The sequence below is a fragment of the Cellulomonas palmilytica genome (assembly GCF_021590045.1).
GTDB lineage: Bacteria > Actinomycetota > Actinomycetes > Actinomycetales > Cellulomonadaceae > Cellulomonas > Cellulomonas palmilytica.
In genome coordinates, this window is sequence record NZ_CP062221.1 from 3502220 (window position 1) to 3559890 (window position 57671).

The window sequence follows — 57671 nt, forward strand, 5'->3', positions numbered from 1 at the left end:
TCCCGCGCCGAGCGACGCCCCGGCGGCGACGTCCGCCGCGGCCTCGTCGCCCGTGGCGTCCGCGAGCGCGACGACGGGACCCACGACCACCGCGAGCACCGGACGCACGGCACCCGCGGCACCCGCGGGCCCCACGAGCCAGGCCCCGGCTGCGCCGCCGTACGGGACGCCCCCGCGTCCCGGCGCCCCGGCCCACGTCCCGTACGGGCCGTACGCCACCGGCCCCGCTCCCTCGACCGCGCCGTACGGGTCCGGCCCGCACGCGTCCGGCCCGCACGCGTCCGGTCCGCACCCCGCCGCGCCCTCCTCGACCCCGTACGCCTCTGGCCCGTACGCCTCTGGCCCGTACGCCTCTGGCCCGTACGCGTCGACCCCGTACGCGTCCGGCCCGTACGCCGGTCAGCAGCGGCCCGTGACACCGACGCCGGCGCCCGCGACGACGACGCGGCCCGCCCCCGCACCCACGAAGCCACGGCGTCGCGGGCCGGGCGCGACCAGCGTCGGGATCGTGGTCGGCCTCGCGCTGCTCACGTTCGCCGGCCTGCTCGCCGCCGACCGCACCGGCCGGTTCGACGGTCCCGTCCTGCTCACGACGCTCGGCGTCACCGCGCTGCTCGCGGGCATCGGCGTGGTCGTCGCCGGGCTGCGCGGGCGGTCGAGCGGGACGCTCGGGTTCCTCGCGATCGTCGCGCTGCTCGTCTCGGTCCCCGCGGGGGCGGTCGAGGACCGCAGCTGGACGTGGGACGAGGCCGGCATCCACCGTCCGGGCGCGCCCGTCGTCGTGACGAGCCGCACCGCCGCCGCGGACGGCCTGCGGTTCGGCGCGGGAGAGGCCACGCTCGACCTCACCGGCGTGCCCATGACCGACGAGCTGCTCGTGGTACCCGTCTCGGTGGGCGCCGGGAAGCTCTCCGTCGTCGTCCCGGCCGACGCGGCCGTCGAGGCGACCACCCGCATCGGGCTCGGGAGCGCCACGTGGCAGGTCGACGGCGCGCACGAGAGCGCGTCCGGGATCGGCATCGGCGGGACGACGTTCCAGGACGACGCGAGCCGCGAGGGCTCGCCGCAGCTCTCTCTCGACGTGTCCGTGGGCGCGGGCGAGGTCACCATCACCCGGGAGGACTCATGACCACGCACGACGCACGCCGGCCCGAGCCGGACGAGCCGACGACGCCCGACGCCACGGCCGCCGAGCAGTCCGCTCCCGACGACACGCAGGTGCTCGACGAGACGCCGGTGCCCGAGACGCAGGTGCTCGCACTCGACGAGACCCCGGCACCCCCGCGTGCCGAACCTGTCGCGACCACCACGCCGTCCGCCGCCACCAGCACCACCGGCACCACCGGCACCACCGGCGCCACGACCGCCACCACGACCCCGGCCGACGCTGCGGACCCGGCCACCGGTGCCGAGACGACCGAGGAGCGGTCGCCGACGAGGCCGGAGCGCGAGGTGCGCGCGCCGCGCGTCGGGACGGTCGTGTGGGGGCTCGTGCTCGCGGTGCTCGGCGTCGGTGTCCTGGCGTGGGCCGCCGGGCGCGAGATCGACGTGGACGTCGCGGCGATCGTGCTCGTCGCGGGCGCGGGCGTCGCGCTGCTCGTCGGGTCCCTCGTCTCAGGCGTGCGTCGCCGGGGCTGAACCCCGACGCCCACCACGGCCCGAGGGCCCCTCACCCGCGGGTGAGGGGCCCTCGGCGTGGGGTCGACGCGTGCGCCGAGCTCAGGCGACCGCCGGAGAGGCGGGTGCGATCCCCGCACGCGCCGGCTCGGTCGCCGTGGCAGGCTCGACCTCGACCTGGGCGCGCGGGGCGAGCGCGCGGATCGCGAGCCCCGTGAGGAGCAGCCCGAGGCCGACCCCGAGCACGAGCAGCGAGATGCCGAACGCGATCACCGAGGTGAGCAGCGAGGTGCGCAGGAACGACGCGGTCTCGAGCGTCTCGCGCACCGGGTTCTCGCGGTCGAGCTGCGCGAAGGTCTGACCCTCGGACGCGGCGAGCGCGTGGGTCTTGATCTGCTCGGCCTGCGCCCAGGCCTCCCAGGGGGTGTCGAGGCGCTGGCCGCCGAACGCGGGCGCGTCGTCGGACACCGTGATCCGCTCGGACCCCAGGCTGACGCTCACCCCCACCCAGGACCCGATGCCCGACACGATGAAAACGATCCCGAGGATCGTGACCCAGAGGCCGAGGTTCCGGGCCGTCCGGGTGCGTGCTGTCGTCGTCACGTCTTCCCCTCTCTCGACGTCCCGCGCCGCCACCGTCGTGCGTGGGTTCCTGCTCGCGGGTCGGCACCGGCACTGGCGCCATGCGGGACGGTAACCAGATCGGGTGAGGGCATTTCGATAGGTGAAACCGTTTAGCTCTCAACTTTCGGGACAGAAGTAACACGCCTGAAACGGTCCGGGCACGACGGAGGCCCGCGTCCGGGCGGGACGCGGGCCTCAGTCGCGGATCAGGCGTGGATCAGGCGCGGATCAGGCGCGGTCGTCGCGCTCGACCACGGGGTCGGGCGGTGCGGCGTGCGCCGGGCCGTCGGTCGTCGGACCGGTGGTGGGAGCCGCAGTGGTGGCCGGAGCCGCAGTGGTGGCCGGAGCCCCAGTGGTGGCGGGAGCCCCAGTGGTGGCGGGAGCCGCGGTGGTGGGGGCGGCGCTCGCCGGCGCCTCGGGGGCCGCGACCGTGGGGGCCGCGACCGTGGGAGCCGCCGCGGTCGGGGCTGCCGTGGTGGGGGCCGCCGCCGGCACCGTGGGCGACGCGGCGGGTGCCGCGACGACCGGTGCCGCGCTCGCCGGCGCGCCCGACGGGGCGAGCCGCGTCTCGGCGGGCGCGGCGTCGTCCGAGACCACCACGGGGCTCAGGCGACGCAATGCGATCCCGATGAGCAGGAGCACGACGCCGATGCCGACGACGAGCAGCGCGACACCGAACGCGACGACCGACGTGAACAGCGAGGACCGCAGGAACGACGCGGTCATCATCGTGTCGCGCGCCGGGTCGTCCCGGTCGAGCTCGGCGTAGGTCTTGCCACCCGACGAGTCGAGCGCGTGCGTGTTGATGATGTCGGCCTGGACCCACGCCTCCCACGGCGTGTCGACGAGCTGGCCCTGGAATGCGGCCGCGTCGTCGGAGACGGTGATCTTCTCGGCGGCGAGGTTCGTGCTCACCGCGCCCCAGGTGACCGCTCCGGCCACGACGAAGATGATCCCGAAGACGATGACCCAGAGGCCGAGCCCTCGCGCCCCTGGCTGCTTACCGGTGGTCGCCACGTGCATCCCCTCTCTGGAGAGCCGGTCCCCGACCCGACACGAGCGGGGCCGTGCGAGGGCCGCGCTCCTGCGTCCCTGCACGTCGAGCCTAGCGACGGGCGCGCGAGACGCACGCCCGGCGTGCCGTGGCCGGTCGAGCGGGGGCGGCGACGTCCCCGGTGGTCAGCCGGCCGCGGGGCCCGGCGCGGCCGGCGAGGCGGGGGCCACGGCGTCGATGCGCGCGAGCGCCTGGGCGTGCACGCGCCGCTCGAGCACGAACGACATCACGGGCACGACGCCCGCGAGCGCCATCGTCACGAGCCGACCGAAGTCCCACCGCATGGTCGCCCACAGGTCGAACACCGTCACGAGGTACACGACGTAGATCCAGCCGTGCGCGTACGGGACCCACGCGAACAGGTCGGCGACCGCGTCGGCGTGCAGCGCGTACTTGAGCAGCATCTCGACGCACAGCACGAGCAGCATGACGCCCGTGATCCACGCCATGACGCGGTAGCGCGTGAGCGAGCCGCGCGCCTTCGCGGCCCACGCGCTCGTCGCGCCCCCGCTCGTCGTGCCCCCGCTCGTCGTCGTCCCGTCCTGCCTCACGTGCTCCCCCGTCGCCGCGTCGTCCTCTGCTCGCCCGTTCACTCCCACTCGATGGTGCCCGGCGGCTTGCTCGTCACGTCGAGCACGACGCGGTTGACCTCGGGCACCTCGTTCGTGATGCGCGTCGAGATCGTCGCGAGCACGTCGTACGGCATGCGCGTCCAGTCGGCCGTCATGGCGTCCTCCGACGACACGGGCCGCAGCACGATCGGGTGGCCGTACGTGCGGCCGTCGCCCTGGACGCCGACCGAGCGGACGTCGGCGAGCAGCACGACGGGGCACTGCCAGATCTCGCGGTCGAGCCCCGCGCGCGTGAGCTCCTCGCGCGCGATCGCGTCGGCCGCGCGCAGCACGTCGAGCCGCTCGGCCGTGACCTCGCCGATGATCCGGATACCCAGGCCGGGGCCGGGGAACGGCTGGCGCCAGACGATGGCCTCGGGGACGCCGAGCTCGAGCCCGACCGCGCGGACCTCGTCCTTGAACAGCGTGCGCAGCGGCTCGACGAGCTCGAACTGCAGGTCGTCGGGCAGGCCGCCCACGTTGTGGTGCGACTTGATGTTCGCCGCGCCCTCGCCGCCGCCGGACTCGACGACGTCGGGGTACAGCGTGCCCTGGACCAGGAACTTGACCTCCTGGCCGTGGTCGCCGGCCTCCGCGACGACCTCGCGCGCGGCGTCCTCGAACACGCGGATGAACTCGCGGCCGATGATCTTGCGCTTGGTCTCCGGGTCGGTGTGGCCCGCGAGCGCGGTGAGGAACCGCTCGCGCGCGTCGACGACCTTGAGGCGCACGCCCGTCGAGGCGACGAAGTCCTGCTCGACCTGCTCGGCCTCGCCCTGGCGCAGCAGGCCGTGGTCGACGAACACGCACGTGAGCTGGTCGCCCACGGCGCGCTGCACGAGCGCCGCGGCGACCGAGGAGTCGACACCGCCGGACAGCCCGCAGATCACGCGCGCGTCGCCGACCTGGGCGCGGATGCGCTCGACCTGCTCGGCGATGACGTTGCCGGGGTTCCAGTCGGGTGCGATGCCGGCGCCGGAGTAGAGGAAGTTCTCGAGCGCCTTCTGGCCGAGCGGCGAGTGCTTCACCTCGGGGTGCCACTGCACGCCGAACAGGCGCCGCTCGCGGTCCTCGAACGCGGCGACGGGCGAGCCCTCGCTCGTCGCGAGCACCTCGAAGCCCTCGGGCGCGGCGTGCACCGCGTCGCCGTGGCTCATCCACACCGTCTGCTGCTCGGGGCTGCCCGCGAGCACGGTGCCGGCCTCGGTCACCTCGACCGCGGTGCCGCCGTACTCGCGCACGCCCGTCTGCGCGACCGTGCCGCCGAGCGCCTGCGCCATGGCCTGGAAGCCGTAGCAGATGCCGAGCACGGGGACGCCCGCCTCGAACAGCGCCGGGTCGACGAACGGCGCACCGTCGGCGTACACGGACGAGGGGCCGCCCGACAGGATGATGGCGGCGGGGTCCTTGGCGAGCAGGTCCTCGACGCGCGCCGTGTGCGGCACGATCTCGGAGTACACGTTGGCCTCGCGCACGCGGCGCGCGATCAGCTGCGCGTACTGAGCGCCGAAGTCGACGACGAGGACCGGGCGATGAGCGGTGGGCTCAGGCGTCTGGGTCACGCCCCCAGGGTAGTCGCCGCGCCGGCCTGCTCCGGCCCGGCGTCCACGTCCGGGCACCGAGCCCCCGGCCACCGAAGGGCCCGGACCCGCCACCGGAAAAGCGTTCCGGTCATGTCGGTACCCGCCCGTAACGTGGAGCGGGTGCGATCCCTCCCCCTCACCGACCCCGGGACCCCGCCCCTGACGGGGCCCGTGGCGTACCTGGCGTGGCAGGCGCGCCGCCAGTGGGGCATCCTCACCGTCGGCGCCCTGCTGGGCATCCTCATGTTCTCCTGCCAGGCCGCGCTCCCCTACGTCACCGGCCACGCGATCGACTCCGGCCTGACCCACGGCTTCGGCGCCGACCTCTGGCGCTCCGGCGCGATGCTGCTCGGCCTGGGCGTCGTCTCGGCCACCGCGGGTGCGATCGGCCACCGCTACGACGTCGAGAACTGGCTGCGCGCGTCGTTCGCCGCGTCCCAGCTCGTCGGCCGCCGGGTGTCCCACTCGGGTCACACGATCACGGCGGAGCTGCCCACCGGCGAGGTCGTCTCGGCGGTCGCGAACGACGCGCTGCGGATCGGCGAGATCTACCACACTTCCGCCCGGTTCATCGGCTCGGTGGTCGCGTACGGCATCGCCGCGTTCGTCATGCTGCGCACCTCGGTGTCGCTGGGCCTCATCGTGCTGCTCGGGCTGCCGACGGTCGCTGGGTGCATCGCGCTGCTCGTCAAGCCGCTGCAGCGCCGCCAGGCCGCGCAGCGCGAGGCGTCCGGGCGACTGACGACGCTCGGCTCGGACACCGTCTCCGGCCTGCGCATCCTGCGCGGCATCGGCGGCGAGGGCGTGTTCACCGCGCGTTACCGCGAGCAGTCGCAGCTCGTGCGCCGCAAGGGCGAGGCCGTCGCGGTGACGCAGTCCTGGCTGGACGCGCTGCAGGTGCTGCTCCCCGGCGTGTTCGTCACCGTGCTCATCTGGTACGGCGCGCACCTGGCGGTCGCGGGCGACATCACGCCGGGCCAGCTCGTGCAGGCGTACGGGTTCGCGGCGTTCCTGTCCTGGCCGGTGCAGCAGATGACGTACACCGTGCAGTCGGCGACGCGTGCGCACGTCGGCGCGGGCAAGGTGCTCGACGTCCTGCGCGTGGTGCCCGCGACGGGCGCCCGGCCCGGTACGCGCCCGATGCCGCCGGCGGGTGTCCCGCTCGTGGACGAGCTCTCGGGCACGGTCGTCACGCCGGGCCGGGTCTCGGCGCTGGTGTGCGTCGACCCGGACGCGTCCGCGGCCGTCGCGACCCGCATGGCGCGGTTCGACGACGAGGCCGAGGTCGCCACGCCCGTCCGCCTCGGCGGCGAGCTGCTCGCGGACCTGGACAAGCTCGAGGTCCGCGAGCGCATCGTGCTCGCGGAGGCGACGCCGCACCTGTTCTCCGGGACGCTCGCGGCCGAGCTCGACGTGCACGGTCCGCGCGACGCGGAGCGGTTGCTGCACGCGATCGCGCTGGCGGACGCGCACGACGTGCTCGACTCCGTGCCCGACGGCCTCGACGGCGAGCTGCCCGAGAAGGGCCGGTCGTTGTCCGGCGGTCAGCGCCAGCGCGTCGCGCTCGCGCGAGCGCTGCTGCTCGACCCGGAGATCCTCCTGCTCGTCGAGCCGACCTCGGCCGTCGACGCGCACACCGAGGCCCGGATCGCCGCGCGTCTGGCCGACGCCCGCCGCGGGCGCGCGACGCTCGTCGTGACCGCGTCCCCCCTCGTGCTCGACCACGTGGACGAGGTGCAGCTGCTCGTCGACGGCCGCGTCGTCGCGACCGGCACGCACGCCGAGCTGCTCGCACGGAGCGACGCGCGCGGCGAGGCGTACCGCCGGGTCGTCGGGCGCGGCCTGGACGAGACCACACCACCGCACGGCGTCGCCCGGGTGGGCGACGACGACCCGATCGCCGACGAGGCGTTCGACGAGCTGCTGCAGGACCAGCCCGCCGGGGCCAGTGACAGGACAGGAGGACGGCCGTGAAGCTCCCCATCGCGGACTCCGCGACCGTGCGCGCCTACACCGCGTACCTGCTGCGCGCGCACCGCCTGCCCCTGACCCGGATCGCCGTGCTCCACACGTGCGCGGCGATCCTGGGCCTGGCGGGCCCGTGGCTGCTCGGCCGGCTCGTCGACGCCGTCGCCGACGGCACGACCACGGGCTACGTCAACACGCTCGTCGCGCTCGGCGCGGCCGCCGTGCTCGGGCAGACCGTGCTCACGCGGTTCGCGCAGCGGTCCTCGATGCGGTTCGGCGAGATGGTGTTCGCCGACCTGCGCGAGGAGTTCATCGAGACGGTCACGTCGCTGCCGCTGTCGACCGTCGAGCGCGCGGGCACGGGCGACCTGGTCGCACGCACGACGAACGACGTCAACAAGCTGCAGAACGCCGTGCGCTTCGGCGTGCCGCGCGTGATCGTCGCGATCGTGACGATCACGCTGACCGTCGTCGCGTGCGTCGTGCTGTCGCCGCTCGTCGCCGTCGCGATGTTCGTCGGCGTGCCGGTCATGCTCGTGATCGTGCGCTGGTACCTGCGCCGCGCCACACCGGCGTACCTGCGCGAGTCGGCGTCGTACGCCACGCTCAACGGGACCATCACGGAGTCGGTCGAGGGCGCGCGCACGATCGACGCGCTCCGCATGGGGGGACGCCGGCAGGCGCACGTGGAGGACGACCTGCGCGAGGCGTTCGCGGCGGAGTCCGCGACGTTGAACCTGCGCACGGTCCTGTTCCCCGGCGTGGACTTCACGTTCATCACGGCGCCCGTCGCGGTGCTGCTGTGGGGCGGGTGGCTCGTCTCGCAGGGTCACGTGACGATCGGCGTGGTCGCGACCATCGTGCTGTACACGTACCAGGTGTCCGGCCCGGTCTGGGACCTCATCTTCTGGCTCGACGAGATCCAGGTCGCCGCGACGTCGCTCGCGCGCATCGTCGGGGTGCGGCTCGTCGAGCCGGACCGCGAGGCACGCGAGGGCACCCCGGTGGACGAGGACGTGCGCGCGCGCGACCTGCGGTACGCGTACCGCGAGGGGCACGACGTGCTGCACGGCATCGACCTCGACCTGCGCTCGGGCGAGCGCCTCGCGGTCGTCGGGCCGTCGGGTGCGGGCAAGTCGACGCTGGGCCGCATGCTCGCGGGCATCCACCCGCCCACGGGCGGCACGGTGAGCGTGGGCGGCGTCCCGCTCGTCGACCTGCCGCTCGACGAGCTGCGCGGGCACGTCGCGCTCGTGACCCAGGAGCACCACGTGTTCGTCGGCACGGTCGCGGACAACCTGCGGCTCGCGGCGCCGGACGCGTCGCACGCGGACCTGCGCCGCGCGCTCGAGGCCGTGGACGCGTGGGACTGGGTGTGCGCGCTGCCCGAGGCGCTCGGGACCGAGATCGGCTCGGGCGGGGCCCCGCTCACGCCCGCGCAGGCGCAGCAGATCGCGCTCGCGCGGCTCGTGCTGCTCGACCCGCACACGCTCGTGCTCGACGAGGCGACGTCGCTGCTCGACCCGCGCGCCGCCCGGCACCTGGAGCGCTCGCTCAACGGGGTCCTGGCCGGCCGGACGGTCGTCGCGATCGCGCACCGGCTGCACACCGCGCACGACGCGGACCGGGTGGCCGTGGTCGACGGCGGGCGGATCACCGAGATCGGCCCGCACGACGAGCTCGTGGCGGCCGGCGGCGACTACGCGGCGCTGTGGCGGTCCTGGCAGCACGAGTCCGCCTGACGCCCGACGGTCCGCACCGCACCGGAGCCTCTGTTCGCCCACAGCGAACAGAGGCTCCGGTGTCTCGGGTCCGGTGTCACAGGTCCCGTGCCTCAGTCCAGGAAGCGCGCCTCGAGCTCGTCGAAGAACGCGCGGGACAGGCGCACGAAGTCGTCGTACCGCACGACGATGTCGTCGCCGGGGCGCAGGCCCAGCACGCTGCGCGCCGGGTCCAGCGCGATCTTCGGGTCCTGGAGCAGGCGACCGCCGTTGGTCATGAGTGACTCGGCCAGCAGGCGCACCTCGTTGAGCGCGTTGCCGTCCTTGCCCTCCTTGCCGCGCTTGCGGTGCACGAACCGCATCTCGAGCGCGAGCACGAGCGCCGCGAAGTAGCTGACCTCGAGGTCGTCCAGCGCGTGGTCGTCGCTGTCGGCGTCCGCCCGCGCGTTGTCGAACGCCGCGATGTCGGCCTCGACCTGGCCCCGGCTGTCCGCGATGTAGTCGGCGTCGTAGGTCCCCTGCGCGAGCATCGTCGTCTCCTGTCCGTCCGCTGTCCGTCCGCTGTCCCCGTCCGCGACCGCCGGGCGCGCGCCCGGGTGCATCGTCGCACCTGGCAGGCGTGCACGTCGCGGGCCCGCGCGGCGCGCCGCGGACGGGCCCGGCGCGGGAGGGCGTGCGGCAGGGAGCGCACCAGAACGCGGGTCGGGCACCGGGTCAGGGCGCCGGGTCAGGTTGCTGCGGGCTCCGGGGGTGCCGGCTCGTCCTCGGGTCGGCCGCGGGCCTCGTCGCGCACGATCCGCAGCCACAGCAGCACGGCGAACGCCCCGAAGATCCACCACTGCGCCGCGTACGCGAGGTTCTGCAGGTTGAGGTCGGAGCCGGGCGTGCGCGGCGGGTCGAGCAGCGCGATCGTCGCCGACTGCCCGGGCTCGGACTCCACGAGCACCAGATAGCCGGTGTAGATGGGTCCGCCCCACGGGCCGACGAGCTCCGCCGACGAGATCGCGACGACCTCGCCGTCCCGGATGCCGTCGCCCGACTCCTCGGACGCCTGCAGGTACCCGACCACGTGGACCGGACCGGCGGGCGGGGTGTCGGCGTCCTGCGGCGACGCGACCCACCCGCGCACCACGGCGAGCACCGCGCCCGCGGCCTCCTGCCCCGCGGCCCCGCCCGCGTCGGTCACGCGCAACGGGGTGAGCACCAGGTAGCCGGACGCGCCGTCGTGCACGCGCTCGCGCACGAGCACCTGGCCGTCCGCCTCGTACGTGCCCGTGACGGCGACCTTCTTCGCGACGAGGTCGCCGCGGAACGTCGTCTGCGGCGCGAGCTCGTCGCCCAGCGGGACGGGGTCGGCGGCAACGAGCGCCGCGTCGTGCTCGGCCTGCGCGCGCGAGCCGCGGATCTCCGCGCGGTCGAGCTGCCAGGCGCCGAGCATCCCGCACACCGCGGCGGCGGCGAGCAGTACGACGAGCAGCCCGAGCACCCGGGGGCGCACGGCGGCGCGCAGCATCGTCGTCGGCTCGTCGGCGCGACGCACGGCCCACGTGCGGTCGACCGCGGACGCCTCGCCGGCGGTCACGTCGGCGGTCACGTCGGCGGTCACGTCGGCGTGCACGTCGGCAGGCACGGTCGCGGGGGGTCGCTCGGGCACGCTCCACGGTAACCCGCGGGAGCGTCCGACCCGCCCGCGTCGCCAACGTCACACCGCCGCCGGGGGCGGGCCCCGCGCGCCACGCCGAGGCCACCGTCGAGCCCTCGCGAACGGCCTGTGACCTGCGACGATCTCCCCCTGCGCCACCGCTCGGAATGCGGTTGTATGGCAGATGGCGTGCTCACGGCCGTGGGTCGGACGTCCCACGGGCCGCAGAGCGTGCGGTAGAGGCTGGATCCGGCTCGAGGAACCCGCGGCGCCTGCCGTGGGACGACACGGGGAGCGATGCATGAGCACGACGACGGCGGCGACGACCGCGTGGCAGACCGGGAGTGGTTCGGGGGTCTCGGACGAGACCCTGGCGCGCATCGACAAGTGGTGGCGCGCGGCCAACTACCTGTCGGTCGGCCAGATCTACCTGCTCGACAACCCGCTGCTGCGTGAGCCCCTGGACCGGGACCACGTCAAGCCGCGCCTGCTGGGCCACTGGGGCACGACCCCGGGCCTCAACTTCCTGTACGCGCACCTCAACCGGGCGATCGCGGAGCGCAGCCAGTCGACGATCTACGTCACGGGTCCGGGCCACGGCGGCCCCGGCCTGGTGGCGAGCGCGTACCTCGACGGCACGTACTCCGAGGTCTACTCGGACATCACGGAGGACGAGGAGGGCCTGCGCCGGCTGTTCCGGCAGTTCTCCTTCCCGGGCGGTATCCCGAGCCACGTGGCGCCGGAGACCCCGGGCTCGATCCACGAGGGCGGCGAGCTGGGCTACGCGCTGTCGCACGCGTACGGCGCGGCGTTCGACAACCCGGACCTGCTGGTCGCGGCCGTCGTCGGTGACGGCGAGGCGGAGACCGGCCCGCTCGCGACGAGCTGGCACTCGAACAAGTTCGTGAACCCGGCGCAGGACGGCGTGGTGCTGCCGATCCTGCACCTCAACGGCTACAAGATCGCCAACCCGACGGTGCTGGACCGCATCGGCGACGACGAGCTGCGCGCCCTCATGGTCGGCTACGGCCACAAGCCGTACGTGTTCGAGGGCGGCTACGACACGGACGAGCCGACGATCGAGGTGCACCGCCGGTTCGCGGCGCTGCTCGACGAGGTGCTCGACGACATCGCGGCGATCAAGGCGCGCGCGGCGGCGGGCGACCTCAGCCGGCCGCAGTGGCCGATGATCGTGCTCCGGACGCCGAAGGGCTGGACGGGTCCCGACGTCATCGACGGCAAGAAGACGACCGGCTCGTGGCGCGCGCACCAGGTGCCGCTCGCGAGCGCGCGGGACACCGCGGAGCACCTGCGGGTGCTCGAGCAGTGGCTCGAGTCGTACGGCGCGGCGGACCTGTTCGACGCGACGGGTCGGCTCGACCCGGACATCCGCGCGCTGGCCCCGGCGGGCGACCTGCGCATGAGCGCGAACCCGCACGCGAACGGCGGCATCCTGCTCAAGGACCTGCGCCTGCCGGACTTCCGCGAGTTCGCGGTCGACGTGCCGAAGCCGGGCGGCTCGATCTCGGAGGCGCCGCGCGTCCTGGGCGAGTACCTCACGGAGGTCATCCGCCGGAACCCGGACAACTTCCGGATCTTCGGTCCCGACGAGACGGCGTCGAACCGCCTGCAGGCGGTGTACGGCGTCACCGACAAGCAGTGGAACGCCGAGCTGCTGGGGCCCGAGGTGGACGAGCACCTCGCCCGTGCGGGCCGCGTGATGGAGATGCTGTCGGAGCACCAGTGCCAGGGCTGGCTCGAGGGCTACCTGCTCACCGGGCGGCACGGCCTGTTCACGAGCTACGAGGCGTTCATCCACATCGTCGACTCGATGTTCAACCAGCACGCGAAGTGGCTGAAGGTCACGAACGACATCCCGTGGCGTCGGCCGATCGCGAGCCTGAACTACCTGCTGTCGAGCCACGTGTGGCGGCAGGACCACAACGGCTTCAGCCACCAGGACCCGGGCTTCATCGACCACGTGGTCAACAAGAAGGCCGAGGTCGTGCGGGTGTACCTGCCGCCGGACGCGAACACGCTGCTGAGCACGTACGACCACTGCCTGCGCAGCCGTCAGTACGTCAACGTGGTCGTCTCCGGCAAGCAGCCGGCGCCGAACTTCCTCACGATGGAGCAGGCGGTCGCGCACTGCACGCGCGGCCTGGGCATCTGGGAGTGGGCGGGCTCGGAGGCGCCCGACGAGGAGCCGGACGTCGTGCTCGCCGCGGCGGGCGACGTGCCGACTCTCGAGGTTCTCGCGGCGGTCGACATCCTGCGCCGCGAGCTGCCGCAGCTCAAGGTCCGCGTGGTCAACGTCGTCGACCTCATGCGCCTGCAGGACGCGCGTGAGCACCCGCACGGTCTGACGGACGCGGAGTTCGACACGATCTTCACCGCCGACCGGCCGATCGTCTTCGCGTACCACGGCTACCCGTGGCTCATCCACCGCCTCACGTACCGCCGCAACGGGCACGCGAACCTGCACGTGCGCGGCTACAAGGAGGAGGGCACGACGACGACGCCGTTCGACATGGTCATGCTCAACGACCTCGACCGGTACCACCTCGTCATCGACGTCATCGACCACGTGCACTGGCTGCGCGCGTCGCAGGCCGGCCTGCGTCAGCGCATGGTCGACGCCCGCCTGCGGGCGCGCGAGTACACGCGTGCGCACGGCGAGGACCTCCCCGAGGTCCGCGACTGGGTGTGGCCCGACGCGCAGGACCTGTCCGACTCCGGGCAGGTGGCCGCCACCGTCGCGACCGGCGGTGACAACGAGTAGACGACGCGCGGGGGCGGGCCCGGTCAGGCCCGCCCCGGCAGTCGCCGACACCAGCACGACCCCGGCAGTACCCCGCACGACCCGCTAGAAGCACGACCTCTCCCCGTAGGACTGGAGCACGCCCACCGTGGCCCGCAGCATCTACGTCGCCTCTCCAGAGGGCGACACCGGCAAGTCGACCGTCGCCCTCGGCCTCGTCGACCTCCTCGCCCGCACCGTCCAGCGCGTCGGGGTGTTCCGCCCCGTCGCCCGCTCGACGCAGGCCCGTGACTACGTCCTCGAGCTGCTGCTCGAGCACGACGGCGTGGACCTGTCGTACGACGAGTGCATCGGCACGACGTACGAGCAGGTGCACGACGACCCCGAGGCCGCGCTGTCGCAGATCGTGGCGCGCTTCCACGCGGTCGAGCGCCGCTGCGACGCCGTCGTGATCGTCGGCACGGACTACACCGACGTCACCTCCCCCACCGAGCTCGCGTTCAACGCGCGGATCGCGGCGAACCTCGGCGCGCCCGTCGTGCTCGTCGTGAACGGCAACCGCCGCCGGCCCGACGAGATCGAGCAGGTCGTCGAGGTCGCCGTGAACGAGCTCGCGGTCAACCACGCGCACGTCGCGGCGATCGTGCCGAACCGCTGCGCGCAGCCCGCGCTCGACGTGATCCGCCGACTGCTGCAGACCTCGCTCGCCCGCCCGACGTGGGCGCTGCCGGAGAGCCCGCTGCTGTCCGCGCCGACCATGCGCCAGCTCATGGAGGCGGTCGAGGGCACGCTGATCTCGGGCGACCCGGAGCTGCTGGGCCGCGAGGTGCTCGACATGCTCGTCGGCGCGATGGAGATCGAGCACCTGCTCGGCCGCCTGTCCGACGGCGCGGTCATCATGACGCCGGGCGACCGGTCCGACATCCTGCTCGGCCTGCTGCTCGCGCACCAGGCCGACGGCTTCCCGACGCTGGCGGGCCTCATCCTCAACGGCGGGTTCCGCCCGTCGAAGACGATCTCGCGGCTCGTCGAAGGGCTCGGCAGCAGGCTGCCGATCATCGCGACGGACCTCGGCACGTTCCGCACCGCGAGCACGGTCGCCTCGACGCGCGGGCGGCTCTCGGGCGACTCGCAGCGCAAGGTCGACACCGCGCTGTCGCTGTTCGAGCGGCACGTCGACGGCCCCGCACTGCTCGCGGCGCTCGACGTGGCGAAGCCGGACGTCGTCACTCCGCTGATGTTCGAGTACACGCTGCTCGACCGGGCCCGCTCGGGCCGCAAGCGCATCGTCCTGCCGGAGGGCAACGACGACCGGATCCTGCGCGCGGCCTCGACGCTGCTCGAGCGCGGCGTCGCGGACCTGACGATCCTGGGCGACGAGTCCGCGATCCGGGCGCGCGCCTCCGAGCTGGGTCTCGCGCTGGACGCGGCCGACGTGATCGACCCGCACGACCCGCAGTACGTCGACCGGTTCGCCGCGGAGTACGCGAAGATCCGCGCGCACAAGGGCATGACGGTCGAGCGGGCCCGCGAGATCGTCCCGTCGGTGTCGTACTTCGGCACGATGATGGTCCACCTCGGCCTGGCCGACGGCATGGTCTCGGGTGCGCTGCACACGACGGCGCACACCATCAAGCCGAGCTTCGAGATCATCAAGACCGCCCCCGGCGTCTCGAATGTCTCGTCGGCGTTCCTCATGTGCCTCGAGGACCGCGTGCTCGTGTACGCGGACTGCGCGGTGATCCCGGACCCGACCGCGGAGCAGCTCGCGGACATCGCGATCTCGTCGGCGGAGACGGCGCTGCAGTTCGGCATCGAACCGCGCATCGCGATGCTCTCGTACTCGACCGGCGAGTCCGGCTCGGGCGCGGACGTCGACAAGGTGCGCGCCGCGACCGCCCTGGTGCGCGAGCGTCGCCCCGACCTGTCGGTCGAGGGCCCGATCCAGTACGACGCCGCGGTGGACGCGTCCGTCGCGCAGACCAAGCTCCCCGACTCCGCGGTCGCGGGCCGGGCGACCGTGTTCGTCTTCCCCGACCTCAACACGGGCAACAACACCTACAAGGCCGTGCAGCGCTCCGCGGGAGCGGTCGCGATCGGCCCCGTCCTGCAGGGTCTGCGCAAGCCGGTCAACGACCTGTCGCGCGGCGCGCTCGTGCAGGACATCGTCAACACGGTCGCGATCACCGCGATCCAGGCGCAGGCCCAGCAGGCCGGCGAGGAGGCTCAGGCATGACCACCCAGACCGTCCTGGTCGTCAACTCGGGGTCGTCGTCGATCAAGTACCAGCTGGTCGAGCTGGGGACCGGGCAGGCGGTGGCGTCGGGCCTCGTCGAGCGCATCGGCGAGCCGACGGGTCTGCTGCGCCACGTGCACGACGGCACGACGACCGAGCGCGAGCTGCACATCCCGGACCACGGCGAGGGCCTGCGCCGCGTGCTGAGCCTGTTCGAGGTCGCGGGGCCGGACCTCGTCGAGGCGCACGTCGTCGCGGTGGGCCACCGCGTGGTGCAGGGCGGCATGGCGTTCGACGGCCCGGTGCTGGTCGACGCGGAGGTCGAGCGCAAGATCGACGAGCTGTCCGCGCTCGCGCCGCTGCACAACCCGGCGAACCTCACGGGCATCCGTGTGGGCCGCGCGCTGCTGCCCGACGTGCCGCACGTCGCGGTGTTCGACACGGCGTTCTTCCACCACCTGCCCGCGGCGGCCGCGACGTACGCGATCGACCGCGAGGTGGCCGCGAAGTACAAGGTCCGCCGGTACGGCGCGCACGGCACGTCGCACCAGTTCGTGTCGCGCGGCGCCGCGGAGTTCCTGGGGCGGGACGTGGAGTCCACGCGGACGATCGTGCTGCACCTGGGCAACGGCGCGTCCGTGTCGGCCGTCGACGGCGGCCACGCGGTCGACACGTCGATGGGCCTCACGCCGCTCGAGGGCCTGGTCATGGGGACCCGGACGGGCGACATCGACCCCGCCGTGGTGTTCCACCTCTCCCGCAACGCGGGCATGAGCATCGACGAGGTCGACGACCTGCTCAACCGCCGCTCGGGCCTCAAGGGCCTCACGGGCCACAACGACCTGCGCGAGGTGCACGCGCTCGTCGAGGAGGGCGACGAGGACGCGAGGCTCGCGGTCGAGGTCTACACGCGCCGCATCAAGAAGTACATCGGCTCGTACGCCGCGGTCATGGGCGGCGTGGACGTCATCGCGTTCACCGCGGGCGTCGGCGAGAACGACGACATCGTCCGCGCGAAGTCCCTCGAGGGCCTGCAGGGCTACGGCATCGTGATCGACCCGGAGCGCAACGCGGGCCGCAAGAAGCAGCCGACGGTCATCTCGACCGACGACTCGACGACGACCGTGGTCGTCTACCCGACGAACGAGGAGCTGGCGATCGCACGCCAGGCGCTCGAGGTGGTCTGCCCGAGGTCGCGCCAGTCCGACTGACGGTGCCGACATGACGACGGCCGGTGGCGCCAGGGGCCACCGGCCGTCGTCGTGCGTCGGGTGTGCGTCGGGTGTGCGTCGGGTGTGCGTCAGATGCCTGCGTCAGGTGCGCGCGTCAGGGCAGGCGCGCGGCCTTCATGACGCGCAGCAGCTCGGTGTAGACCTGCGGCCACACGTCGGTCCCGAGCTCGAACAGGCGGCGCAGGCCGAGCCCGGTGTGCGCACCGTGCTGCACGGCGACCGTCTGCAGGCGCGTCGTCTCCCAGAGCCCCTCGCGCCCGTGCCGCACGCCGATGCCGGACGCGCCCCAGCCGCCCTGCGGCGCGCCGACCGAGCCCCACGTGGCGACGTAGCCCTCGTTGACGTTGACGGAGCCCGCGTGGACGCGCCGGGCGAGCGCCGCGCCGCGGCGCGCGTCACGGGTCCAGATGCTCGCGTTCAGACCGAACTCGGTGTCGTTCATCGCGGCCACCGCCTCGTCGTCGGACGCGACGGGGTACACGGCGACGACGGGCCCGAACGTCTCCTCGCGGAACAGCCGTGCGTGCGGCGAGACGTCGACGAGCACGGTCGGCTCGTAGAACCACGGCCCGAGGTCGGAGCGGTGCACGCCGCCGGCGAGCACGCGCGCGCCGAGCCCGATGGCGTCCTCGACGTGCTCGACGACGGTCGCGAGCTGCGCGGCGGACGTCAGCGACCCGACGTCGCTGCGGTAGTCGAGCCCGGCGCCCAGGCGCAGGTCCCGCGTGCGGCGCGCGAACGCGTCGAGGAAGTCGTCCCAGACGTCGCGGTGCACGTAGATGCGCTCGATGCTGACGCACACCTGCCCGGCGCCGACGAAGCACGCGCGCACCGCGCCCTCCGCGGCGGTCTCGACGTCCACGTCGTCCGCGACGTACATCGCGTTCTTGCCGCCGAGCTCGAGCGTGGCCGGCACGAGCTTCTCCCCCGCGCTCGCGGCGACCGCGCGGCCGGTGCGCGTCGAGCCCGTGAAGCTCACGTGGTCGACGTGCTCGACGACGGCGCCGCCCACGGTGGGCCCGTCGCCGACGACGACCTGCAGCACGCCCGGCGGCAGCCCGGCGTCCTCGAGCAGCTCGGCCGCCCACAGCGCGGTGAGCGCGGTCTGCGGGTCGGGGCGCAGGAGCACCGCGTTGCCGGAGACGAGTGCGGGCAGCACGTCGCCCAGGGTGAGCGTGAGCGGGAAGTTCCAGGGCGCGATGATGCCGACCACGCCGGCGGGGCGGCGCTCGACGCGCACGCTGGTCAGGCCCGGCACGGCGCCGAGCGCGCGGCGCGGTGCGAGGTAGCGCCGGGCACGTGCCGCGTAGTGCCGCGCGACGAGCGCGATGTCGGCGACCTCCTCGAACGCCGACACGCGCGCCTTGCCGGACTCGAGCTGGATGAGGTCGAGGACGTCGGACTGCCGTTCGAGCACCAGGTCGTGCAGGCGCGAGAGCACCGCGGCGCGCTCCTTGACCGGGCGGGCGGCCCACAGCCGCTGAGCGGCCCGGGCCGAGCGTGCGGCGCGCGCGACGTCCTCGGGCGTCGAGAGCGGGACCGCGGCGATCGGCGCACCCGTGAACGGGGCGTGCGACGTGTGCGTCTGCGCGCCCGGGGAGGCGACCACGCGACGCAGGAGCGTCGCGACGTCCTCGGGCTCGAGCACGTACGTGGCGAGCGGGTCGGTCTCCGGGTCGTGCAGCTCGGCCGAGCCACGCGGCCCGTCAGGCTGGTGCTGCCCCTCGTGGTCCTGCGACATCCCGTCAGCGTACGCGCGGCGACCGACGCTCCCGGGGACCGCGCCGCGCCCCGACCGGGTGACGCTTTCTGACGCCGTGATGTGATCACGGCGACCTTGGAGCACACCCGCCGGGCGCACTAAGGTGAGGCTCGCCTAATCGACGCACGTCGAGGCCCGAGCCTCTTCCCACATGTGAGGACCCCCATGCGCTCCGCACTCCTGCGCGCCCCGCGCCCGATCCGGTTCGCCGCCGTCGCGGCCGCCGCCGCGCTCGCGCTCACCGCCTGCTCGTCGGGCACCGACGACGCGGCGACCCCCGCCGGCACCGCGGGCGGCACGACGACCGCCGCGTCGGACGCGTTCCCCGTGACCATCACGAGCACGTTCGGCGACACGACGATCGAGTCGAAGCCCGAGCGCGTCGCCACGGTCAACTGGGGCAACCACGACGTGCCGATCGCGCTCGGCGTCGTGCCCGTCGGCATCCAGAAGTCGACGTACGGCGACGACGACACCGACGGCGTCCTGCCCTGGACGTTCGCGGCGCTCGAGGAGCTCGGCGCCACGGGCGACGCGCTGCCCGTCCTGTTCGACGAGACCGACGGCATCCCGTTCGAGTCCGTCAACAACACCGAGCCGGACGTCATCCTCGCGGCATACTCCGGCCTGACGAAGGAGCAGTTCGACACGCTCAGCGGGATCGCGCCGACCGTCTCGTACCCGAAGTACGCGTGGGGCACGAGCTGGCAGGACATGGCCCTCATCGACGGTCGCGCGCTCGGGCTCGAGGCCGAGGCGCAGGCGCTCGTCGACGACGTGAACGCGCAGATCGCCGACGCGCTCGCCGCGCGCCCCGACGTCGCGGGCAAGACGTTCGCGTACGGCTGGATCGACCCGTCGGCCGCCACCACGGTGAGCCTCTACTCCCCGCTCGACGCGCGCGTCCAGCTCGTCACGGACCTCGGTCTCGAGGTCGCGCCGTCGGTCACCGCGCTCGCGGGCGAGACCGAGGAGTTCTACATCAGCCTGTCCGCCGAGCGGGTCGACGAGCTCGCGGACGTCGACGTCCTCGTCACCTACGGCGACGACAGCACGCTCGCGACGCTCCAGGCCGACCCGCTGTACGGCAAGATCCCCGCGGTCCAGCGCGGCTCCGTCGTCGTCATGCCGAACGACGGCCCGCTCTCGGCGGCGACCTCGGGCCCGACGGTCCTGTCGATCCCGTGGGTCCTGGACGAGTACCTCGACAAGTTCGAGGCGGCGGCGAAGAAGGTCGGGTGACCCTCAGCACCACCGCGACGCCGGCCGACCTCGCCCCGAGGCGGCCGGCGTCCGCACGCCCGCGTCGCGCGCTCGGGCTCGCGGTGTGCGCGCTCGCGGTCGTCGTCGCCGTCGTGTGCTCGCTCGCGTTCGGCTCGCGCGTCGTCGGCTGGTCCGACGTGGTGTCGGGCGTGCTGCACCCCGACGACTCGATCGCGCAGGCCGCCGTCGCGTCCCGCGTGCCGCGCACGCTGCTCGGCCTGCTCGTCGGCGCCGCGCTCGGGCTCGCCGGCTCCGTCATGCAGGGACTGACCCGCAACCCGCTCGCGGACCCGGCGCTGCTCGGCGTGAGCTCGGGCGCGTCGCTGTTCGTCGTGCTGGGCATGGCGTGGGTCGGGCTGACGACGCTCACGCAGCACATCTGGGTGGCGTTCCTCGGCGCCGCGGTCGCCTCGCTGCTCGTGTACGCGATCGGGTCGATGGGCCGCGAGGGCGCCACGCCGCTCAAGCTCGCGCTCGCGGGCGCCGCGACGTCCGCGGCCCTGCTGTCGGCGGTGTCGATGGTGCTGCTCACGCGCACCGACGTGCTCGACACGTTCCGGTTCTGGCAGGTCGGGTCGATCGGCCGCGCGTCGTACTCCGACATCGGGCAGGTGGTGCCGTTCCTCGTCGTCGGCGCCGTGCTCGCGGTGGGCTGCGCGCGCGGCATGGACGCGATCGCGCTGGGCGACGAGGTCGCCACGGGTCTCGGGCAGCGCGTCGGGCTCGTGCGCGCCGTCGGCGGCGTCGCTGCCGTGCTGCTGTGCGGCGCGTCGGTCGCCATCGCCGGCCCCATCGGGTTCGTCGGGCTCGTCGTGCCGCACCTCGCGCGCGCGTTCACCGGCCCCAGCCACCGCTGGCTCCTGCCGTACGCCGCCGCGCTCGGCGCGGCGCTGCTGCTCGCCGCGGACGTCGTCGGGCGCGTCGTCGCGCGCCCGCAGGAGGTCGAGGTCGGCATCGTCACCGCCGTGCTGGGCGCGCCCGTGTTCATCGCGATCATCCGCCGGCAGAAGGTGCGTGAGCTGTGACCGCCGTCCTGTCCCCCGCGGGCCCCGCCGGACCCGCGGCTCCGTCGGCCGGGGCCGTCGCCGCCGGGCGACGCGCGCGCTCCCGCCGGCGCCGCACCGTGCTGGGCGTGCTCGTCGCGATCCTGCTCGTCGTGGTCGTCGTGACGCTGTGCGTCGGCGAGAAGACGTACTCGCCCGCCCAGGTGCTCCAGGTGCTCCTCGGTGAGCGCGTCCCGGGCGCCACGTTCAACGTCGAGACCATCCGACTGCCGCGCATGCTCACCGGCCTGCTCGTCGGGCTCGGGTTCGGCATGGGCGGCGTGGTGTTCCAGACGATGCTGCGCAACCCGCTGGCCAGCCCCGACATCATCGGCGTGAGCGCCGGGTCGAGCGCCGCGGCGGTCGTCGCGATCACGGTCTTCGGGCTCAGCGGCACGGCGCTGTCGCTCGTGGCCGTGGTGTGCGGCATCGGCGTCGCGGCCGCGATCTACGCGCTGTCCTGGCGCGGTGGCGTGCACGGCGCGCGCCTCGTGCTCATCGGCATCGCGGTCGGCGCGATGCTCGACTCCGTCATCGCGTACGCCATGACGCGTGCCGGCGTGTACGACGCGAACGAGGCGCTGCGCTGGCTCACCGGCAGCCTCAACTCGGCGTTCTGGCCGGGCGTCGGGCCGCTCGCGATCGCGATGGCGGTGCTGCTGCCCGTGCTGCTGGCACTGTCGCGCCGCCTGTCCGCGCTGCAGCTCGGCGACGACGCCGCGTCCGCGCTCGGCGTGCGGCCCGACCGCACCCGGCTCGCGCTCGTCGTCGTCGCCGTCGCCGTGGTGTCGGTCGCGACCGCGACGACGGGCCCGATCGCGTTCGTCGCGTTCCTGTCCGGGCCGATCGCGCACCGGCTCGTGCGCGGCACCGGGTCCCTGCTCGTCCCCTCGGCGCTCGTGGGCGCGCTGCTCGTGCTCGTCGGCGACCTCGTCGGCCAGCACCTGCTCGTCGCGCGGTTCCCCGTGGGCGTCGTCACCGGCGTGCTCGGCGCGCCCTACCTGCTCTGGCTCCTGGCCAGGACCAACCGCTCCGGAGGAAGCCTGTGAGCACCCACACCCTCGCGGTCGAGGCCGCGACGATCGGCTACGACGAGCGCGTCGTCGTGCACGACATGACGCTCGAGGTCCCGGCGGGGCGGATCACGACGATCGTCGGGGCGAACGCGTGCGGCAAGTCGACCCTGCTGCGCGCCATGGCCCGCCTCCTGAAGGTGAAGGCGGGACGCGTGCTGCTCGACGGCCGGCCGATCGACACGATCGCGTCACGCGAGGTCGCGACCGTGCTCGGCCTGCTGCCGCAGACGCCCGTGAGCCCCGAGGGGATCGCCGTGGCCGACCTCGTGGGCCGCGGCCGGTACCCGCACCAGGGCTGGTTCCGCCGGTGGACCGCCGCCGACGACGCGGCCGTCGAGGAGGCGCTGCGGGCGACCGACATCCTCGACCTCGCGGACCGGTCCGTCGACGAGCTGTCCGGCGGTCAGCGCCAGCGCGTGTGGATCGCGATGGCGCTCGCGCAGCAGACCGACGTGCTGCTGCTCGACGAGCCCACCACGTTCCTCGACGTCGCGCACCAGGTCGAGGTGCTCGACCTGCTCACCGACCTCAACCGGACCCGCGGCACGACGATCGTCATGGTGCTGCACGACCTCAACCTCGCCGCGCGCTACACCGACCACCTGGTCGCGCTGCGTGAGGGCCGGCTCGTCGCGCAGGGCGCCCCCGCCGACGTGGTGACGCCCGCGCTCGTCGAGGAGGTGTTCGGCATGGCGGCCCGCGTCATCCCCGACCCGGTCTCGGGCACGCCGCTCGTCGTCCCCGTCGGACGGCACCACACGACGACGAACCCGCAGGTCACGCCGCAGGAGCTGGCCGGCTGACGCCGGTTCCTCGCCGGGCGTCCGGCGTGGGATGCTTCCGCCGACGACGCCGACGGGCCACTCGGGACCGGCGGCCGGGACCGAGGAGGGGCCGTGGGCTACCCGAAGGACGTGCTGACCGACGACGAGGTCGTCGTCGTCCACCAGCACCCGCACGTCAAGGCGCTGCTCGCGCCCGGCCTGGCGCTCGTCGTCGCGACGGGCCTGGCGGGCTGGGGCCTGGCGTGGTCGACGGGCGACGCGGTGTCCGACGGCGTCGCGACGGCCGTCGGGATCGCCGCGGGCGCGGTGTGGCTCGCGGCGCTCGTGTGGTTCCTCGCGAAGCTCGTCTCCTGGCGCACCACGCACTTCGTCATCACCGACCGTCGCGTGATGTTCCGCCAGGGCATCGTCACGCGCTCCGGCATCGACATCCCCGTGCTGCGCATCAACAGCGTGCAGTTCCGGCACGGGCTGGTCGACCGGATCCTGCGCACCGGGACGCTCATCATCGAGTCCGCCTCCGACGACCCGCTCGAGTTCGAGGACATCCCGCGCGTCGAGAAGGTGCACGCGCTGCTGTACGCGCGCCTCGACGACCGCCTGGACGACGAGCCGGACCGCTTCCCGACGGCCTGACACCTGCCGTGGCCTGACGCCTGCCGCGCCCCGGCGCGGGCGGGCAGATGACGAGGGCGCGACCCCGCGCAGGGGTCGCGCCCTCGTGGCGTGCCGGGCGTGCGTCAGCGCGGCTGGTACGGCGACAGGACCACCTCGACGCGCTGGAACTCCTTGAGGTCGGAGTAGCCCGTGGTCGCCATCGCGCGGCGCAGCGCGCCGATGAGGTTGAGCGTGCCGTCCGCCGTGCGGCCCGGGCCGAACAGGATCTGCTCGAGCGTGCCGGACGTGCCGACCTCGACGCGCTCACCGCGGGGCAGGTGCGGATGGTGCGCCTCGGGGCCCCAGTGGAAGCCGCGGCCGGGCGCCTCGGTCGCGCGCGCGAGCGCCGCACCGAGCATGACCGCGTCCGCACCGCACGCGACGGCCTTGACGAGGTCGCCCGAGCGGCCCACGCCGCCGTCGGCGATGACGTGCACGTAGCGGCCGCCCGACTCGTCGAGGTAGTCGCGCCGCGCGGCCGCGACGTCGGCGACGGCGGTCGCCATGGGCGCGTGGATGCCGAGCGAGACGCGCGTCGTGTGGGCGGCGCCGCCGCCGAAGCCGACGAGCACGCCCGCGGCACCCGTGCGCATGAGGTGCAGCGCCGCGGTGTACGTGGACGCGCCGCCGACGATCACGGGGACGTCGAGCTCGTAGATGAAGCGCTTGAGGTTGAGCGGCTCGGCGTTGCCCGAGACGTGCTCGGCCGACACCGTGGTGCCGCGGATGACGAACAGGTCGACGCCCGCGTCGACGACCGTGCGCCAGTGCTCCTGCGTGCGCTGCGGCGACAGCGCGCCGGCGACCGTGACGCCCGCGGCGCGGATCTCCTTGAGCCGCGCGGTGATGAGCTCGGGCTGGATCGGCGCGGAGTAGATCTCCTGCATGCGGGCCGTGGCGCGCTGCGGGTCGAGCGCGGCGATCTCGGTGAGGTACGGCGTCGGGTCGTCGTAACGGGTCCACAGACCCTCGAGGTCGAGCACACCCAGACCGCCCAGGCGGCCGAGCGCGACAGCCGTCGCGGGGCTCATGACGGAGTCCATCGGGGCGGCGACCACGGGCAGGTCGAAGTGGTAGGCGTCGATCTGCCAGCCGACCGACACGTCCTGCGGGTCGCGCGTGCGGCGCGAGGGCACGACCGCGATGTCGTCGAAGGAGTAGGCCCGCCGTCCGCGCTTGCCGCGGCCGATCTCGATCTCGTTGCTCACCCGAAGAGACTACCGGGGCGACCTCGCCGGTCGTGTCGCTGACCCCGCGGTGTCGGTACCCGGTGCGATGCTGCGCTGTGTGAACGCCGCGACCTGGAACCACGTTCCCCTCCTGGGTTTCGACACCGAGACCACGGGGGTCGACGTGCGCAACGACCGCGTGGTGAGCGCCGCGCTCGTGCGCCGGGACCACGCCGGCACGCACGTGCGCACGTGGCTCATCGACCCGGGCGTCGAGATCCCGGACGCGGCGGGCGCGGTGCACGGCCTGACGACCGAGCACGTGCGGGCGCACGGCGTCGCCCCCGGTCCCGCGCTCGACCAGGTGGCCGACGAGATCGTGGCGGCGCTGCGGGACGGCAGCGCGCTCGTCGCCTACAACGCGGACTTCGACCTCGCGGTGCTCGACGCGGAGCTGGTCCGGCACGGCCTGCCCACGCTCCCCGACCGGCTCGGCGGACCGGTCCGCCCCGTCCTGGACCCCATGGTCCTCGACCGCATGGCCGACCCGGCGCGCGAGGGCGGCCGCCGGCTGGTCGACCTGTGCGAGCACCACGACGTGACGACCGGGCTGCTGCACACCGCGGACGCCGACGCGCTCGCGACGCTCGACGTCCTGGAGCGCGTGCTGGCTGCCTCCCCCGCGCTCCTGGCGGCGACGCCCGAGGACCTGCACGACCGTCAGCGCGTCGCGGTCGCGGCATGGCGCGCGGCGTACCACGCCCGCAAGGCCGCCGAGGCGGCGCAGGCCGTCCTCGACGCCCTCATGACCGTCCCGGTTCCCGCCCCGGTCGTCTGACCACGCGGTCGCGCGTCCGCCGTACGCACGCGTGAGGTGTGCGTACGGCGGACGCCCGGGGTCGTCGTCCGCGCTGACCCGGACGCGGACGACGACCCCCTGGCGGTGCGCGACGTCAGCCGTCGCCGCTCACCGTGCCGCGCACGCCACCGTGGGAGTGCTCGGCGAGCCCGTGCCGATGAACCCGAACGTCGTGGACGCCCCTGCGGCGAGGGTTCCGTTCCACGGCGCGTTGGCGACGCTCACGCGTCCGCCGCTGACGCTCGACTCGCCGCCCCACGCCTGGGAGATGCCCTGCCCGGACGCGAGGTCCCACGTGGCGGTCCAGCCGTTGAGGCCCGCGGAGCCTGCCGTGACCGTCACCTCGCCCTGGAACCCGCCCGGCCACGAGTTGACCGTCGTGTACCGCGCGGTGCACGCACCGGTCGCCGGCGGCGGCGTGGTCTCGGTCGGGGGCGGCGTGGTCTCCGTCGGAGGGGGCGTCGTCTCCGTCGGCGGCGGCGTCGTCTCCGTGGGGGGCGGCGTGGTCTCGGTCGTCGACGTCAGCGACGTGAAGAACTGCCACACCTCACCCGGCACCCAGGACTGCCCCTGGTTGCGGTCACGTGCGGCCCACGCGTGCCCGCCGTCGAACGCGAGCCACACCACCGGGTACCCGGCGCGGCAGCTGTAGGCGGTGCGCGTGTGCGTCCCGCTGCCGGGGTTGGGCTCCGGTGCGTTCTGGGCGGTGCAGCCGTTGTTCCGCAGCGCCCGGTCACGCAGCGACCGGCCCATCGAGATGTTCAGGACGTCGTCGCTGACGCCGTGCGACCCGAGGAACGCGATCGGCTGCGTGCCGCCCGAGCAGCCGGAGAGCTCGGCGCCGTTGAGGATCGCGACGGCGCGGAACACGTCCGCACGGGCGCACGCGAGCGCGTTGCTCATGCCGCCGCCGTAGCTGAAGCCGAGCGCGAAGCGCTGCGTGGTGTCGATGCACAGGTCGGACTCGACGCGACGCAGGATGTCGTCGATGAACGACACGTCACGGCCGCCGGAGTTCGGCCACGCGTTGTCGATGCCCTGCGGCGCGACGAAGATCGTGGAGCCCCCGGACAGCGGCTTGAGGCCGTAGTAGTTCTCGTTCATCACGTCGTTGGACGTGCCGTGCCACCAGTGCAGCCCGACGACGAGCCGGTACGGCTTGTTCCGGTCGTAGCCCGAGGGCACGTCGAGCCGGAACGTGCGGTTCTGTCCGCCGCTGCTGATGGTGTGCTGGCCGGTGGACAGCGAGGGCGCCTTGCCGCAGCCGGCGGTCGTCGCCGCGCTGACGGGCGAGGCCGCGGCGGTCAGGCACGCCAGGACGACGGCGAGCGCCGCGAGCAGCGCCACCCCCGCCCTTCGTGCGGTCGCAGCTCCAGCGGGCATCGTGTGCTCCTTCCGTCGCGCACGCGCCGCACGGCGTCGTGCGAGTGGCGCCGTGCCCGGAACGACCGGTTGAGCGCTCACATCCGAGCGCCGCCGATCGCACGGCATCGAGATGGGGACGGTATCGACCGCCAGTTGCCCAAGCCCATCGCTGAAACGTTCAGGCCTGCGTTGCGTAGCGATTGCCGATGCCCCGCCCGCCGGGACGGCGGACCGTGGTCCGCGACGGGCACCCCATGGGACGCACCACGACGGGACACGCCACGACGGGACACGACATGACCGAGCTGGACCACGAGCACCGCGACACCCTCGACCGCCGGGCCGACGACCAGCCGACCCCGTCCGCGGTCCTGCGCCCTGCGCCGGTCCCGCTCGTCGTCGGCGACGCGCACGACGACGCCGAGCGCCGTGCCGACGAGCACGCGGCCGAGGCGCTGTCGCGCCTGCCCCCGCTCGCGGCGCCCGCCGCACCGGGGCACCTCCGCCGCGCGACGGCGCCGACAGCCCCTGCGGTGCCGACAGTCCCGGCGGTGCCGACAGCCCCGACCGTGGGGATGGGAGCGTCAGGCGGCCTGACCGACCCGACGACGACGCGCGCCCTGACCGCGCCGCACGGCGGTCACGCACTGCCCGCGCCGACCCGGGCGCGCCTCGAACGGGGGTTCGGCGCCGACCTGGGGCACGTCCGCCTGCACGACGGCGCGCCCGCCGCGGCGCTCGCCCGCACGCTCGGCGCCGAGGCGTTCACGGTCGGTGCGGACGTCTGGCTGGGCGCCGGCGTCGCCGCGCCGGACACCGCGCCCGGCGAGCACGTGCTCGCGCACGAGGTCGCGCACGTCCTCGCCGAGGGCGGCGGCGGTCCGCTGCGCCGGACGCGGGCGGGGTACAAGAAGGCGTACGACGAGGCGTTCTTCGACAGCGACGGGCCAGGCCGTGGCTACTGGGAAGGGTTCCGGGACGGTCTCGACGAGCTCGTCGCGGAGAAGGTCCTGCAGAGGAACCAGGTGGCCGGCATCGTCGGCACCCACGCCCGGGGCGCGATCGTCTACCCGGCCGGTTGGGACCGGGAGTTCCACCTCCACGACGACGACGAGACGCACGAGGAGGAAGGGCAGTCGGCCGGCTGGGGCTGCGGGTACGACATCGGCTTCGAGGACGCGCGGACCCGGTACGGCTACGCCCGCCACTACCAGCCGATCCCCGACCCGGACCGCCAGCTCGCGCTGCAGGACAACCACGGGCGCTGCGTGTACTGCGACGCGAGGGCGTGCGCCGACGTCGACCACGTCGTGCCGCTCAAGGTCCACTGGATGCTCGGCGGCGCGAGCACCGACCTCGCCACGCGCAGCTCGCAGGCGAACGCGATGAGCAACCTCGTCGGCGCGTGCGCCACGTGCAACCGCTCGAAGGGCTCCAAGCAGTTGCGCCGCGGGTGGGACCCGCCCGCCTGGGGGAACGGTCAGTGGTGGCCGTTCGGGCCGGCGCGCGTCACCGCGACGAACAGCCCGCCGCCCTACGCCTGACCGGCTTCTACCGGTGCGACGTGTAGTTCGGCGCCTCGACCGTCATCTGGATGTCGTGCGGGTGCGACTCCTTGAGCCCCGCCGCGGTGATCCGCACGAACTTCCCACGCTGCTGCAGCTGCGGGATCGTGTGCGCGCCGACGTAGAACATCGACTGGTGCAGACCGCCGATGAGCTGGTGCGCCACCGCCGCGAGCGGCCCGCGGTACGGCACCTGCCCCTCGATGCCCTCGGGCACGATCTTCTCGTCGGACGACACGTCCGCCTGGAAGTAGCGGTCCTTGGAGTAGGAGATGCGCCCGCGCGAGGCCATCGCGCCGAGCGACCCCATGCCGCGGTAGTGCTTGTACTGCTTGCCGTTGACGAAGACGAGCTCACCCGGAGACTCGTCGCAGCCCGCGAGCAGCGAGCCGAGCATCACCGTGTCCGCGCCCGCCACGAGCGCCTTGGCGATGTCGCCCGAGTACTGCAGGCCGCCGTCGCCGATGACCGGCACACCCGCGGGCTTGCACGCGAGCGACGCGTCGTAGATCGCGGTCACCTGCGGCACGCCGACGCCGGCGACGACGCGCGTCGTGCAGATCGAGCCCGGGCCGACGCCCACCTTGACCGCGTCGACACCCGCGTCGACGAGCGCCTGTGCGCCATCGCGCGTCGCGACGTTGCCGCCGATGACCTGCACGTGCCGCGTCGCGGGATCGGACTTGAGCCGGCGGACCATGTCGAGCATCAGGCGCGCGTGGCCGTTCGCGGTGTCGACGACGAGCACGTCGACGCCCGCCTCGACGAGCGCCGTCGCGCGCTCCCACGCGTCGCCGAAGAACCCGATCGCGGCGCCGACCACGAGCCGGCCCTCGGCGTCCTTGGTGGACAGCGGGTACTGCTCGGACTTCACGAAGTCCTTGACGGTGATGAGGCCGCGCAGCACGCCCGCGTCGTCGACCAGCGGGAGTTTCTCGATCTTGTGCTTCGCGAGCAGCGCCGCGGCGTCGTCGCGGTCGATCCCCTCGCGCGCGGTCACGAGCGGCATCGCCGTCATGACCTCGCGCACGCGGCGCGTCGCGAACTCGCCCGCGGGCACGAACCGCAGGTCGCGGTTGGTGATGATGCCGAGCAGGCGGCGCTCGTCGTCGACGACCGGCAGACCGGAGACGCGGTACTGCCCGCACAGCTCGTCGAGCTCGGCGAGCGTCGCGTCCGGGGACACGGTCACCGGGTCGGAGACCATGCCCGACTCGGAGCGCTTGACGCGGTCCACCTGGTGCGCCTGGTCGGCGATCGACAGGTTGCGGTGCAGGATGCCGATCCCGCCCTGACGCGCCATGGCGATCGCCATGCGCGACTCGGTCACGGTGTCCATCGCGGCCGACAGCAGCGGCACGCGGACGTCGATCTCACGCGTGAGCCGCGAGGTCGTGTCGACCTCGCTGGGGATCACGTCGGTCTCTCCCGGCAGCAGGAGGACGTCGTCGTAGGTCAGGCCGATGCGAGCGAAGGGGTCGGCCGGCGAGTCGGGTCCCGTCATCCGTTCAGGATACGTCGCCCGGCACCGTGCCCGACCGCCCCGTCCACGCGCGCGACGGCGCGAGGAGGGTCCGTGCGGCACCCGCGCGGACCCGACCGCGTCCCTCGTCCCTCGCGCCCAACCCTGCGCGCGAGGGGACCGTCAGCGGATCAGCCCGCCGCGCAGCCCGATCGCCACGGCCTGCGCCCGGTCGTTCGCGCCGAGCTTGCGGAACAGCCGCCGCGCGTGCGTCTTCACCGTGTCCTCGGAGAGGAACAGCTCGGCGCCGATCTGCGCGTTGGACCGCCCGTTGCTCATGCCGACGAGCACCTCGATCTCCCGCTTCGTGAGGGTCACGGCAGGCTTCGCCGGCTCCTCCGCCGCGGGCGCGCCGCCCTCGGCGTCCGCCGCGGGCACCGCGGGGCGCGGCACGTCGACGACGGGCCGCTGACCACCGGGCAGCACCGGGCTCGCGAGCACGTGCGCCGCGACCGCCGAGAGCTCCGCGCGACCGACGTCGGGCGCGAGGAACCCGCGCGCGCCGAGCGCGAGCGCACGGTCGAGCGCCGCCGAGTCGTCGGGCTGCGCGAGCAGCACCACGGCGACGCCGGGCGCGACGGCGCGCAGCCGGCGGATCGCCTCGCCGGCGCCGGGCGCCGGGATGTGCGCGTCGAGCAGCACGACCGTCGGCGGGACGCGGCGCGCGTGGGCGAGCAGCTCGTCGACGGTGGCGGCCGCTCGAACAGGGCTCAGCGTCGGCACGCCGATCGACGTCACGACCAGTCGCTCACGAACGGCGGTCGAGGCATGGCAGACGACCACACCCGCCATCGCGTCCTCCTTCTTCCAGGTGTTCCCCATCGGGACCTGCGTGTGCTATCGGCCCTTCGGGTACGTGACGTTAGCCAGCCCGCCCAGCGCGCCGGGCGGGGGTCCCGTGCGCCGGATGGGTGCTTGATGGCCGCATGTGCCGCTATCGGACGGTATGGCTCCGCCCGACACCGGCACATACCCCCCGCACCCTACGGTGCGACCCCCCATGGACTTCACCCGTTCGGCGTACGACCCGCGACGGCCAGCACCTCGTGCAGCAGTCCGCGGAACGTCCGGGATCGGGTCACCGACGCAGCCGCGGGCACGTCGCCGCCCGCGTCGGGAAGCATGACGAACTGCGCGAGACCGGGATGAGCCTGCGCGAGGTGCGTCACGTGCGCCAGGTCGACGTCGGCGCGCCGCGAGACGGTCACGACCGCCCCGGGCCGGGTCATGACGACGAGCTCGAGCGCGTGGCGCACGCTCGTCGGGCCGCCGACGGCCCGGGCGTCGACGCCGGCGGCGACGAGCGCGGCGGTGAGCGCGTGCACGAGCAGCGGCCGCTCCTGCCCTTCGGGGACGAGCACGAGGACGACTCCCCCGCCGCGCGGCGCGGCCGGCAGCCACGCACGCAGGGCCTCGACGGCCGCGGCGCGCACGGTGAGCGGCGCGTCCTGCCCGGGCCGGTCGACCACGGTGCGCCGCGCGAGCTCGGTGAGCGCGGGCTCGAGCAGTCCGGTCCACCAGTGCTCGACCTCGGCGACGCCCGCGGTGCGCGGCAGCGCGACGAGCGCGCGACAGGTCGCGGCGTCGCCGGTGAGCGCGGCGTCGACGAGCGCCGTGGGCGTGCCCGTGCCGAACGGCACGACGTGTCCCGTGCCCCCGGCGGCAACGCCGTGCAGCGCGCGGTCGACGTTCGTCGGGCCGGTCTGCGGGCGCTCGTCGACGTCGGTGACGCTCGCGATGCGTGCGGCGTCGCCGGGCGCGACCCCGTCGAGCGTGAGGCGACGCATGACGAGGAGCCGCTCGACGTCGTTCGCGGAGTAGCGCCGGTGCGACCCCGCGGAGCGCTCGGACGGGCCGAGGCCGTACCGGCGGTCCCACGTGCGCAGGGTGGCGGGGGCGACGCCGAGGCGCGCGGCGACGGCCGCGACCGTCAGCGGCGCGGCGTGCCGGTGGGGGGCGGCGGTCGCCACGGTGTCGTCCGACGTGTCGCGCTCGGGCGCGGCAGAGCCGTCGTCGGGCGACAAGGTCATGGCGCGATTCTGCCAGCCGCCTCACCCGCTACGCGCACCGGCGCGGGGTCGGGACGTCCCCCGTTCGTGGCAAATCGGGACACTCGTGGCGTCAATCGCGTCAGAACTGCCACGCGAACGAGTCTTGACCGGATTCTGGCGCGGTTGTAGCGTTCCCGTCACGACAACGGTTCGACCTGGGACTTCGGTCCCTGGTCACCGCCCCCAGCACCGCACCACCGCCAGACAGCAGATCGCCCGGATCCGCAGCCGGACGATCGAACGAGGAGGACGCATGGCCGAGATCTCGAGGTTGCCCGGACCGGTGATGGACCTGTGGGAGTGGCAGTTCGAGGGCGCCTGCCGCCAGGCCGACCCCGACCTGTTCTTCCACCCCGAGGGCGAGCGGGGATCCGCTCGTCGCCGTCGCGCCGAGGCCGCCAAGGCCGTGTGCGCCACCTGCCCCGTGCTCGAGCAGTGCCGCGAGCAGTCGCTCTCGGTCCGCGAGCCGTACGGCGTCTGGGGCGGGCTGTCCGAGGACGAGCGCGCCGCACTGCTGGCCCAGCGGGCCCGCACGGTCGTCGCCCGCACCAGCGCCTGACTCCCGCTGCTGCCGCCGGCACCATCGAAGGACCTCCCGGACCCACCGGGGACGACGAAGGCCCCGTCCACCAGGACGGGGCCTTCGTCGTCCCGCCGGCCGCGCGGTCGCCGTCAGGACGGCGGCGCGGGCCGGCGTGCGATCACTTGGTGACGACCGCCAGCACGTCGCGCGCCGAGAGGATCAGGAACTCCTCGCCGGCGTACTTGACCTCGGTGCCGCCGTACTTCGAGTAGATGACCTTGTCACCCACGGCGACGTCCAGCGGGACGCGGTTGCCCTTGTCGTCGATCCGGCCCGGACCGATCGCGAGGACCTCGCCCTCCTGGGGCTTCTCCTTGGCGGAGTCCGGGATGACCAGACCCGAGGCCGTCGTCGTCTCCGCCTCCAGCGGCTTCACGACGATCCGGTCCTCGAGCGGCTTGATGGAGACCGACACTGCGGACCTCCCCTTCGCGTGTTGAGTGGTTCAGCGGGTCGCGCCCAGCCACCGTCGTCGCGGGTGCCGGAAGGCCTGGCGCATTGGCACACTCGCCAGGAGAGTGCCAGTTCCCTCACTCTAGGAACGCCTTGGCACTCGGTCAAGGCGAGTGCTAACCGTGTCCGCCCACGGCGGATCCGGGTCACCTGGTGCCCGACAGGTGCACCACGGCGCGCGACAGGTGGAAGGATCGCCGCCATGGATGCCGACGGGCTCAGCCGGCTGCTCGCCCCCGAGGGGTGGGCGCTGCTGTCCGCCCTGCCGCCGTACGACGAGCGGCTCGCGATGCCGCTGGGCGAGCGGCTGCGCGCCGAGGGGCTGCACCCCTCGCTCGTCGCGGCCGCGCTCACGCAGTCCCGGCTGCGTGCCAAGGCCCACGCGAAGCTCGGCGACTTCGCCGACGGCATGCTGTTCACCCCCGCGGGGCTCGAGCAGGCGACGCGTCTCGAGGTCGCCGCACACCACGCGCGCCGCTACCGCGACGCGGGGCTGACGCACGTCGCGGACCTCACGTGCGGGATCGGCGCGGACGCGCTCGCGTTCGCGGGCGTCGGGCTGCGCGTCACCGCCGCCGAGCTCGACGAGATGACCGCGGCGATCGCGACCGTGAACCTGCGCCACTTCCCCGAGGTCGTCGTCCGGCACACCGACGGCCTCGCGCTCGACCTCGCGGACGTCGACGGCGTCTACGCGGACCCCGCGCGGCGCACCGGCGGCGGCTCGCGCATCCACGACCCGGCCGCGTACGCGCCGCCGCTCGACGCGGTGCTCGCCGTCCGCGAGCGCGTCCCCGCGCTCGGTCTCAAGCTCGGCCCGGGCGTCGCGCACCGCGACCTGCCCGCGGACGCGCGCGCGCAGTGGGTCTCGGTCGAGGGTGACGTGGTGGAGCTCGGGCTGTGGTTCGGCCCGCTCGCGCCCGAGGGTCCCGGGCGGTCCGCGCTCGTCCTCGCGAACGACACCGCGCACGTCCTCGCGCCCGACGAGCCCGCGCACGCGCACGTCGGCGAGGTCGGCGGCTACCTGTACGAGCCGGACGGCGCGGTCATCCGCGCGGGGCTCGTGGGCGACGTCGCGCTCGACGTGCGCGGACGCCTCGTCGACCCGACGATCGCGTACGTGACGTCCGACGAGCGCAGCGCGACCCCGTTCGCGACCGGCTACCGCGTGCTCGACCGCATGCCGTTCGGGCTCAAGCGCCTGCGCACGTACCTGCGCGAGCGCGGCGTCGGTCGCCTCACGATCAAGAAGCGCGGCACCGCCGTGGTCCCCGAGCAGCTGCGTCGGCAGCTCGACCTGCGCGGCGGGGCGACGAGCACGATCGTGCTCACGCGGATCGCCGGGCAGCAGAGCGTGCTCGTCGTCGAACCGCTCGACAGACCCGACCCCGCCCCGACCGGCCCGGTCGGCACCTCCCCGGGAGACGCGTGATGGCCGCACCCGTCCACCTGCCGTTCGCGCACAGCGAGCGCTCGACCGTCGGCCTCGAGTGGGAGGTCGCGCTCGTCGACGCCGACTCGGGCGACCTGCGCCAGGCGGCCGACGCGATCTTCGACACCGTGGGGCACGACCACCCGAACATCACGCAGGAGCTGCTGCGCAACACGGTCGAGATCTCGTCGGGCAAGTGCACGACCGTCGCCGAGGCGGGGCGGGACCTGCAGCGCGCGCTCGACGAGGTCGCCGCGGCGGCCGCTCCCCTGCGCATCGACCTCATGGGCGGCGGCACGCACCCGTTCGCGAACTGGGCGACGCAGAAGGTCAGCGACAAGCAGCGCTACGCGACGCTCATCGACCGCACGCAGTGGTGGGGCCGGCAGATGCTCATCTACGGCGTGCACGTGCACGTGGGCGTCGAGGACCGCGCCAAGGTGCTGCCGATCTCGCGCGCGATGCTCACGGTGTTCGCGCAGCTCCAGTCGCTGTCCGCGTCGTCGCCGTTCTGGAACGGCAAGGACACCGGCTACGCGTCCAACCGGGCGCTGCTGTTCCAGCAGCTGCCGACGGCGGGCCTGCCGTACCAGTTCGAGGAGTGGTCGCAGCTCGAGCAGTACGTGGGCGACATGATGCACACGGGCGTCATCGACCAGTTCGACGAGGTCCGCTGGGACATCCGCCCGTCGCCCCGGTTCGGGACGCTCGAGATGCGCATCGCGGACGGCGCGACGAACCTGCTCGAGGTCACCGCGATCTCGGCGCTCACGCACTGCCTCGTCGAGCACTTCTCGTCGCTGCTCGACGCGGGCGAGACCCTGCCGAGCATGCCCACCTGGTTCGTGCAGGAGAACAAGTGGCGCTCGGCGCGCTACGGCATGGACGCGATCGTCATCACCGACGCCGTCGGCGACGAGGAGCTCGTGACCGACTCGGTGTCCCGTTGGCTGCAGGTGCTCGCGCCCGTCGCCGAGCGGCTCGGCTGCGCGGCCGAGCTCGACGACGTCCGCGTGATCCTGCGCCGCGGCGCGTCCTACCAACGCCAGCGTGCCGTGGCCCGCCGCAACGCGGGCGAGCTGGACGCGGTGGTCGCGTCCCTGGTCGCCGAGCTCCGCGCGGGCAAGCCGCTGTAGGCCCGGCGACCGGGACGCGCCCGGCGCTCAGCTCTCGGCGAGGATCGCGTCGATCTGGCCCATCGCCTCGGTCATGCCCTCGGCCATGCCCATGCCGGCGATCTTCTCGAGGTCCTCGAGCGTGTCGAACCGCGACGTGACGGTCATGCGCGTGCCGCCGTCGAACGCCTCGATCCCGACGGCGACGTGGATGGTCGGCAGCGCGTCCGAGGGTCGGCCGCTGTCGTCGGCGAAGCCGTCCTCGAACGTGAGGGAGCGCGGCTCGTCGAGCGAGACGAACGTCCACCAGCCGTGCGCCTTCGACCCGTCCGGGCCGGTCATGTAGTAGCTCGCGTTCCCGCCGGTGCGGAAGTCGTGGTCGACGAACGTGGCGGGCCACTCGGGCGGCCCCCACCAGCGCTCGAGCTTGCGGGGGTCGGACCAGATCGTCCACACCTTCTCGGGCGGTGCGGCGAGCTCGGCGACGATCACGAGGCTCAGCGCCTCGGTGTCCTTCGTGGTGCTGACGACAGTCATGACGGGTCCCTCTCGTCGTTCGGGGGCGGGTTCTCCTGGTGGTCGCCGTCCTCCGCGAGGAGGTCCGCGATCCGGTCGACGCGACCGCGCCAGACCGCCTCGTACGCGTCGAGCAGCCGGGCCGCGGCCCGGACGGTCTCGACGTCGCCACTCACGATCTGCTCACGACCTTGCCTGCGCTTGCGCACGAGCGCGGCCCGTTCGAGCACCGCGACGTGCTTCTGGACGGCCGCGAAGCTCATCGCGTACTGCCGGGCGAGCGTCGAGACCGACTGCTCCTCCGCCAGCACGCGCACGACGATGTCGCGCCGGGTCGCGTCGGCGAGCGCGCCGAAGATCCGGTCGACCTCGTCCTGGTCGAGCGAGCCGACATCCATTTCTACAACCATGTGGTTGTACGTTACGCGCCCTTCGTGCGCCCCACAACCCCCGGGGGTCAGTCCGTGCGCATCGCCTCGGCCACCACGCGCGCGCCGGGCACCGCCTCGTCCAGCAGTCCCGCGACGACGCCCGCACGGTCGGCCGGCGACCGGTTCTGGCTCAGCTTCGCCTTGCCCTCGACCCGCTCGACCAGCAGCTCGACCCCGACGATCGCGCGCAGCTGCTTCGTCACGAACACCTCCGGGGCGTCGCTCACGCGCCACCGCTGCGCGCGGTGCGACTCGTGCGCGTCCGTGAGTCGCGTCAGCACTCCGCGCAGCCAGTCGGGGTCGTCGTGCACGCGGACTCGGCCCGACAGGTGCACCGCGGAGTAGTTCCACGTCGGCACCACGCGCCCGTGCTCCGCCTTCGACGCGTACCAGGCCGGCGACACGTACGCCTGGTGGGCGGCGACGATCGCGAGCGCCGGTGCGCCGTCGTCGCCACGCTCCGCGATCTCGCGCCACTGCGGGTTGCCGCGCGCGAGGTGCGCGACGAGCCGGTCGCCCTCCCACAGCACCGGCAGGAGCGTCGCGACGGGGAACCCGTCCGCTCCGGTCGTCACGAGCTCGGCGGACCCGACCGCGCCGACCAGGGTGCGTGCGGCGTCGTCGTCGATGGCGTTGAAGACGGGGACGTACATGCGCTCGACAGTAACGATCCGGGCCAACCGGATTTCCGCGGCCCGCCCGTCGGCCTACGCGCCCGCCTCCTCGTGCGCGCCGGCCGCGCCGCGCGCGGGCTCGAGACGCACCACGGTGGCACCGAGCGCGGCGGCCTCCGCCGGGTCGTGCGTCACCAGGAGCGCGGTGCGCCCGGCGAGCCGGTCCCGGGTCCAGGCGAGCACGTCGGCGCGGGACGCGGCGTCGATCCCGACGAACGGCTCGTCGAGCACGACGAGGTCCGCAGCGGGCAGCAGCGCCCGCACGAGCGCCACGCGGCGGCGCTGCCCCCCGGACAGCGCGCGCACCGGGCCGTGCCACGCGGCGTCGTCGAGCCCGACCGCCCGCAGACCCTCGGCGGCCAGGTCCCCCGACGAGCGGGGCAGCACGAGCCGGACGTTCGCCGGCGCGGACAGCTGCTCGCACAGCCGGTCCTCCTGGAACGCGGCGGCCCGCGCGCGTCCCGCGAGGCCGCGGACCCGCCCCGACGACGGGCGCACGAGCCCGAGCAGCACGCGCGCGAGCGTCGTCTTGCCCGCGCCGTTGGGGCCCGTCACCGCGGTCGTCGCGCCGTCGGGCAGCTCCAGGCAGAGCCGGTCGAGCACCACGTGCTCACCGAACCGGACGGTGAGGTCCTCCAGCGCGATCATCGCCCGCTCCCGCCCGCGACCACCCGGTCGCCCGCCGCGAGCGCGCGCCGCGCGCGCTCCAGCAGCGCGAGCACCACGCGCTCGGTGAGCGCGGCCAGGACGACGACCACGACCGTCCACGCGAGCAGGTCGGCCGTCGCGAGGAACAGCTTCGCCTGGTACATCTGCTCGCCGATGCTGCCCGCGGGCAGCCCGATCACCTCGGCCGCGATCCCGCTCTTCCACGCGAGGCCGATGCCCGTGCGGCACCCCGCGACCAGGTACGGCAGCACGCCGGGCGCGTCGACCGCGGCCAGCCGCCGCGGCCACGGCACCGCGAACACGCGCGTCATCTCCAGCAGCCGCTCGTCGCGCTGCCGGACACCCTCGAGCACGTTGACGTACAGCACCGGCAGCGCCATGAGGAACGCGACGACGAGCGCGAGACGCGCCGAGTCGGTCCACAGCAGCACCAGGATGATGAACGCCACGACCGGGGTCGCGCGGATCGTCGAGACCAGCGGCGCCAGCAGCGCGTCCGCCCACCGCCACGCCGCGGCGGCCGCCGCGAGCGCGACGGCGGCGACCAGCGCGAGCGTGAAGCCGAGCGCGACGTTCGTCAGCGTGCGGCCGACGGTCGCCCAGAGCTCGCCCGTCGGGACGAGCTCGACGAGCCGCACGACGACGTCCCACGGTCCGACGAGCAGGATCGGCTGCCCGAGCGCGAGCGCCGCGACCTGCCACACCACGAGCCAGCACGCGACGGCCGCGGCCGTCCTCGCGCGCCGCGCGAGGGGGCCCTCGTCCGTGCGTCCGCCGGTGTCGCTCATCCCGACCGCCCGATCAGCCAGGCCCGTCAGCCCGCGTCGAGGTAGAAGTCGTCGCCGGGCAGCGCACCGCCCACGGCCTTCGGCTCGGCGGCGTGCAGCACCTGCAGGTACCCCTGCAGCGCGGGGCGCAGCTCGTCGCCCACGAGGTGCACGACGTGGCACGCCGGGATCGCGGCCTGCGCCACGGGCGCGGCCTTGACGATGCCCGCGGCGACGACGAGCTCGGCGGCCTCGGCGGGCGAGGCGTTGACGAACGCGACCGACTCCGCGTCGTCTGCGAGGAAGTCCGCGAGCGCCTGCGGGTGCTCGCGCGCGAACTGCGAGCGCACGACCGTCACGCCGGTGACGAGCTGCGATGCGTTGCCCAGCTCCGACCACGCCTGCGTGAGGTCCACCGCGACGCGTACCTCGGGGGTCTGCGCGGTCACGGCGGTCGCGTACGGCTGCGGCAGGACGCCCACGGCGCCGGGCGTGGCGGCGAGCAGCGCCGCGACCTCGGTGGCCTCCGACCGGTACTCGACCGTGACGTCCGAGCCCGGCATGAGCCCCGACTGGCGCAGCAGGTGCTCGAGCACGTACTGCGGGCTCGCACCCTTGCCCGTCGAGTACAGGGTGCGGCCGCGCAGGTCCGCGAGCGAGGTGATGCTCGAGCCGTGCTCCAGGACGGACAGCACGCCGAGGGTGTTGACCGCGACGGCCTGCACGCCGGGGTCGTCGTCGGTGCGGGTCTGCTGGTGCACCACCGCGGCGAGGTTGGCGGGCAGGAGCGCGACGTCGACCTCGCCCTTGACGAGCAGCGGGACGACCTCGTCGGGCGTGCCGTACGTCGTGACCTCGTAGTCCTGCAGGCCCGTGCCCGCGTCGGCCTCGCGGATGAGGCCGACGAGCCCGATCGTCGTCGGGCCGGTCAGCGCGGCGACCCGGACGGTGACCCGCTCGGGCGGTTCCGCGGAGGCGACCGGCACGTGCGGCCTCGTCGTCGGGCTCGTCGTCGGGCTCGTCGTCGGTGACCCCGCCGTCGCGCCCGTCCCGCACGCCGCGAGCAGCGCGAGCGCCGCCGTCGCCGCGAGCGTCGTCACGGTCCGCCTCATGTCGGTCCTCACCTCAGCCGCGGAACGGCGCGTACGTGGTGTGCAGCAGGTCGTGCGCGAGCGGCGAGGCCGGCGCGCCGTAGAACTCGTCGTAGAGCCGCAGCACGTCGGGGTTCTCCTGCGACTTGCGGATGGGCGAGAGCTGGTCGATGTCGACGAGCACCTGCTGACGGCCGGGCGTCTCGTCGGCGCACGTCGGCACGGGGTGGCCCGCGCCGCTCACGCAGCCGCCGGGGCACGCCATGATCTCGACGAGGTCGTACCCGACGTCCTCGCCCGCGATCACGCGCCGGATGAGCGGCTCGGCGTTGCCCAGCCCCGAGACGACCGCGACGCGCACGTCGACTCCCCCGGCGCTGACGGTCGCCTCCTTGAGGCCCGCCGTGCCGCGCAGCTCGTGGAAGTCGAGGTGCTCCACCAGCGGCTCGCCGGTGAGCTTCTCGACCGCCATGCGCAGCGCCGCCTCGGCCACGCCGCCCGAGGCGCCGAACAGCACGCCGGCGCCGGACACGCGCGCGTACGGCTCGTCGAACTCGCCGGGCTCGACGTCCGCGGGCTCGAGCCGCAGCATCTGCACCATCTCGAGGAACTCGGTCGTCGTGAGCACCGCGTCGACGTCCCGCACGCCGTCGGTCGCGTGCTCCGGACGCGCGGCCTCGTACTTCTTCGCGATGCACGGCACGATCGACACGACGTACAGCTCGTCGAGCGGGATCCCGGCCTGCTGCGCGAAGTGGTGCTTCACCGTGGTCCCCATCATCTGCTGCGGGCTCTTGCAGCTCGACAGGTGGTCGATGAGCGCGGGGTAGCGCCGCTCGACGAGGTTGACCCAGCCCGGGCAGCACGACGTGAACTGCGGCAGGACACCGCCGCTCCCGACGCGGTCGAGGAACTCGGTGGTCTCCTCGAGGATCGTCAGGTCCGCGGCGAACGAGAAGTCGAACACCTTGTCGAAGCCGACCTTGCGCATCATCCCCGCGATGAACGCGCTGGCCTCGGCGGGCGCGATGCCGTACTCCGCGGCGATCACCGAGCGCACGGCGGGCGCGACGAAGCCGACGACGACCTTGTGCGGGTCGTTGATCGCGGTGAACACGTCGCCGCGCTCGCGCACGTAGTCGAGCGCGCCGCACGGGCACGCGCGCACGCACTGCCCGCAGGACACGCAGTCGGTCTGGTCGAGCGGCAGCCCGTTGTGCGTGCCGACGACGAGCCGGCCCTCGTGGTACTGGAACGCCAGCACCCCGGGGCCCTCGATCTCGGCGCACGCCGTGACGCACCGGCCGCACGCGATGCACTTGTTGTTGTCCCGCACGATGAACGGGTGGTCCGCGACGACGGGCTCGTACGGCCGCACGTGCAGCGGCGTCTCGAACACGATGCCGTGCGCGGTCGCCTCGTCGCGCAGCTGGCAGCAGTCCTGCTTGGCGCAGCCGCACGACAGGCAGCGCGCCGCCTCGGTGCGCGCCTGCTCCTGCGTGAGCCCGGTCTCGACCTCGTCGAACCCGGCCAGGCGCTGCTCGAGCGGGATCGACGGCATGGTCGCGCGCGGCACGCGCACGACGTCCTCGAACTCGTGGCGCGGCAGGTCCTCGAGCGTGCCGCGCGAGCACGAGTAGTCCTCGTGGCCGGGCCGCACGTAGCCGCGCAGGACGAAGTCCGACATCGCCGCGGCGGCCCGCCGCCCGGCCGCGACGGCCTGGATGACCGTGGCCGGGCCGGTGACGCAGTCGCCGCCGGCGAAGATCTTGTCCTCCGACGACTGCATGGTCCGGCCGTCGACCTCGACGTCGCCCCACTGGTTGAGCCGCACGGGCAGGTCCGCGTACGCGGCCTCCTCGGCGCCGTGCGCGGGTCGGCCCCGCACCCACGAGCTGATGTGCACGGGGTTCTCGTAGTAGAGGAACCCGGTGTCGGTGCTCTGGCCGATCGCGCCGATGATCGTGTCGGCCTCGATGTCGAACTGGCTGCCCTCGACGGGCACCGGTCGCCGCCGGCCCGTGCGGTCGGCCTCGCCGAGCTCCATGCGCAGGCACGTCAGGCGCTTGGAGCCGTCCTCGTCGGCACTGATCCGTTCGGGCGCCGTGAGGTACAGCATCTCGACGCCCTCCGCGAGCGCCTCCTCGACCTCGAACGGCTCGGCGGGCATCTCCTCACGCGTGCGCCGGTAGACGAGCCGCACGTGCGACGCGCCCGTGCGCAGCGCGGTGCGCGCGCAGTCGATCGCGGTGTTGCCGCCGCCGATGACGACCGTGCGGCCGAGCGGGATCTCGTCGCCCTTCGCGACGCGCTCGAGGTACTGGATGCCGAGCCACACACCGTCGAGGTTCTCGCCGTCGATGCGCAGCGGGGTCGCGCGCCACGAGCCGATCGCCAGGTACACCGCGTCGAAGTCGCGGCGCAGGTCCTCGAGGCTCAGGTGCGTGCCGAGCGCCTTGCCGGTCACGACCCGCACGCCGAGGGCCCGGATGACGTCGATCTCGGACTCGAGCGTGGTCTTCGGCAGGCGGTACTCGGGGATGCCGTAGCGCATCATGCCGCCCGCGTGCTCCTGCTTCTCGAAGACCGTGACCGCGTGGCCGGCGAGCGCGCTGTAGTACGCCGCGGACAACCCGGACGGTCCGGCGCCGACCACCGCGATCCGCTTGCCCGTCGCGGGCGCCGTCCGCGGGACCCACGGGGTCTCGCGCGCCATGTCCCAGTCCGTCGCGAACCGCTTGACGTAGTTGATCGCCACGGGCTCGTCGACGAGGTTGCGCCGGCACGCCGACTCGCACAGGTGCGGGCACACGCGGCCGCACACCGACGGGAACGGGTTGCGGTCCTTGATGACGCGCACCGCGGCCTCGTAGTTGCCGTCCGCGACGTGCTGCAGGTACGTCTGCACGTCGACGCCCGCGGGGCACGTCTGCACGCACGGGGCGACGCAGTCGGCGTTGTGGTCCGTGAGCAGCTGCTCCAGGCGCACCTTGCGGTACGCCTCCAGGCGCGGGGACCGCGTCGTGACGACCATGCCGTCCGTGACGGGCGTGAGGCACGCCTTGACGTCGCGCGGGCTGCCCTCGCCGACCTCGACCACGCACAGCCCGCAGCTCGCGTTGGAGCGCTCGAGGCGCACGTCGTGGCACAGCGACGGGATCGCGATCCCCTCGGCGGCCAGCGCCCGCAGGATCGTCGTACCGGACCCGACCTCGACCTGGCGGCCGTCGACCGTCACGGTCACGCGCTCGTCGTGCACGCTCACGTCGCGCCCTCCTCGCGGGCTGGAGCGACGGGCCTCGTCGCCCGCACGCCACGCGGCGTGCCCGCGCCGCGCCACCCCCACGCTAGGGAGCCGTCCGCGCCGGTCGCGCGTGACTTCCGACCTAGATGCGCAGTTCGCGCCCCCGGCCAGGACGCGTCAGACGAGGACCTGCGTGAGCGGCATCGAGGAGTCCACGGGGATGTCGAGGGACGACGGGCGCATGCCGCGGCGCACGACCGCCGAGCCGAGCGCCGCGATCATCGCGCCGTTGTCGGTGCAGTAGCGGATCGGCGGGATGCGCAGCTCGATGCCGGCCTCCGCGCACCGCTGCGCCGCCAGGTCCCGCAGCTGGGAGTTCGCGGAGAACCCGCCGCCGACGACGAGCGTCGAGACCCCGTGCGCGCGGCACGCCGCGATGGTCTTGGCGGTCAGCACGTCCGCGACCGCGGCCGCGAACGACGCGGACACGTCCGCGAGCGGCAGCTCCTCGCCCGCGTCCTGCCGCGCCTCGACCCACCGAGCGACCGCCGTCTTGAGCCCGGAGAACGAGAAGTCGGTCGCGTGCTTCGCCTGGTCCTTGGCCGCGGTGAGGCCGCGCGGGAAGCGGATCGCCTCCGGGTTCCCCTCGCGGGCGAGCCGGTCGATGTGCGGGCCGCCGGGGTACGGCAGGCCGAGCAGGCGGCCGACCTTGTCGAACGCCTCGCCCGCCGCGTCGTCGAGCGTCGACCCGAGCTCGGTGACGTTGACGGTGTCGTCGACCAGCAGCAGCGACGAGTGCCCGCCGGACACGACGAGCGCCATGACGCGCTCCGGGAACGGGCCGTCGACGAGCTCGTCGACGACCGCGTGGCCGATCACGTGGTTGACGCCGTACAGCGGCTTGTCGAGCCCGATCGCGAGGGCCTTGGCGGCGGACGCGCCGACCGTGAGCGGCCCGACCAGCCCGGGACCCGCGGTGACCGCGATCGCGTCGACCTGCTCGAGCGTGACGTCCGCGGTGGCGAGCGCGCGCTCGATCGTCGGGACCATCGCCTCGAGGTGGGCGCGCGAGGCGATCTCGGGGATGATCCCGCCGAACCGCGCGTGCTCGTCGACGGAGGACGCGACGGCGTCGACCAGCAGGTCGTACCCGCGCACGAGCGCGACCCCGGTCTCGTCGCACGAGGTCTCGATCCCGAGGACGAGGGGCTCGCTGTTCGGCATGCCGACCACCTTAGGCCGCCCGCGCGGTCCGTCCGGCACCGGAGCGGCCGCCGGGCCGGGACCTGGCCCGAGACGCGGCCGACGGGGTGTGGCGAGCGTCACCCACGACAGGGGGAAGCGACCGAGGTGGTTGAGACTTCACGTACTTCATGACGACCGAGACCGCGACGATCGACTCCCTCGACTTCCCGACGCCCGCGTACGCGATCGGCGACGACGCCGCCGACCTGCTGTTCCGCGACGCCCGCACCGTCGGCGCGTTCACCGACGAGCCCGTGACCGACGCCGACCTCGAGGCGGCCTACGACCTGCTCAAGTGGGGTCCGACGGCGATGAACATCACGCCGCTGCGCCTGCTCGTCGTGCGCTCCGACGACGCCAAGGCCCGGCTCGCGGCGCTCGCCGCCGAGGGCAACCGCGACCGCATCCTCGCCGCGCCCGTCACGCTCGTCGTCGCCGCCGACCCGGCGTTCCACCGCCACCTGCCCGTGCTCGCGCCGCACCGCGCCGCGATGGTCGAAGGGCTCGAGGGCCAGGTCGCCACGCGCGAGGCCATGGCCCGCACCAACACGCACATCCAGACCGGCTACCTGGTGACCGCGCTGCGCGCCGCGGGCCTCGACGCCGGGCCGATGGGCGCGTTCGACGCCGCGGGCGTGGACGCCGAGTTCTTCGCCGAGAGCGGCTGGCAGTCGCAGCTGCTCGTGCTCGTCGGCCACCGCGACGGCGTGGGCACGCACCACCCGCGCGCCGCGCGCCTCACCTGGGACCAGGTCTCCGCGACCGCCTGACGAGCGGACCGGGTCGGCCGCGCGCGGCCGACCCGGTCCCTCAGGTCCGTCCCGGGCCTCAGGTGCCCGTCGCGACCGGGCGCTCCGGGTCCGACGACCACTGCGACCACGAGCCCGGGTACAGCGCCGCCTCGACGCCGATGCTCGCGAGCGCCGCGACCTGGTGCGCCGCCGTGACCCCCGAGCCGCAGTACACCGCGACCGGCGCGCCCGCCCGCGCCCGCAGCGCGCGGAACCGCTCGGTCAGCGCGTCCGGCGGCAGGAACGTGCCGTCCGCCGCGAGGTTCCCCGCGGTCGGCGCGCTGACCGCACCGGGGATGTGCCCCGCGCGCGGGTCGACCGGCTCGACCTCCCCCGCGTACCGCTCGGGCGCGCGCGCGTCGAGCAGCGTGCCCGTCGCCGACCACGCGGCGGCGTCGTCGGCGTCGATCGTCGGCAGCGCGCCCGGTGCGAGCACCACGTCGCCCGGCTCGGGCGTGACCTCGCCCGGCTCGGTCGACAGCCCCGCCGCGGTCCACGCCGCGAGCCCGCCGTCGAGCAGCCGCACGTCCGCGACCCCCGCCCAGCGCAGCAGCCACCACGCGCGCGCCGCGGACGTGCCACCGCTCGCGTCGTACGCGACGACCGGCGCGCCCTCGCGCACGCCCCAGCGCCGCGCCGCGGCCTCGAGCGCCGCGACGTCGGGCAGCGGGTGACGGCCCGCCGCCGCGCTCGGCGGCGCCGCGAGCTCGGTGTCGAGGTCCACGTACACCGCGCCGGGCAGGTGGCCCGCGAGGTACTGCTCGTGACCGTCCGTGCGCCCCAGCGCCCAGCGCACGTCGAGCAGCACGGGCGGCTCGTCGCCCGTGAGCTCCCCTGCGAGCTCACCGGCGAGCGTCACCGCGTCCACCAGCACGGCCGCACGCGTCGTGTCGGTCGTCGCGTCCGTCGTCGCGTCCGTCGTCGCCCTGTTCGTCATGCCCGATCCCCCGTCTCGTCGCCGGGTCCCGCGGTCGCGGTAGACCCCTCGCCCGGAGCCTGCGTCAGGTCGAGGCGCATGGTCCAGGCGTCCTTGTTCTCCGGCTGGTAGTACCCGCGGCGCAAGCCCAGGCGCTCGAATCCCGCCCGCTGGTACAGCCGCAGCGCGGGCTCGTTGTCGACGCGCACCTCGAGCAGCACCGACGGGGCCCCCAGCTCGCGCGCGCGGGCGACGAGCGCGTCGAGCAGCACGCGACCGATCCCGTGGCCCTGGTGCTCGACCGCGGTGCCGATCGTCATGACCTGCGCGTCGTACCCGTCGAACCACAGCCCCGCGTACCCGACGAGCGGGCCGCTGCCGTACTGCGCGCCGACGTACCACCGCCCCGGGCCGACGACCTCCTCGGCGAGGCTCGCGGGCGACCACGCGGCCGCGCCGAACAGCGTGCGCTCGAGCACGTCCATCGCCGGGACGTCGTCGGGGGTGAGCGGCCGCAGCCGCAGCGGCGTCCGGGCCGTGCTCATCTGCCGACCATCCGCCGTTCAGCCACCGAGGACGCGCTTGCTGCCGGCCGGGGGCACCGCGTCGGGACGGCGCAGGTACAGCGGGTCGGTCGTCAGCGCGTCGCCCGCGGCGCGGCGCGCGAGCGCGAGCGGCACGAGCTCGGCCGCGTCGAGGTCGTCGGCGTCCGGCACGTGCGTCAGGTGCGCGAACGCGTCCGGGTACAGGTGCGTGCCCGCGCCGACGACGAAGCCCCCGGCCACCGCGGCCTCGTCGGCCACGTCGCCCGCCGGCCCGACACGCGGTGCGACGACCGTGTGCAGCGCGCCGGCCTCGTCGCGCCGGTACGCCGCCCAGTAGACCTCGCGGCGGCGCGCGTCGGTCGCGACGACGAGCGGCGCACCCACGGGGACCGCGCGGGTCGCGGCCGCGGCGAGCGCGTCGAGGCTCGGGACGCCGAGCGCGTCCACGCCGAGCGCGAGCGCGAGCGTGCGGGCGGTCACCAGACCGACGCGCAGCCCCGTGAACGGCGCCGGACCGGTCCCGACGACGACCGCGGACAGCTCGCGACGGTCGACGCCCGCGTCGGCGAGCGCCTCGGCGACCAATGGCGCGAGCAGCTCCGCGTGGTGGCGCGGCAGGTCGGCGCGGTGGCGGGCCAGCGCGGTGCCGGTGTCGTCCGTGACGGCGACGGAGACGGACGAGGACGTGTCGAGGGCGAGCAGGGGCACGACGCTCAGCCTGCCACGCCTTGGTCGGTGGCCGAGCCCTCGTCCGCCCGCACCGCGAGCGCCGTGTCCCCGAGCGCCGTATCCCCGAGAACCGTGTCCCCGATAACCGTGTCCCCGAGAACCGTGTCCCCGAGAGCGGCCAGGTCGACCCCGGCCCACCGCTCGCCGACGGCGCGCAGCGTCACGACGCGCTCGCCCGCGCCGCCGTCGTCGTCCACCGCGTCGTCGCCGGGCGCGGTGCCCCCGCGCGGGCGCGTGATGGCGACCTCCAGGCGGTCCGTCGCGATCGACTCGACCCAGCCCTGGCCCCACTCCACGACCGTGACGGCGTCCTCCAGGCTCGAGTCGAGGTCGAGGGCCTCGACCTCGTCGAGCGAGGACAGCCGGTACGCGTCGACGTGCACGAGGTCGGGTCCGGCCGTGCCGTCGTCGCGCACCAGCCCCGGGTGCACGCGGGCGATGATGAACGTCGGCGACGCGACCTGCCCGCGCACGCCGAGGCCCGCGCCGATGCCCTGCGTGAGCGTGGTCTTGCCCGCGCCGAGGTCACCGGTGAGGACCAGCAGGTCCCCGGCGCGCAGCACGCCCGCGAGCGCGCGGCCGTACGCGCGCGTGGCGTCCGCGTCGGGCAGCCGGACGACGACGTCGCTCATCGCGCGCCTCCCGCCGTAGCGGCGGCCTGGCCGGACACCTCGTCGTCCAGCACCTCGAGCCCCACGTACTCGCGCGGCACTGAGCCGGACAGGCGCGTGACGATCTCGTACGAGATGGTCCCGGCGGCCACCGCCCAGTCCTGCGCGGTCGGGCCGCCGTCGGCGCCCGTGCCGAACAGCTCGACGCGGTCCCCCGCCCGCTCGGTCGCGTCCGGCCCGAGGTCGACGACCACCTGGTCCATGCACACGCGCCCGGCGACGCCGAGCGTGCGGTCCCCGACGCGGATCGGCCCGCCGAGCCGGTCCTGCGCCCCCGAGGCGTGCCGCGGGATGCCGTCGGCGTACCCGAGCGGCACGACGCCGAGGCGCGTGGCACGCGGCGTGACGTACTGGTGCGCGTAGGACACGCCGTGCCCGGCGGGGACGCGCTTGACGGTCGCGAGCTCGGCCTCGAGCGTCATCGCCGGGACGAGCCCGTACTCGCCCGGGCCGCCGAGCTGCGGCACGGGCGACAGCCCGTACACCGCGATGCCGGGCCGCACGAGGTCGTAGTGCACCTGCGGCGACGTGAGGGTCGCGGCGGAGTTCGCGATGTGCCGGACCTCGAGCGCCGCGCCCGCGGCCTCCGCGAGCCGCACCGCGTCCGCGAACACGTCGTGCTGCGCGCGCACCGTGGCGTGGTCGGGCTCGTCGGCGAACGCGAGGTGCGACCAGATCCCGACGAGCGCGACGGCACCCTCGGCCTGCGCGCGCAGCGCCGCGGGGAGCAGGTCGGCGAGGTCGTCGGGCGTCAGGCCGTTGCGTCCCAGGCCCGTGTCGACCTTGAGGTGCACGCGCGCGGTGCGGCCGACGAGCCGGGCGGCGGACACGACCTCGTCGAGCGCGGGGGCCGACGAGACGGACACGTCGACGTCGGACTCGATCGCGCGGGCGATCGGGGCGCCCGGCGCGTACAGCCACGTGAGCACGCGTGGCGCGCTGATCCCCGCGGCGCGCAGCGCGATCGCCTCGTCCATCTGCGCGGTGCCGAGCCACGTCGCACCGCCCGCGAGCGCCGCGCGCGCCGACGGCACGAGCCCGTGCCCGTACGCGTCCGCCTTCACCACCGCCATCACCTGCGCGGTGGGCGCGTGCGCCCGCAGCGAGCGGACGTTGGACGCGATGGCGGACAGGTCGACGACGGCTCGGGCGGGGAAGGTCACCGGCCCATCCTCCCACCGCGACCGGCCGGACCGGCCGAGCGCGCGGTCGTCGCGCGGCCGGTGGCGAGCAGCGCGCGCACGGTCTCGGGCAGCGCGAGCGCGATCCCGCGCGCCGTGACGGGGCCGTCGGGGTTCGCGGTGCGTGCCGCGCGCCCGTGCACGAGCGCCGCCGCGGCCGCGAGGGCCGCCGTGAGCGACGGGTCGTCGACGACGTCCGCGGCGCGGGCCGCGAGCATCGCGCCCAGCAGCCCGGCGAGCACGTCGCCCGCGCCCGCGGTCGCGAGCCACGCGGGCGCGTCGGCCTGCGCGTACGTGGCGCCCCCGGGTCCGACGACGAGCGTCACGTGGCCCTTGAGCAGCACGGTCGCGCCGGTGAGCTCGTGCGCGAGCCGCGCGTGGTGCAGCGGGTGCGCCTCGACGTGCGCGCGGTCGACGCGGTGCCCGCGGTCGGTGAGCAGCCGCGCGAGCTCGCCCGCGTGCGGCGTGAGCACGACGTGCGCGGGCACGTGCGGCGGGAGCAGCTCGAGCGCCCCGGCGTCCACGACCGCGGGCTCGCCGCGGTTCACCACGCCCTCGAAGGCGTGCTCGATGCGCCGTCGCTGCGCCGCGTCGTCGGGCGACACCCCCGGTCCGAACACCCACGCCTGCACGCGGCCCGGCCCGACGACCACCTCGGGCCGCCGCGCGACGACGAGGTCCGCGACGTCGCCCAGGTACCGCACCATCCCCACGCCCGCGAGCACCGCGGCCGAGGTCGCGAGCACCGCGGCACCCGGGTACCGGCGTGCGCCCGCGACGACGCCGACGACGCCGCGCGAGTACTTGTGCGCAGCCGGGGTCGGGACCGGCCACAGCTCGGCCGCGTCGTGGTCCTCGAGGCGGGCGACCGCGGGAGGGTCCGGCAGGTCGAGCCCGATGTCGACGACCTCGACCTCGCCCGCGAGCGCCGTCGCGGGCGGCAGCAGCAGCCCGGGCTTGGGGGCGCCGAACGTCACGGTCCGGTCGGCGCGCAGCACGGTCCCCGCCGCGGACCCGTCGTCGACGCCGATCCCCGAGGGCGTGTCGACCGCGACGACGACCGGGACCGCGGGCGCACGCTCGTCGTCCGCGGACAGCCGCGCGACGAGCGCCCCCGCGACGCCCGTCAGGCCACCGGGGCGTGCGCCGATGCCGAGGACCCCGTCGAGCACCACGTCCGCGCGGGCCGCGCGCGCCGCGGCCGCCTCGACGCCGTCCTCGTCGACGACGAGCACGCGCCCGCCGACCGCCAGCAGCGCCGCGCGACCCTCGTCGTGCACGCGCGGCGCGAGCGCGAGCGCCAGCACGTCCACACCCCGAGCCCGCAGGTGCGCCCCCGCGTGCAGGGCGTCGCCGCCGTTGTTCCCCGGCCCGACGAGCAGCACGACCGACCCGCCGACCACCCGGCCGCGCCGCTCGCGCAGCACGCGCGCCACCGCGCCCGCGAGCGCGAACGACGCGCGCTGCATGAGCGGCGCACCGGCCGCGAGCAGCGGCGCCTCCGCGGCGCGGACCTGCGCGGACGTCCAGGACAGCAGCACCTGCCCATCCTCGCGCCCGATCGGGGGCGGGGCCAACGAGAGCCCGGTTTGCTACGGTTCCCGGTTCGCGCCGTCACCCGCAGCGAGGAGGAACCCGTGGACTCCGCCCTGAGCGACCCGTCCCCCGCCGCCGTGCTGGGCGTCGTCTGCGCGGTGTGCGCCGTGGTCACCGCGGTCCTCGCGACCGTGGGCTTCCGGTGGCTCGCCGCCGCGCGCGGGGTGCAGCGCGTGCGCGTCCCCGCTCGGCAGCTGTCGTCGTCGTACGTCGGGCCGGGCACGTTCGTCGACGTCGAGTACCCCGGCCCCGACGGGAGGCCGCTGCGCACGCAGCTGTTCGTGTGGCTCGTGCGCGCTCCGGGCGTCCCGTACACGTTCGACGGCACGGTCTGGGTGGACCCGCGCAACCCGGCCGACGTGACCCCGCGCCGGCAGGGCCGCACCACCCGCGCGACGCTGACGCTGATCGTCGCGGCGATCGCGCTGGCCGCGACCGTCGGGACCGGGTTCGCCGCGCTCGTCGTGCGCTTCGGTGAGACGTTCCCCGGCTGACCTGCGCCTGCCGGTGCGGCGCGGGTACGGTGCGCCCATGCGCTTCGGACTCTTCATCCCCCAGGGCTGGCGGCAGGACCTCACGGGCATCGACGCCTCGGAGCACTGGGCGGTGATGAGCGGGCTCGCGCGGTACGCGGACGAGGGCGACGCGTTCGAGTCCATCTGGGTCTACGACCACTTCCACGCGGTGCCCGAGCCGAACGGCGAGGCGACGCACGAGGCGTGGAGCCTCATCAACGCGTTCGCGGCGAGCACCTCACGCGTGCGGCTCGGCCAGATGTGCACGTGCATGGCGTACCGCAACCCCGCCTACCTCGCGAAGGTCGCGACGACCGCCGACGTCATCTCGGGCGGTCGCGTCGAGATGGGCATCGGCGCCGGCTGGTACGAGCACGAGTGGCGCGCCTACGGGTACGGGTTCCCCACGGCGGGCGAGCGGATCGCGATGCTCGACGAGGGCGTGCAGATCTTCAAGCAGCTGTGGACGAACGGCGTCGCGACGTTCGCCGGCAAGCACTACCAGGTCGACGGCGCGCAGCTGTCGCCGCTGCCGCTGCAGGTCGACGGGCCGCCGCTGTGGATCGCGGGCGGCGGCGAGAAGAAGACGCTGCGGATCGCGGCCGAGCACGCGCAGTACACCAACTTCGACGGCACGCCCGAGGGGTTCGCGCACAAGTCGGCCGTGCTCGCCGAGCACTGCGCCGCGATCGGCCGCGACCTGGCCGAGATCACGCGCTCGGCCAACTACAACGCCGTCATCGGCGAGACCGAGGCGGACGTCGACGACAAGATCGCGTGGGTCGAGGAGCACTACGCGCTGACCGTGCCCGCCAAGGCGCCGGGACTCGCCGAGGACTTCCGCAACGGCCCGCTCGTCGGGACCCCCGAGCAGGTCGTCGAGAAGCTCACCGCGCTGCGCGGGCTCGGCCTCGAGTACGCCATCACGTACTTCGCGGACGCCGCGTACGACCGCTCGAGCATCGAGCTGTTCGCCGACCAGGTGGTCCCGGAGCTGCGCTGAACGTCGCCCGACCTCACCCGGCGGTACCGCACGCACACGGGTGGCGGTCGGGACGTCCGGGCTCGCCCGACCGGGTGACGCACCTCGCCGCTAGTCGGACGGCGCGGGCGGTACCGGGGCAACTCGCGCGGTTCGACCGGGTGACCCCCTGCAAAAGGGCATCTTACCTGCGGGATTCTCGCGCGGGGCGAGGCAGACCTCGTCCTCCAGCGACCGAAGGATCCGCATGACTCAGGCCCGTACCCGCACGCGACTCGCCGTCGCGCTCGCCACGCTCCCCGCGCTCGCCGTCGGCTCCCTGCTCGTCGCCGCCCCCGCGTCCGCCGCGACCGGCTCGATCGTCGGCAAGGTCGTCCTGCCCTCGGGTGTCGAGGCGCCGTACAAGCTCGCGGTCGCGTGGGCGCCCGGCGCGAAGGGCGCCGACTTCGCCGAGACGACGGAGGTCGACGAGGCCGGCGACTTCAAGTTCGACGAGCTCGTCGCCGGCAAGTCGTACCAGGTCAGCATCATCGACTTCCAGGGCAAGGTGGCCACCGGCTACTACGCCGGGTCGTCGAAGTACGTCGCGACGTCCGCCGAGGCGACCGCCGTGAAGACCGGCTCGAAGATCACGGTCCGCCCGGTCAAGGCGGCGGGGCCCACGACCGTCCGCGTCATCGCGCCGTACCTCTCGGAGCCGCCGAGCTGGTGGTACGACCACTCGGGTCCGTACCTGGTCGAGCCCGGCACCGCGCGGTTCTCCGGGTACGCGGGGTCGTACGGCGAGATGCCCACGGCGGCGTCCTCGGCGTTCGGCGTCACGAAGCCGGGCAGCGCCTCGTTCGACCGTCCCGCGGAGAGCGGCAGCACCGTCCAGATGTCGCTCCCGACGGGCGGCCTGTTCCCGGGCGCGAGCTACACCCTCTCGTTCCCGCACTACGACGAGGAGGGGTCGAACGACCAGTTCCTCAACGCCTACTACTACGGCGGCACCAAGCGCGTCGTGACGAAGAACCTCGCGGCCGCCGGCACGTTCAAGGCGGGCGCCTCGACCGCGGACATCTACGTCTTCGGCGCGAAGGCGACCACGGCGGTCGGCATCACGGGCACCGCCAAGGTCGGCGCGACGCTGAAGGTCAAGGCCGCGACGTGGTCGCTCGCCGGCACGACGAGCTACCAGTGGCTGCGTGACGGCAAGGAGATCTCGGGCGCGACGGCCTCGTCGTACAAGCTCACGGCCGCGGACCTGCGCACGAAGATCTCGGTCAAGGCGACGCACCGTCCGACGATCGCGGGCAACGCGTACGGCTTCTCGACGTCGACGAAGACCGCCGCGGTGATGGCGGGCAACGCGCCCGTCGCGAAGGCGCTGCCGGCCATCACGGGGACGACGAAGGTCGGCAAGACGCTCACCGCGTCGCGCGGCACCTGGGACTCCTCGGGTCTGACGTTCACGTACCAGTGGCTGCGCAACGGCACGGCCATCTCGGGCGCGACGAAGAACACCTACGTGCTCACCTCGTCGGACGCCGGCAAGAAGCTCTCGGTCAAGGTCACGGCCAAGCGCGACGGCTACCTCGCGGGCACTGCGACGTCGAAGCAGACCGCCGCGATCTCCCGCTGATCGCACGCGCTGCTCCCGGGCCCGTCACCGCTTCGGCGGTGGCGGGCCCTCGCGCGTCGCGGGGCCGCGGCCAGGCACTAGGTTCGGCGCCGTGACCATCGAGACGCGCGACTGGCCAGGTGCGGTCGACCGACCGCGGCCACCCCGCCGCGCCGAGGTCGCCGCGCTGCTCGCCGACGCGCACACCGAGGCGGCCCGGGCCACGGCGCTCGTCGGGCACGTCGACGACGCCCGCGCCGCCGTCGTGGGGGCGTTCGAGGCGATGCGCGCCCGCCGCGCCGAGGCGGACCTCGCGCGCGTCGGCGTCGAGCGCGTGCGGGACGTGACCGAGGGGCGGCTCTCGCTCGACGGGCTCGCCGCCCACGGGCTCCGCACCGTCGCGGACGTGCTGCGCGTGGGCACGCACGGCCTGCAGGCCGTGCCGGGCATCGGCCCGCAGTCCGCCGCGCGGATCGTCGCCGCGGCGGACCAGATCGCCCGCGCGGCGCGCGAGAGCGTGCAGCTGCGCATCGACGTCGACCCGTCCGACCGCCTCGCGACCGAGCTGCTGCGCGCGGTCCGCCGGTGGGAGGAGCTCGTCGCGGACGAGGCGCTCGTCCCGCGGTTGCGGGCCTTCGCGGCGGACGTCGCGCGCGAGGCGGCGGTCGCCGCACCGGCCGCAGCGGGGTCGTGGCGGCGGCTGTTCATGGGCGGAGCCCGCAAGGCAGCGGCCGACGAGGCCGTCGCCCGGGTCTCCGGGCTCGTCGCCTGGGCGAGGGAGACGGGGCTCGAGCGCACGGCCGCACGGGTCGCCGACGCGACGCGGCACGTGGTGCCACCACCCGCGCTGTGGGCGGACTTCGAGCGGCGCTCCGCCACGTACTACGCGCTGCTCGCACCGCTCGTCGACCTGCGCGAGGACGTCGCCGCGGCCACCGGGTTCCTGCCCTCGCAGATCGTCGAGCGCATCGAGGCGCAGCGCCTCGACGAGTCGCTGCTGCACGCGTCCCTGCGCGGGTACCAGGCGTTCGGCGCGCGGTTCGCGCTCGTGCAGCGGCGCGTGATCATCGGCGACGAGATGGGCCTGGGCAAGACCGTGCAGGCGATCGCCGCCGCGGCGCACCTCGTCGCGGGCGGTGCCACGCACGTGCTCGTCGTCGCGCCCGCGTCCGTGGTCCACAGCTGGGTGCGCGAGCTCGCCACGCACAGCGCGCTGACGGCGCTCCTGCTGCACGGCGACCAGCGCGACGCGGCCGCGGCGCACTGGCTCGCGCACGGCGGCGTCGCCGTCACGACGTTCAGCACGCTGCGCCGGCTCACGCTCGACGACGCGGCACCCGCCCTGCTCGTCGTCGACGAGGCGCACTTCGTGAAGAACCCCGACGCCAAGCGCAGCCGGGCGGTCGCGCGCCTCGCCGAGCGGTCGCAGCGCGTGCTGTTCCTCACCGGGACGCCCATGGAGCACACGGTCGACGAGTTCTGCGCGCTCGTGCGCTACCTGCAGCCCGAGCTCGCGGACACGATCGACCCGGCCGCAGGCGTCGCCGGCGCGGACGCGTTCCGGTCCGCCGTCGCGCCCGTCTACCTGCGCCGCAACCTCGACGACGTGCTGGGCGAGCTGCCCCCGCTCGTCCAGGTCGACGAGTGGGAGGAGCTCGGCGCGGTCGACGGCGCCGCCTACCGCGCCGCGGTCGAGGCGGGGAGCTTCGCGGCGATGCGCCGCGCCGCGTTCGTCTCCGGCGACCCCCGCGAGTGCGCGAAGCTCGAGCGCCTGCTGGAGATCTGCGCCGAGGCCCGCGCGAACGGCGCCAAGGTCGTCGTGTTCTCGTGGTTCCGCGAGGTCCTCGACGTCGTGCACGCCGCACTGGCGCCCACGACACCGACGTTCGGGCCGCTCACCGGCTCCACGACCCCGGCCGCGCGCCAGCGGCTCGTCGACGACTTCACCGCCTCGCCCGAGCCCGCGGTGCTGGTCGCCCAGGTCCGGGCCGGCGGCGTCGGCCTCAACATCCAGGCCGCGTCCGTCGTCGTGCTGTGCGAGCCGCAGGTCTCCCCCGCGCTCGAGGCCCAGGCCATCGCGCGCGCCCACCGCATGGGCCAGGTCCGCGCGGTGCGCGTGCACCGCCTGCTCGTCGAGGACACCGTCGACCAGCGCCTGCTCGAGACCCTGGAGACCAAGCGCGGCGTGTTCGACGCGTACGTGCGCGAGTCCGAGCTCACCGAGGCCGCCGCCGCGGCCGTCGACGTCTCCGCCCCGCACCTGGCCCGCGCGATCATCGCCGACGAGCAGGCCCGCCTCGCGGCCCGTCGTCCGGACGCGATCGCCACCTGACGCCGTCCGGTCGCCCGGAAGGGTCGCCCTAGTCACGCTCCGCGACGACCATCGCCGAGGCGATGCCCGCGTCGTGGGAGATCGACAGGTGCCAGCGGGTGACGCCGAGCTCGGCGGCCCGGGCGAGCACCGTGCCGGTCACCTCGACGACCGGCTGCGCGCCGACGACGCGGCGCACGGTCGCGTCCTGCCAGGACATCCCCGGCGGCGCGCCGAGGGCCTTGGCGATGGCCTCCTTCGCGGCGAACCGCGCCGCGAGCGACGTCTCGGGCATGACGCGCTCGTCGGGCGTGAACAGCCTTTCACGCAGCGCCGGGACGCGGTGCAGGGTCGCGACGAACCGCGCGACGTCGACGACGTCGATGCCGACCCCGACGATCACGGCTGCGGCTCCAGGTCCTGCTCCTCGACCAGGTGCCGCCAGCGCAGCCACTTGTGCTCGACGGCCTCGTCGAGGTCCACGCCGAGCCGGTGCGCGACGATCATGAGCATCCCGAGCACGTCCGCGACCTCGTCGCGCAGCGCGTCCGCGAGCTCGGCGGGCTCACCCTGGTGGCGTGAGCGGCCGGTCGCCGCGAGGTAGGCGCGCGTCAGCTCGCCGACCTCCTCGCCGAGCTTGAGGACCGCCCAGTCGTCGGTGCGCTCGATGCCGTGCAGCCGCGCGTAGACGCGGCTGATCGTCTCGACCTCACGCTGCGCGTCGGCGAGCTCCACCGGTCACTCGACCGTGACGGACTTGGCGAGGTTGCGCGGCTGGTCGACGTCGAGGCCCTTGGCGGTCGCGAGCTCGCACGCGAACACCTGCAGCGGCACGACCGCGAGCAGCGGCGCGAGCAGCGTGGGCGTCTGCGGCACGTAGAACACCTCGTCCGCGAACGGGCGCACCGCCTCGTCGCCGTCCTCGGCGATCACGAGCGTGCGGGCGCCGCGCGCGCGGATCTCCTGGATGTTCGAGACGACCTTGGAGTGCAGCGAGTGCCGGCCGCGCGGGGACGGGACGACGACGAACACGGGCTGGCCGGGCTCGATGAGCGCGATCGGCCCGTGCTTGAGCTCGCCCGCGGCGAAGCCCTCCGCGTGGATGTACGCGAGCTCCTTGAGCTTGAGCGCGCCCTCCATCGCGACGGGGAACCCGACGTGCCGGCCGAGGAACAGCACCGACTGCGTGTCCGCCATCCAGCGCGCGATCTCACGCACGCGACCCGCGCGGTCGAGGACCTGCTGGATCTTGTCCGGGATGGCACGCAGCTCGTCGAGCGTGCGCGCGACCTCGTCGGCGTACATGTTGCCGCGCAGCTGCGCGAGGTACAGGCCGAGCAGGTAGGCGGCGGTGATCTGCGCGAGGAACGCCTTGGTGGAGGCGACCGCGATCTCCGGACCCGCGTGCGTGTAGAGCACCGCGTCGGACTCGCGCGGGATGGTCG

At 74.3% G+C, this 57671-nt stretch carries 51 protein-coding genes and 1 pseudogene (2 of these 52 running past the window's edge); 22 read left to right on the forward strand and 30 right to left on the reverse strand.

The window, feature by feature from the left end; all coding sequences use genetic code 11:
* Window positions 1-1129: the 3' portion of a PspC domain-containing protein gene (locus tag F1D97_RS15775; protein ID WP_236121442.1), read on the forward strand. It extends 602 nt beyond the left edge of the window; 1129 of the gene's 1731 nt are visible here — the last part of the coding sequence; its start codon lies off the left edge, out of view; it ends in the stop codon at window positions 1127-1129.
* Window positions 1126-1638: a hypothetical protein gene (locus F1D97_RS15780; RefSeq protein WP_236121443.1), complete on the forward strand. Its 513-nt coding sequence runs from the start codon at window positions 1126-1128 to the stop codon at window positions 1636-1638. Before F1D97_RS15775 ends, F1D97_RS15780 begins: the two co-directional genes overlap by 4 nt.
* Window positions 1639-1719: 81 nt before the next feature.
* On the opposite strand, the gene F1D97_RS15785 is transcribed toward F1D97_RS15780, so the two are convergent.
* The 4 genes from F1D97_RS15785 to guaA all read right to left on the reverse strand — a co-directional run bounded on the left by F1D97_RS15785 (window position 1720) and on the right by guaA (window position 5468).
* Window positions 1720-2220, reverse strand: coding sequence for an aromatic ring-opening dioxygenase LigA (locus F1D97_RS15785; protein ID WP_236121444.1), 501 nt, complete (start codon window positions 2218-2220; stop codon window positions 1720-1722).
* 249 nt (window positions 2221-2469) lie between these two features.
* Window positions 2470-3258 (reverse strand): hypothetical protein, encoded by a 789-nt coding sequence (locus F1D97_RS17510; protein WP_317618899.1) that lies wholly within the window; start codon window positions 3256-3258, stop codon window positions 2470-2472.
* A gap of 162 nt (window positions 3259-3420) precedes the next feature.
* A complete protein-coding gene (locus F1D97_RS15795; RefSeq protein ID WP_236121445.1) occupies window positions 3421-3846 on the reverse strand; it encodes a DUF3817 domain-containing protein in 426 nt (141 codons plus the stop codon).
* Between the two features lie 38 nt (window positions 3847-3884).
* A complete protein-coding gene (gene guaA, locus F1D97_RS15800; protein ID WP_236121446.1) occupies window positions 3885-5468 on the reverse strand; it encodes a glutamine-hydrolyzing GMP synthase in 1584 nt (527 codons plus the stop codon).
* Window positions 5469-5609: 141 nt separating this feature from the next.
* Between guaA and F1D97_RS15805 the strand changes: the two genes are divergently transcribed.
* Both F1D97_RS15805 and F1D97_RS15810 read left to right on the forward strand, forming a co-directional pair.
* Window positions 5610-7463, forward strand: coding sequence for an ABC transporter ATP-binding protein (locus F1D97_RS15805; RefSeq protein ID WP_236121447.1), 1854 nt, complete (start codon window positions 5610-5612; stop codon window positions 7461-7463).
* A complete protein-coding gene (locus tag F1D97_RS15810; protein WP_236121448.1) occupies window positions 7460-9199 on the forward strand; it encodes an ABC transporter ATP-binding protein in 1740 nt (579 codons plus the stop codon). The genes F1D97_RS15805 and F1D97_RS15810 overlap by 4 nt, the downstream gene beginning before the upstream one ends.
* 92 nt (window positions 9200-9291) lie before the next feature.
* Here the strand turns inward: F1D97_RS15810 and F1D97_RS15815 are convergent, their stop codons facing one another.
* Window positions 9292-9708, reverse strand: coding sequence for a hypothetical protein (locus F1D97_RS15815; RefSeq protein ID WP_236121449.1), 417 nt, complete (start codon window positions 9706-9708; stop codon window positions 9292-9294).
* A 197-nt stretch (window positions 9709-9905) separates the two neighbouring features.
* Window positions 9906-10832 carry an SURF1 family protein gene (locus F1D97_RS15820; RefSeq protein ID WP_236121450.1) on the reverse strand — a complete coding sequence of 309 codons (927 nt, stop codon included), beginning with the start codon at window positions 10830-10832 and terminating at the stop codon, window positions 9906-9908.
* A 289-nt stretch (window positions 10833-11121) separates the two neighbouring features.
* On the opposite strand from F1D97_RS15820, the gene F1D97_RS15825 reads away from it, so the two are divergent.
* From F1D97_RS15825 to F1D97_RS15835, 3 genes are all read left to right on the forward strand, one after another.
* A complete protein-coding gene (locus F1D97_RS15825) occupies window positions 11122-13602 on the forward strand; it encodes a phosphoketolase family protein (protein ID WP_236121451.1) in 2481 nt (826 codons plus the stop codon).
* Between the two features lie 127 nt (window positions 13603-13729).
* Window positions 13730-15817: a phosphate acetyltransferase gene (pta, locus tag F1D97_RS15830; RefSeq protein WP_236121452.1), complete on the forward strand. Its 2088-nt coding sequence runs from the start codon at window positions 13730-13732 to the stop codon at window positions 15815-15817.
* Window positions 15814-17028, forward strand: coding sequence for an acetate/propionate family kinase (locus F1D97_RS15835; protein ID WP_236121453.1), 1215 nt, complete (start codon window positions 15814-15816; stop codon window positions 17026-17028). Before pta ends, F1D97_RS15835 begins: the two co-directional genes overlap by 4 nt.
* A 115-nt stretch (window positions 17029-17143) precedes the next feature.
* On the opposite strand, the gene F1D97_RS15840 is transcribed toward F1D97_RS15835, so the two are convergent.
* Window positions 17144-18790 carry a succinic semialdehyde dehydrogenase gene (locus tag F1D97_RS15840; protein WP_236121454.1) on the reverse strand — a complete coding sequence of 549 codons (1647 nt, stop codon included), beginning with the start codon at window positions 18788-18790 and terminating at the stop codon, window positions 17144-17146.
* A gap of 186 nt (window positions 18791-18976) precedes the next feature.
* Here F1D97_RS15840 and F1D97_RS15845 point away from each other — a divergent pair, with 186 nt between their 5' ends.
* From F1D97_RS15845 to F1D97_RS15865, 5 genes are all read left to right on the forward strand, one after another.
* Window positions 18977-20053, forward strand: a complete 1077-nt coding sequence (locus F1D97_RS15845) for an iron-siderophore ABC transporter substrate-binding protein (protein ID WP_236121455.1) — start codon at window positions 18977-18979, stop codon at window positions 20051-20053.
* The gene (locus F1D97_RS15850) at window positions 20050-21099 is read left to right on the forward strand and encodes a FecCD family ABC transporter permease (protein WP_236121456.1); all 1050 of its coding nucleotides are present in this window, start codon (window positions 20050-20052) and stop codon (window positions 21097-21099) included. Before F1D97_RS15845 ends, F1D97_RS15850 begins: the two co-directional genes overlap by 4 nt.
* Entirely contained in the window at window positions 21096-22166 is a 1071-nt protein-coding gene (locus F1D97_RS15855) for a FecCD family ABC transporter permease (RefSeq protein WP_236121457.1), read from the forward strand. Before F1D97_RS15850 ends, F1D97_RS15855 begins: the two co-directional genes overlap by 4 nt.
* Before the next feature lie 65 nt (window positions 22167-22231).
* Window positions 22232-22996 (forward strand): ABC transporter ATP-binding protein, encoded by a 765-nt coding sequence (locus tag F1D97_RS15860; RefSeq protein WP_236123638.1) that lies wholly within the window; start codon window positions 22232-22234, stop codon window positions 22994-22996.
* 93 nt (window positions 22997-23089) lie between these two features.
* The gene (locus F1D97_RS15865; protein ID WP_236121458.1) at window positions 23090-23614 is read left to right on the forward strand and encodes a PH domain-containing protein; all 525 of its coding nucleotides are present in this window, start codon (window positions 23090-23092) and stop codon (window positions 23612-23614) included.
* A 104-nt stretch (window positions 23615-23718) separates the two neighbouring features.
* On the opposite strand, the gene F1D97_RS15870 is transcribed toward F1D97_RS15865, so the two are convergent.
* On the reverse strand, window positions 23719-24843 hold the full coding sequence (locus F1D97_RS15870) for a GuaB3 family IMP dehydrogenase-related protein (RefSeq protein ID WP_236121459.1): 1125 nt from the start codon (window positions 24841-24843) through the stop codon (window positions 23719-23721).
* A 79-nt stretch (window positions 24844-24922) separates the two neighbouring features.
* On the opposite strand from F1D97_RS15870, the gene F1D97_RS15875 reads away from it, so the two are divergent.
* Window positions 24923-25642 carry an exonuclease domain-containing protein gene (locus F1D97_RS15875; protein ID WP_236121460.1) on the forward strand — a complete coding sequence of 240 codons (720 nt, stop codon included), beginning with the start codon at window positions 24923-24925 and terminating at the stop codon, window positions 25640-25642.
* A gap of 129 nt (window positions 25643-25771) precedes the next feature.
* Here the strand turns inward: F1D97_RS15875 and F1D97_RS15880 are convergent, their stop codons facing one another.
* Window positions 25772-27046: a cellulose binding domain-containing protein gene (locus F1D97_RS15880; protein WP_236121461.1), complete on the reverse strand. Its 1275-nt coding sequence runs from the start codon at window positions 27044-27046 to the stop codon at window positions 25772-25774.
* Window positions 27047-27324: 278 nt separating this feature from the next.
* Here F1D97_RS15880 and F1D97_RS15885 point away from each other — a divergent pair, with 278 nt between their 5' ends.
* A complete protein-coding gene (locus tag F1D97_RS15885) occupies window positions 27325-28572 on the forward strand; it encodes an eCIS core domain-containing protein (RefSeq protein WP_236121462.1) in 1248 nt (415 codons plus the stop codon).
* 7 nt (window positions 28573-28579) lie between these two features.
* On the opposite strand, the gene guaB is transcribed toward F1D97_RS15885, so the two are convergent.
* The 3 genes from guaB to F1D97_RS15900 form a co-directional block, all read right to left on the reverse strand.
* Complete coding sequence (gene guaB, locus F1D97_RS15890) at window positions 28580-30097, reverse strand: IMP dehydrogenase (RefSeq protein ID WP_236121463.1); 1518 nt, start codon at window positions 30095-30097, stop codon at window positions 28580-28582.
* Between the two features lie 141 nt (window positions 30098-30238).
* On the reverse strand, window positions 30239-30937 hold the full coding sequence (locus F1D97_RS15895; protein ID WP_236121464.1) for a response regulator transcription factor: 699 nt from the start codon (window positions 30935-30937) through the stop codon (window positions 30239-30241).
* 185 nt (window positions 30938-31122) lie between these two features.
* Entirely contained in the window at window positions 31123-32145 is a 1023-nt protein-coding gene (locus tag F1D97_RS15900; RefSeq protein WP_236121465.1) for a MerR family transcriptional regulator, read from the reverse strand.
* A 274-nt stretch (window positions 32146-32419) separates the two neighbouring features.
* Between F1D97_RS15900 and F1D97_RS15905 the strand changes: the two genes are divergently transcribed.
* On the forward strand, window positions 32420-32725 hold the full coding sequence (locus F1D97_RS15905; protein ID WP_236121466.1) for a WhiB family transcriptional regulator: 306 nt from the start codon (window positions 32420-32422) through the stop codon (window positions 32723-32725).
* A 142-nt stretch (window positions 32726-32867) separates the two neighbouring features.
* On the opposite strand, the gene groES is transcribed toward F1D97_RS15905, so the two are convergent.
* The gene (gene groES / locus F1D97_RS15910; RefSeq protein WP_236121467.1) at window positions 32868-33164 is read right to left on the reverse strand and encodes a co-chaperone GroES; all 297 of its coding nucleotides are present in this window, start codon (window positions 33162-33164) and stop codon (window positions 32868-32870) included.
* A gap of 240 nt (window positions 33165-33404) precedes the next feature.
* On the opposite strand from groES, the gene F1D97_RS15915 reads away from it, so the two are divergent.
* Window positions 33405-34634 (forward strand): class I SAM-dependent methyltransferase, encoded by a 1230-nt coding sequence (locus tag F1D97_RS15915; RefSeq protein WP_236121468.1) that lies wholly within the window; start codon window positions 33405-33407, stop codon window positions 34632-34634.
* Window positions 34634-35770, forward strand: a complete 1137-nt coding sequence (locus tag F1D97_RS15920) for a glutamate--cysteine ligase (protein ID WP_236121469.1) — start codon at window positions 34634-34636, stop codon at window positions 35768-35770. Before F1D97_RS15915 ends, F1D97_RS15920 begins: the two co-directional genes overlap by 1 nt.
* Before the next feature lie 27 nt (window positions 35771-35797).
* Here F1D97_RS15920 and F1D97_RS15925 read toward each other — a convergent pair whose 3' ends face one another.
* From F1D97_RS15925 to tsaD, 8 genes are all read right to left on the reverse strand, one after another.
* Complete coding sequence (locus F1D97_RS15925) at window positions 35798-36286, reverse strand: SRPBCC family protein (RefSeq protein WP_236121470.1); 489 nt, start codon at window positions 36284-36286, stop codon at window positions 35798-35800.
* Window positions 36283-36663, reverse strand: coding sequence for an ArsR/SmtB family transcription factor (locus F1D97_RS15930; protein WP_236121471.1), 381 nt, complete (start codon window positions 36661-36663; stop codon window positions 36283-36285). The genes F1D97_RS15925 and F1D97_RS15930 overlap by 4 nt, the downstream gene beginning before the upstream one ends.
* A 59-nt stretch (window positions 36664-36722) precedes the next feature.
* Entirely contained in the window at window positions 36723-37349 is a 627-nt protein-coding gene (locus tag F1D97_RS15935) for an FMN-binding negative transcriptional regulator (RefSeq protein ID WP_236121472.1), read from the reverse strand.
* 54 nt (window positions 37350-37403) lie between these two features.
* The gene (locus F1D97_RS15940; protein WP_236121473.1) at window positions 37404-38018 is read right to left on the reverse strand and encodes an ABC transporter ATP-binding protein; all 615 of its coding nucleotides are present in this window, start codon (window positions 38016-38018) and stop codon (window positions 37404-37406) included.
* Window positions 38015-38827, reverse strand: coding sequence for an ABC transporter permease (locus tag F1D97_RS15945; protein WP_236121474.1), 813 nt, complete (start codon window positions 38825-38827; stop codon window positions 38015-38017). Before F1D97_RS15945 ends, F1D97_RS15940 begins: the two co-directional genes overlap by 4 nt.
* A gap of 26 nt (window positions 38828-38853) precedes the next feature.
* A complete protein-coding gene (locus tag F1D97_RS15950; protein ID WP_236121475.1) occupies window positions 38854-39906 on the reverse strand; it encodes an ABC transporter substrate-binding protein in 1053 nt (350 codons plus the stop codon).
* A 25-nt stretch (window positions 39907-39931) separates the two neighbouring features.
* Window positions 39932-43162 (reverse strand): [FeFe] hydrogenase, group A, encoded by a 3231-nt coding sequence (locus F1D97_RS15955; protein ID WP_236121476.1) that lies wholly within the window; start codon window positions 43160-43162, stop codon window positions 39932-39934.
* 156 nt (window positions 43163-43318) lie between these two features.
* Window positions 43319-44365: a tRNA (adenosine(37)-N6)-threonylcarbamoyltransferase complex transferase subunit TsaD gene (gene tsaD, locus F1D97_RS15960; RefSeq protein ID WP_236121477.1), complete on the reverse strand. Its 1047-nt coding sequence runs from the start codon at window positions 44363-44365 to the stop codon at window positions 43319-43321.
* Between the two features lie 149 nt (window positions 44366-44514).
* Between tsaD and F1D97_RS15965 the strand changes: the two genes are divergently transcribed.
* Window positions 44515-45156 (forward strand): malonic semialdehyde reductase, encoded by a 642-nt coding sequence (locus tag F1D97_RS15965; RefSeq protein ID WP_236121478.1) that lies wholly within the window; start codon window positions 44515-44517, stop codon window positions 45154-45156.
* Between the two features lie 58 nt (window positions 45157-45214).
* On the opposite strand, the gene F1D97_RS15970 is transcribed toward F1D97_RS15965, so the two are convergent.
* The 6 genes and pseudogenes from F1D97_RS15970 to F1D97_RS15995 all read right to left on the reverse strand — a co-directional run bounded on the left by F1D97_RS15970 (window position 45215) and on the right by F1D97_RS15995 (window position 50760).
* Window positions 45215-46114: a sulfurtransferase gene (locus F1D97_RS15970; RefSeq protein ID WP_236121479.1), complete on the reverse strand. Its 900-nt coding sequence runs from the start codon at window positions 46112-46114 to the stop codon at window positions 45215-45217.
* Entirely contained in the window at window positions 46111-46638 is a 528-nt protein-coding gene (gene rimI, locus F1D97_RS15975; protein WP_236121480.1) for a ribosomal protein S18-alanine N-acetyltransferase, read from the reverse strand. The genes F1D97_RS15970 and rimI overlap by 4 nt, the downstream gene beginning before the upstream one ends.
* A gap of 18 nt (window positions 46639-46656) precedes the next feature.
* Window positions 46657-47346, reverse strand: a complete 690-nt coding sequence (gene tsaB / locus F1D97_RS15980) for a tRNA (adenosine(37)-N6)-threonylcarbamoyltransferase complex dimerization subunit type 1 TsaB (protein ID WP_236121481.1) — start codon at window positions 47344-47346, stop codon at window positions 46657-46659.
* Between the two features lie 131 nt (window positions 47347-47477).
* A pseudogene (gene tsaE / locus F1D97_RS15985) lies at window positions 47478-47999 on the reverse strand (tRNA (adenosine(37)-N6)-threonylcarbamoyltransferase complex ATPase subunit type 1 TsaE); the annotation flags it as partial.
* Window positions 47996-49201, reverse strand: a complete 1206-nt coding sequence (gene alr, locus F1D97_RS15990) for an alanine racemase (protein WP_236121483.1) — start codon at window positions 49199-49201, stop codon at window positions 47996-47998. The gene alr and the pseudogene tsaE, both read right to left, overlap by 4 nt.
* Window positions 49198-50760, reverse strand: coding sequence for a bifunctional ADP-dependent NAD(P)H-hydrate dehydratase/NAD(P)H-hydrate epimerase (locus F1D97_RS15995; RefSeq protein WP_236121484.1), 1563 nt, complete (start codon window positions 50758-50760; stop codon window positions 49198-49200). Before F1D97_RS15995 ends, alr begins: the two co-directional genes overlap by 4 nt.
* Before the next feature lie 96 nt (window positions 50761-50856).
* On the opposite strand from F1D97_RS15995, the gene F1D97_RS16000 reads away from it, so the two are divergent.
* From F1D97_RS16000 to F1D97_RS16015, 4 genes are all read left to right on the forward strand, one after another.
* Window positions 50857-51309, forward strand: a complete 453-nt coding sequence (locus F1D97_RS16000; protein WP_236121485.1) for a hypothetical protein — start codon at window positions 50857-50859, stop codon at window positions 51307-51309.
* A gap of 37 nt (window positions 51310-51346) precedes the next feature.
* On the forward strand, window positions 51347-52333 hold the full coding sequence (locus F1D97_RS16005; RefSeq protein ID WP_236121486.1) for an LLM class F420-dependent oxidoreductase: 987 nt from the start codon (window positions 51347-51349) through the stop codon (window positions 52331-52333).
* Between the two features lie 226 nt (window positions 52334-52559).
* A complete protein-coding gene (locus tag F1D97_RS16010) occupies window positions 52560-53936 on the forward strand; it encodes a hypothetical protein (protein ID WP_236121487.1) in 1377 nt (458 codons plus the stop codon).
* 91 nt (window positions 53937-54027) lie between these two features.
* Entirely contained in the window at window positions 54028-56247 is a 2220-nt protein-coding gene (locus F1D97_RS16015; RefSeq protein WP_236121488.1) for a DEAD/DEAH box helicase, read from the forward strand.
* Between the two features lie 28 nt (window positions 56248-56275).
* Here F1D97_RS16015 and F1D97_RS16020 read toward each other — a convergent pair whose 3' ends face one another.
* The 3 genes in view from F1D97_RS16020 to glmS are tightly spaced (at most 3 nt apart) and all read right to left on the reverse strand, a layout consistent with a single transcriptional unit that may run on beyond the window.
* A complete protein-coding gene (locus F1D97_RS16020; RefSeq protein WP_236121489.1) occupies window positions 56276-56629 on the reverse strand; it encodes a holo-ACP synthase in 354 nt (117 codons plus the stop codon).
* Window positions 56626-56961, reverse strand: coding sequence for a nucleoside triphosphate pyrophosphohydrolase family protein (locus F1D97_RS16025; protein WP_236121490.1), 336 nt, complete (start codon window positions 56959-56961; stop codon window positions 56626-56628). Before F1D97_RS16025 ends, F1D97_RS16020 begins: the two co-directional genes overlap by 4 nt.
* Window positions 56962-56964: 3 nt before the next feature.
* Window positions 56965-57671, reverse strand: the end of a protein-coding gene (gene glmS / locus F1D97_RS16030) for a glutamine--fructose-6-phosphate transaminase (isomerizing) (protein WP_236121491.1). 1150 nt of this gene lie beyond the right edge of the window; only the last 707 of its 1857 coding nucleotides appear in the window; its start codon lies off the right edge, out of view; its stop codon occupies window positions 56965-56967.

Bases quoted from the DNA above. Each gene is read 5' to 3' on its own strand.
- F1D97_RS15825 (WP_236121451.1), top strand. From the start codon at position 11,122: ATGAGCACGACGACGGCGGCGACGACCGCGTGGCAGACCGGGAGTGGT.
- F1D97_RS15885 (WP_236121462.1), top strand. From the start codon at position 27,325: ATGACCGAGCTGGACCACGAGCACCGCGACACCCTCGACCGCCGGGCC.
- F1D97_RS15780 (WP_236121443.1), top strand. From the start codon at position 1,126: ATGACCACGCACGACGCACGCCGGCCCGAGCCGGACGAGCCGACGACG.
- guaB (WP_236121463.1), bottom strand. From the start codon at position 30,097: ATGACGGGACCCGACTCGCCGGCCGACCCCTTCGCTCGCATCGGCCTG.
- F1D97_RS15945 (WP_236121474.1), bottom strand. From the start codon at position 38,827: ATGAGCGACACCGGCGGACGCACGGACGAGGGCCCCCTCGCGCGGCGC.
- rimI (WP_236121480.1), bottom strand. From the start codon at position 46,638: ATGAGCACGGCCCGGACGCCGCTGCGGCTGCGGCCGCTCACCCCCGAC.
- F1D97_RS15835 (WP_236121453.1), top strand. From the start codon at position 15,814: ATGACCACCCAGACCGTCCTGGTCGTCAACTCGGGGTCGTCGTCGATC.
- F1D97_RS15905 (WP_236121466.1), top strand. From the start codon at position 32,420: ATGGCCGAGATCTCGAGGTTGCCCGGACCGGTGATGGACCTGTGGGAG.
- F1D97_RS15915 (WP_236121468.1), top strand. From the start codon at position 33,405: ATGGATGCCGACGGGCTCAGCCGGCTGCTCGCCCCCGAGGGGTGGGCG.
- F1D97_RS15815 (WP_236121449.1), bottom strand. From the start codon at position 9,708: ATGCTCGCGCAGGGGACCTACGACGCCGACTACATCGCGGACAGCCGG.
- F1D97_RS16005 (WP_236121486.1), top strand. From the start codon at position 51,347: ATGCGCTTCGGACTCTTCATCCCCCAGGGCTGGCGGCAGGACCTCACG.
- tsaD (WP_236121477.1), bottom strand. From the start codon at position 44,365: ATGCCGAACAGCGAGCCCCTCGTCCTCGGGATCGAGACCTCGTGCGAC.
- F1D97_RS16010 (WP_236121487.1), top strand. From the start codon at position 52,560: ATGACTCAGGCCCGTACCCGCACGCGACTCGCCGTCGCGCTCGCCACG.
- F1D97_RS15840 (WP_236121454.1), bottom strand. From the start codon at position 18,790: ATGTCGCAGGACCACGAGGGGCAGCACCAGCCTGACGGGCCGCGTGGC.
- F1D97_RS15965 (WP_236121478.1), top strand. From the start codon at position 44,515: ATGACGACCGAGACCGCGACGATCGACTCCCTCGACTTCCCGACGCCC.
- F1D97_RS15845 (WP_236121455.1), top strand. From the start codon at position 18,977: ATGCGCTCCGCACTCCTGCGCGCCCCGCGCCCGATCCGGTTCGCCGCC.
- F1D97_RS15895 (WP_236121464.1), bottom strand. From the start codon at position 30,937: ATGGGGAACACCTGGAAGAAGGAGGACGCGATGGCGGGTGTGGTCGTC.
- F1D97_RS15940 (WP_236121473.1), bottom strand. From the start codon at position 38,018: ATGATCGCGCTGGAGGACCTCACCGTCCGGTTCGGTGAGCACGTGGTG.
- F1D97_RS15930 (WP_236121471.1), bottom strand. From the start codon at position 36,663: ATGGATGTCGGCTCGCTCGACCAGGACGAGGTCGACCGGATCTTCGGC.
- F1D97_RS15935 (WP_236121472.1), bottom strand. From the start codon at position 37,349: ATGTACGTCCCCGTCTTCAACGCCATCGACGACGACGCCGCACGCACC.
- F1D97_RS15880 (WP_236121461.1), bottom strand. From the start codon at position 27,046: ATGCCCGCTGGAGCTGCGACCGCACGAAGGGCGGGGGTGGCGCTGCTC.
- F1D97_RS15900 (WP_236121465.1), bottom strand. From the start codon at position 32,145: ATGACCTTGTCGCCCGACGACGGCTCTGCCGCGCCCGAGCGCGACACG.
- F1D97_RS15920 (WP_236121469.1), top strand. From the start codon at position 34,634: ATGGCCGCACCCGTCCACCTGCCGTTCGCGCACAGCGAGCGCTCGACC.
- F1D97_RS15860 (WP_236123638.1), top strand. From the start codon at position 22,232: ATGACGCTCGAGGTCCCGGCGGGGCGGATCACGACGATCGTCGGGGCG.
- F1D97_RS15970 (WP_236121479.1), bottom strand. From the start codon at position 46,114: ATGACGAACAGGGCGACGACGGACGCGACGACGGACGCGACGACCGAC.
- F1D97_RS15925 (WP_236121470.1), bottom strand. From the start codon at position 36,286: ATGACTGTCGTCAGCACCACGAAGGACACCGAGGCGCTGAGCCTCGTG.